This is a genomic window from Nodularia harveyana UHCC-0300 (assembly GCF_034931085.1).
In the GTDB taxonomy this organism is placed as follows: Bacteria; Cyanobacteriota; Cyanobacteriia; order Cyanobacteriales; family Nostocaceae; genus Nodularia; species Nodularia harveyana.
The window spans coordinates 57,672-115,342 of record NZ_JAYGHG010000003.1; the positions used below are offsets into that span (position 1 = coordinate 57,672).

49 protein-coding genes (2 of these 49 cut by a window edge) are annotated in these 57,671 nt (G+C 40.4%); 28 read left to right on the plus strand and 21 right to left on the minus strand.

Annotated elements, in window-relative coordinates; translation table 11 throughout:
* On the minus strand, nucleotides 1-191 hold the 5' end (the start) of the coding sequence (locus VB620_RS03025; RefSeq protein WP_323194653.1) for a cob(I)yrinic acid a,c-diamide adenosyltransferase. It extends 946 nt beyond the left edge of the window; 191 of the gene's 1,137 nt are visible here — the first part of the coding sequence; its start codon is at nucleotides 189-191; its stop codon lies beyond the left edge, outside the window.
* A gap of 227 nt (nucleotides 192-418) precedes the next feature.
* Here VB620_RS03025 and fraC point away from each other — a divergent pair, with 227 nt between their 5' ends.
* From fraC to VB620_RS03040, 3 genes are all read left to right on the plus strand, one after another.
* Nucleotides 419-964 carry a filament integrity protein FraC gene (gene fraC / locus VB620_RS03030; RefSeq protein ID WP_323194654.1) on the plus strand — a complete coding sequence of 182 codons (546 nt, stop codon included), beginning with the start codon at nucleotides 419-421 and terminating at the stop codon, nucleotides 962-964.
* A gap of 31 nt (nucleotides 965-995) precedes the next feature.
* Entirely contained in the window at nucleotides 996-2,069 is a 1,074-nt protein-coding gene (fraD, locus tag VB620_RS03035; protein WP_323194655.1) for a septal junction protein FraD, read from the plus strand.
* Nucleotides 2,070-2,188: 119 nt separating this feature from the next.
* Nucleotides 2,189-2,968, plus strand: coding sequence for an ABC transporter permease (locus VB620_RS03040; RefSeq protein ID WP_323194656.1), 780 nt, complete (start codon nucleotides 2,189-2,191; stop codon nucleotides 2,966-2,968).
* Nucleotides 2,969-3,024: 56 nt separating this feature from the next.
* Here the strand turns inward: VB620_RS03040 and VB620_RS03045 are convergent, their stop codons facing one another.
* A complete protein-coding gene (locus VB620_RS03045; RefSeq protein ID WP_323194657.1) occupies nucleotides 3,025-3,684 on the minus strand; it encodes a pentapeptide repeat-containing protein in 660 nt (219 codons plus the stop codon).
* 332 nt (nucleotides 3,685-4,016) lie between these two features.
* Between VB620_RS03045 and VB620_RS03050 the strand changes: the two genes are divergently transcribed.
* The gene (locus tag VB620_RS03050; RefSeq protein WP_323194658.1) at nucleotides 4,017-4,430 is read left to right on the plus strand and encodes a response regulator; all 414 of its coding nucleotides are present in this window, start codon (nucleotides 4,017-4,019) and stop codon (nucleotides 4,428-4,430) included.
* Nucleotides 4,431-4,501: 71 nt separating this feature from the next.
* On the opposite strand, the gene VB620_RS03055 is transcribed toward VB620_RS03050, so the two are convergent.
* Nucleotides 4,502-5,383, minus strand: a complete 882-nt coding sequence (locus VB620_RS03055; RefSeq protein ID WP_323194659.1) for a carbohydrate ABC transporter permease — start codon at nucleotides 5,381-5,383, stop codon at nucleotides 4,502-4,504.
* Between the two features lie 24 nt (nucleotides 5,384-5,407).
* Here VB620_RS03055 and purN point away from each other — a divergent pair, with 24 nt between their 5' ends.
* Complete coding sequence (gene purN, locus VB620_RS03060; protein ID WP_323194660.1) at nucleotides 5,408-6,070, plus strand: phosphoribosylglycinamide formyltransferase; 663 nt, start codon at nucleotides 5,408-5,410, stop codon at nucleotides 6,068-6,070.
* Between the two features lie 163 nt (nucleotides 6,071-6,233).
* Here the strand turns inward: purN and VB620_RS03065 are convergent, their stop codons facing one another.
* The 4 genes from VB620_RS03065 to VB620_RS03080 form a co-directional block, all read right to left on the minus strand.
* On the minus strand, nucleotides 6,234-6,824 hold the full coding sequence (locus tag VB620_RS03065) for a CPBP family intramembrane glutamic endopeptidase (RefSeq protein WP_323194661.1): 591 nt from the start codon (nucleotides 6,822-6,824) through the stop codon (nucleotides 6,234-6,236).
* Nucleotides 6,825-6,947: 123 nt separating this feature from the next.
* Complete coding sequence (locus VB620_RS03070; RefSeq protein ID WP_323194662.1) at nucleotides 6,948-8,015, minus strand: DUF3326 domain-containing protein; 1,068 nt, start codon at nucleotides 8,013-8,015, stop codon at nucleotides 6,948-6,950.
* Nucleotides 8,012-8,200: a hypothetical protein gene (locus VB620_RS03075; RefSeq protein WP_323194663.1), complete on the minus strand. Its 189-nt coding sequence runs from the start codon at nucleotides 8,198-8,200 to the stop codon at nucleotides 8,012-8,014. The genes VB620_RS03070 and VB620_RS03075 overlap by 4 nt, the downstream gene beginning before the upstream one ends.
* A gap of 100 nt (nucleotides 8,201-8,300) precedes the next feature.
* Nucleotides 8,301-8,621, minus strand: coding sequence for a 2Fe-2S iron-sulfur cluster-binding protein (locus VB620_RS03080; RefSeq protein WP_323194664.1), 321 nt, complete (start codon nucleotides 8,619-8,621; stop codon nucleotides 8,301-8,303).
* 445 nt (nucleotides 8,622-9,066) lie between these two features.
* On the opposite strand from VB620_RS03080, the gene VB620_RS03085 reads away from it, so the two are divergent.
* The 8 genes from VB620_RS03085 to VB620_RS03120 all read left to right on the plus strand — a co-directional run bounded on the left by VB620_RS03085 (nucleotide 9,067) and on the right by VB620_RS03120 (nucleotide 17,732).
* Nucleotides 9,067-9,192, plus strand: coding sequence for a hypothetical protein (locus VB620_RS03085; protein ID WP_323194665.1), 126 nt, complete (start codon nucleotides 9,067-9,069; stop codon nucleotides 9,190-9,192).
* 131 nt (nucleotides 9,193-9,323) lie between these two features.
* A complete protein-coding gene (acnB, locus tag VB620_RS03090) occupies nucleotides 9,324-11,951 on the plus strand; it encodes a bifunctional aconitate hydratase 2/2-methylisocitrate dehydratase (RefSeq protein WP_323194666.1) in 2,628 nt (875 codons plus the stop codon).
* Nucleotides 11,952-12,010: 59 nt separating this feature from the next.
* Nucleotides 12,011-12,259 (plus strand): type II toxin-antitoxin system RelE family toxin, encoded by a 249-nt coding sequence (locus VB620_RS03095; protein WP_323194667.1) that lies wholly within the window; start codon nucleotides 12,011-12,013, stop codon nucleotides 12,257-12,259.
* Between the two features lie 14 nt (nucleotides 12,260-12,273).
* A complete protein-coding gene (locus VB620_RS03100; protein ID WP_323194668.1) occupies nucleotides 12,274-12,471 on the plus strand; it encodes a type II toxin-antitoxin system Phd/YefM family antitoxin in 198 nt (65 codons plus the stop codon).
* Nucleotides 12,472-12,669: 198 nt separating this feature from the next.
* Nucleotides 12,670-14,604, plus strand: a complete 1,935-nt coding sequence (locus VB620_RS03105) for an AAA family ATPase (RefSeq protein ID WP_323194669.1) — start codon at nucleotides 12,670-12,672, stop codon at nucleotides 14,602-14,604.
* A 17-nt stretch (nucleotides 14,605-14,621) separates the two neighbouring features.
* On the plus strand, nucleotides 14,622-15,710 hold the full coding sequence (locus VB620_RS03110) for a hypothetical protein (protein ID WP_323194670.1): 1,089 nt from the start codon (nucleotides 14,622-14,624) through the stop codon (nucleotides 15,708-15,710).
* A gap of 354 nt (nucleotides 15,711-16,064) precedes the next feature.
* On the plus strand, nucleotides 16,065-16,523 hold the full coding sequence (locus tag VB620_RS03115; protein WP_323194671.1) for a pentapeptide repeat-containing protein: 459 nt from the start codon (nucleotides 16,065-16,067) through the stop codon (nucleotides 16,521-16,523).
* Between the two features lie 771 nt (nucleotides 16,524-17,294).
* Nucleotides 17,295-17,732, plus strand: coding sequence for a CAAD domain-containing protein (locus VB620_RS03120; protein ID WP_323194672.1), 438 nt, complete (start codon nucleotides 17,295-17,297; stop codon nucleotides 17,730-17,732).
* Nucleotides 17,733-17,839: 107 nt separating this feature from the next.
* Here VB620_RS03120 and VB620_RS03125 read toward each other — a convergent pair whose 3' ends face one another.
* The 3 genes from VB620_RS03125 to VB620_RS03135 form a co-directional block, all read right to left on the minus strand.
* Nucleotides 17,840-19,141, minus strand: a complete 1,302-nt coding sequence (locus tag VB620_RS03125) for a homoserine dehydrogenase (RefSeq protein ID WP_323194673.1) — start codon at nucleotides 19,139-19,141, stop codon at nucleotides 17,840-17,842.
* A gap of 123 nt (nucleotides 19,142-19,264) precedes the next feature.
* Complete coding sequence (petH, locus tag VB620_RS03130) at nucleotides 19,265-20,608, minus strand: ferredoxin--NADP reductase (RefSeq protein ID WP_323194786.1); 1,344 nt, start codon at nucleotides 20,606-20,608, stop codon at nucleotides 19,265-19,267.
* Nucleotides 20,609-21,867: 1,259 nt separating this feature from the next.
* Nucleotides 21,868-21,996 (minus strand): hypothetical protein, encoded by a 129-nt coding sequence (locus tag VB620_RS03135; RefSeq protein ID WP_323194674.1) that lies wholly within the window; start codon nucleotides 21,994-21,996, stop codon nucleotides 21,868-21,870.
* Between the two features lie 20 nt (nucleotides 21,997-22,016).
* Between VB620_RS03135 and VB620_RS03140 the strand changes: the two genes are divergently transcribed.
* From VB620_RS03140 to pstB, 9 genes are all read left to right on the plus strand, one after another.
* Nucleotides 22,017-23,021 (plus strand): phosphoribulokinase, encoded by a 1,005-nt coding sequence (locus VB620_RS03140; RefSeq protein ID WP_323194675.1) that lies wholly within the window; start codon nucleotides 22,017-22,019, stop codon nucleotides 23,019-23,021.
* Nucleotides 23,022-23,328: 307 nt separating this feature from the next.
* Nucleotides 23,329-24,591, plus strand: coding sequence for a methionine adenosyltransferase (gene metK, locus VB620_RS03145; RefSeq protein ID WP_323194676.1), 1,263 nt, complete (start codon nucleotides 23,329-23,331; stop codon nucleotides 24,589-24,591).
* A gap of 672 nt (nucleotides 24,592-25,263) precedes the next feature.
* Complete coding sequence (locus tag VB620_RS03150) at nucleotides 25,264-26,436, plus strand: RNA-guided endonuclease InsQ/TnpB family protein (protein ID WP_323194677.1); 1,173 nt, start codon at nucleotides 25,264-25,266, stop codon at nucleotides 26,434-26,436.
* A 227-nt stretch (nucleotides 26,437-26,663) separates the two neighbouring features.
* Entirely contained in the window at nucleotides 26,664-28,388 is a 1,725-nt protein-coding gene (locus VB620_RS03155) for a sensor histidine kinase (RefSeq protein ID WP_323194678.1), read from the plus strand.
* A 72-nt stretch (nucleotides 28,389-28,460) separates the two neighbouring features.
* Nucleotides 28,461-30,785, plus strand: a complete 2,325-nt coding sequence (gene pcrA / locus VB620_RS03160; protein WP_323194679.1) for a DNA helicase PcrA — start codon at nucleotides 28,461-28,463, stop codon at nucleotides 30,783-30,785.
* Between the two features lie 400 nt (nucleotides 30,786-31,185).
* Complete coding sequence (locus tag VB620_RS03165) at nucleotides 31,186-32,190, plus strand: PstS family phosphate ABC transporter substrate-binding protein (protein WP_323194680.1); 1,005 nt, start codon at nucleotides 31,186-31,188, stop codon at nucleotides 32,188-32,190.
* A gap of 112 nt (nucleotides 32,191-32,302) precedes the next feature.
* Nucleotides 32,303-33,217, plus strand: a complete 915-nt coding sequence (gene pstC / locus VB620_RS03170; RefSeq protein WP_323194787.1) for a phosphate ABC transporter permease subunit PstC — start codon at nucleotides 32,303-32,305, stop codon at nucleotides 33,215-33,217.
* 1 nt (nucleotide 33,218) lies between these two features.
* Complete coding sequence (gene pstA / locus VB620_RS03175; RefSeq protein WP_323194681.1) at nucleotides 33,219-34,142, plus strand: phosphate ABC transporter permease PstA; 924 nt, start codon at nucleotides 33,219-33,221, stop codon at nucleotides 34,140-34,142.
* A complete protein-coding gene (gene pstB / locus VB620_RS03180; protein WP_323194682.1) occupies nucleotides 34,136-34,930 on the plus strand; it encodes a phosphate ABC transporter ATP-binding protein PstB in 795 nt (264 codons plus the stop codon). Before pstA ends, pstB begins: the two co-directional genes overlap by 7 nt.
* A 130-nt stretch (nucleotides 34,931-35,060) precedes the next feature.
* Here pstB and VB620_RS03185 read toward each other — a convergent pair whose 3' ends face one another.
* The 3 genes from VB620_RS03185 to VB620_RS03195 form a co-directional block, all read right to left on the minus strand.
* Nucleotides 35,061-35,711, minus strand: coding sequence for a retron system putative HNH endonuclease (locus tag VB620_RS03185; RefSeq protein ID WP_323194683.1), 651 nt, complete (start codon nucleotides 35,709-35,711; stop codon nucleotides 35,061-35,063).
* Nucleotides 35,708-36,967 (minus strand): AAA family ATPase, encoded by a 1,260-nt coding sequence (locus tag VB620_RS03190; protein ID WP_323194684.1) that lies wholly within the window; start codon nucleotides 36,965-36,967, stop codon nucleotides 35,708-35,710. Before VB620_RS03190 ends, VB620_RS03185 begins: the two co-directional genes overlap by 4 nt.
* Before the next feature lie 216 nt (nucleotides 36,968-37,183).
* Complete coding sequence (locus tag VB620_RS03195; RefSeq protein ID WP_323194685.1) at nucleotides 37,184-38,098, minus strand: metallophosphoesterase family protein; 915 nt, start codon at nucleotides 38,096-38,098, stop codon at nucleotides 37,184-37,186.
* Nucleotides 38,099-38,236: 138 nt separating this feature from the next.
* On the opposite strand from VB620_RS03195, the gene VB620_RS03200 reads away from it, so the two are divergent.
* From VB620_RS03200 to VB620_RS03220, 5 genes are all read left to right on the plus strand, one after another.
* Entirely contained in the window at nucleotides 38,237-39,061 is an 825-nt protein-coding gene (locus VB620_RS03200; protein WP_323194686.1) for a hypothetical protein, read from the plus strand.
* A gap of 100 nt (nucleotides 39,062-39,161) precedes the next feature.
* Complete coding sequence (locus tag VB620_RS03205; RefSeq protein WP_323194687.1) at nucleotides 39,162-40,913, plus strand: DUF389 domain-containing protein; 1,752 nt, start codon at nucleotides 39,162-39,164, stop codon at nucleotides 40,911-40,913.
* Between the two features lie 92 nt (nucleotides 40,914-41,005).
* Entirely contained in the window at nucleotides 41,006-41,890 is an 885-nt protein-coding gene (locus VB620_RS03210; protein ID WP_323194688.1) for a YihY/virulence factor BrkB family protein, read from the plus strand.
* Nucleotides 41,891-41,946: 56 nt separating this feature from the next.
* A complete protein-coding gene (locus VB620_RS03215; RefSeq protein WP_323194689.1) occupies nucleotides 41,947-42,324 on the plus strand; it encodes a DUF4112 domain-containing protein in 378 nt (125 codons plus the stop codon).
* Between the two features lie 109 nt (nucleotides 42,325-42,433).
* Nucleotides 42,434-43,357, plus strand: a complete 924-nt coding sequence (locus VB620_RS03220) for an alpha/beta fold hydrolase (RefSeq protein WP_323194690.1) — start codon at nucleotides 42,434-42,436, stop codon at nucleotides 43,355-43,357.
* A 471-nt stretch (nucleotides 43,358-43,828) separates the two neighbouring features.
* Here VB620_RS03220 and VB620_RS03225 read toward each other — a convergent pair whose 3' ends face one another.
* From VB620_RS03225 to VB620_RS03235, 3 genes are all read right to left on the minus strand, one after another.
* Nucleotides 43,829-44,335, minus strand: a complete 507-nt coding sequence (locus VB620_RS03225) for a hypothetical protein (RefSeq protein WP_323194691.1) — start codon at nucleotides 44,333-44,335, stop codon at nucleotides 43,829-43,831.
* Nucleotides 44,336-44,634: 299 nt separating this feature from the next.
* The gene (locus tag VB620_RS03230; protein WP_323194692.1) at nucleotides 44,635-45,696 is read right to left on the minus strand and encodes a D-alanine--D-alanine ligase family protein; all 1,062 of its coding nucleotides are present in this window, start codon (nucleotides 45,694-45,696) and stop codon (nucleotides 44,635-44,637) included.
* Nucleotides 45,697-45,859: 163 nt separating this feature from the next.
* On the minus strand, nucleotides 45,860-47,488 hold the full coding sequence (locus tag VB620_RS03235; RefSeq protein WP_323194693.1) for a metallophosphoesterase family protein: 1,629 nt from the start codon (nucleotides 47,486-47,488) through the stop codon (nucleotides 45,860-45,862).
* Between the two features lie 253 nt (nucleotides 47,489-47,741).
* On the opposite strand from VB620_RS03235, the gene VB620_RS03240 reads away from it, so the two are divergent.
* Nucleotides 47,742-48,179 (plus strand): DUF2358 domain-containing protein, encoded by a 438-nt coding sequence (locus VB620_RS03240; protein WP_323194694.1) that lies wholly within the window; start codon nucleotides 47,742-47,744, stop codon nucleotides 48,177-48,179.
* A gap of 77 nt (nucleotides 48,180-48,256) precedes the next feature.
* Here the strand turns inward: VB620_RS03240 and VB620_RS03245 are convergent, their stop codons facing one another.
* The 5 genes from VB620_RS03245 to VB620_RS03265 all read right to left on the minus strand — a co-directional run.
* Nucleotides 48,257-50,743: a peptidoglycan DD-metalloendopeptidase family protein gene (locus tag VB620_RS03245; RefSeq protein ID WP_323194695.1), complete on the minus strand. Its 2,487-nt coding sequence runs from the start codon at nucleotides 50,741-50,743 to the stop codon at nucleotides 48,257-48,259.
* A 789-nt stretch (nucleotides 50,744-51,532) separates the two neighbouring features.
* Nucleotides 51,533-51,991 (minus strand): tRNA (cytidine(34)-2'-O)-methyltransferase, encoded by a 459-nt coding sequence (locus tag VB620_RS03250; RefSeq protein ID WP_323194696.1) that lies wholly within the window; start codon nucleotides 51,989-51,991, stop codon nucleotides 51,533-51,535.
* A 223-nt stretch (nucleotides 51,992-52,214) separates the two neighbouring features.
* On the minus strand, nucleotides 52,215-53,354 hold the full coding sequence (gene gshA / locus VB620_RS03255; RefSeq protein WP_323194697.1) for a glutamate--cysteine ligase: 1,140 nt from the start codon (nucleotides 53,352-53,354) through the stop codon (nucleotides 52,215-52,217).
* Between the two features lie 141 nt (nucleotides 53,355-53,495).
* Nucleotides 53,496-55,271 carry a phospholipase D-like domain-containing protein gene (locus VB620_RS03260; protein WP_323194698.1) on the minus strand — a complete coding sequence of 592 codons (1,776 nt, stop codon included), beginning with the start codon at nucleotides 55,269-55,271 and terminating at the stop codon, nucleotides 53,496-53,498.
* Nucleotides 55,249-57,671 carry the 3' portion of an AAA domain-containing protein gene (locus VB620_RS03265; protein WP_323194699.1) on the minus strand. Its footprint extends 1,804 nt past the window's final position, so only the last 2,423 of its 4,227 coding nucleotides appear in the window; the start codon falls outside the window, past its right edge; its stop codon occupies nucleotides 55,249-55,251. The genes VB620_RS03260 and VB620_RS03265 overlap by 23 nt, the downstream gene beginning before the upstream one ends.

The following is a 57,671-nucleotide window of genomic DNA, read 5'->3' on the forward strand; positions in this document are numbered from 1 at the left end:
TTTAAAAACCGTAATAGTAAAACCCGTCCCGAATCACCCGGTGTATTTATTCCTAATCCTATGGAGCGTAATACTACCCCTAAAGCCGCTTGAGACTTCCCTTTCCCCACACCGTCGTAAACGTGAATTTGACCTGTGAGCCGTTCAGGACGCACTTGCGCCGTGCGAATACCGATGCCGTTCCTTGTCATCTCTTGAAAAGCTGTAACGTGGCAATCTCCAATTTTACCTTGAAAACTAAAACCCTCTCAGAAGTATAAATACTGATATACCCCAGACAGAGGAAAGCCAACAGGCTATAGTATCAAAAAGATATATTCTCACATCCAACCCTGGCGATCGCAAATCACTTTTATACAAACCATCAAGGGTTTCGACTGCCTATTTCCTTAACCTTAACCGCCAAATATCACAATTTATGCTTGGACTTGAAGACTTTGGTATTCCTAAAATCCTGCCTATCGGTGCTGCTCTGTTTCAATTTTTGTTTTTACTGTCTGCCATTCCCATAGAAGCATATGTTTTTAATAGGAGACTAAAATTCGACAAAAAAACTAGTACATTTTATGCCATAGCCATCAACATATTTTCCAGCACCATTGGTTGGATAATATTTTTTTTGCTGGAGCCAATGTTACCGATAAATTTAAAGTCAGAATTAATTAGTTATGTATTTTTTCATAATTTTCGATACCAAGCTACACAATCTTTATTGGTAATCACTGCTTTTATTATGTTTTTTATTACGTTTTTTCTCAAGTTCTTTCTGTTACAATTCTTGGTATTTTCGTTAAAAGAAAATTTGATAGAAATAACTGAAAACACTCCAGAGAATAATCGCTTAAAATGGCGGCGTAATAGCATTGCTAGGTTGCAAAATACTAATTTAGTTACTACTATATTGATTGCCAATTCTCTGAGTTACAGTGCTATTAGCTTAATTATATTGTTGAGCCGAAAATAAAGTTAATTAATGAAAATTAGAGGTGTGAAGGATGCAAACTTTATTCAAAGATGTCTTAGTATTTTTAAATTTCTTTGTGGGGATTTATGAAGGAATTAAAAAGTTATTTATTCCCCCTAAAGCTTATTCTTGGCAAACATTTATTTATTTGAGTGCTTTTTCTTGGTTCCTTTCATTCTTTTCAGTAGGTTATGTTAAAACTATAATTGCATTTTTAGGGTGGTTATTTTTAATTGCTGGTACAGCTTGGTATACCACCGAAGATCCTTTAAGAGTTCCGGGAACTTTTATGCCGGTGGGAGCATTAATAACTGGATTTTTGATTAGTGTTTTTGCATTTAGTAATTCCGAAAATATGCTGACACCAAGAACAATTATCCTCTGGCCGACCATCTCGGCAATTATCACTGCAATTCCAGATTTTGTTGAAGGTACTGATACTAGCACAACAGCGAAAATTCCTAAACCAGAAGTTAGGGAAAAAATCATAATTTTGGTGGGTAGCTGTATGCTAATCAGTTGCTGGATTCAGTTTTACTTTGTGATGGATAATTGGTTAACACAATATCCTACCTTACTTACAGATAATTTTGAACGTAGTACTTTTGTGGTAAGAATCGCAGCACCAGAACTCAGAATAGACACAGAAGCAGAGCCTCAACCAAAAGTCCAAAAAATCCCTAAAAATGGGGTTAATATCCTCGATGCAGTGGAAATTAGAGTAGAAAAACAGTTAAATCAAAGACCTTGGTCGGAAGTGGAAAAATGGTTACTAGACGCAACAACTGAAGTCGGAAAATTGGGGGACCAAGTCCTGAATCAGACACTAGGAGAATATGAAGAAAGTAAGTTATGGCGTGTAGAGGCGCGTGTAGTTAATATCAAATCTGGATATAGATTAGATTTAGTCAGTATCTGGGATGGACCTAGTTCTAATCGCCAAGGGTATTATCTGCAAAAATCTTGCACAGTTGAACCTATAGCCATATCTCAGACCACTTCTAGAGTCACTCCCGGCGACGTAGATAATCAAAATACAGTTGCAGAAATTGAATGCGATCGCCTGAGTAAATTTATTGCGGGTGAGTCACCGGCCAAGCAGTGATCGGAAATATGAGAAACTGGTTCATAATTTCAGTATGGGACTAAGGCCACAACTGTATCCTTTGTCCTGATTTGATAATTTTGCTTAAGTCCTGTTGTTCAATTCTTAACTAAAAAACCATGAATGTCGGCAGAGTTTTTGTTATTGCGAAGAATGTATTTCAGGAAATGGTGCGCGATCGCATTCTATATATTATCGGCTTTTATGCTGTCTTATTGGCGATCGCCCTGCGGGTATTACCGGAGTTTGCCGCCGCTACTGAAGATAAAATGTTTTTAGACTTTGGTCTGGGAGCAATGAGTACCGTTACTTTAATTGTGGCGATTTTTATCGGTACAGGGCTAGTTAATAAAGAAATTGATAAACGGACTATCTTAGTATTAATCGCCAAACCTGTTAGCCGCAGCGAAATTATTTCTGGTAAATTTTTGGGTTTATCGGCGGTGCTGGCTGTACTCGTGGCGGTGATGACAGTAATTTATGTGGGATTTTTGCAACTTGGTAATATTCCATATTCCCTCCTCAGCATTGTCATTGGCGCGGGTTTTTTAATTCTCCAGTCATCTTTAATCACTGCTGTGGCGATTACCTTCGGTGTATTTACCAGTTCTCTGTTAGCGGTGACTTTAACATTTGCAGTCTATTTAATGGGGAACATTACTCCAGATTTAGTAAAGTTGGGTCGTCTGAGTGATAGCCCTGCAATTGAACGGGTGACTCAAGCTTTGTACCTGATATTACCGGATTTATCCCGATTAGATTTAAAAAATGATGCTGTTTATGGCTTATCTGCTTTACCTGATACCACTGTACTAATTAGCAGTGTGGGCTATGGCTTAATTTACAGTGTCATGCTGTTAGCGATCGCTAATATCATCTTCTTACGGCGTGAGTTTTAACCAACCGTTGATTCCGCAGTGTAGAGACCTTCCCCGGAAAGTCCCTACATTCTTTTTTATTCAATAATCATGATGTGAGGGGCGCGAATTGTACCATTAGGCATCATAGTATTTTGCAATTTAGCGTAACCGATTTTTGTTTGCCAAAGATTAGCCTCACTTAAGTTCGCCTTGCTTAAGTTAGCTGATGTCAGGTCTGCATTAGTCAAATTTGCCTTAGTTAAATTAGCTTCTAGCAGTATCGCCCCACAGAGTTTGGCGGCGGTGAGATTAGCTCTAAATAAGTTAGTTGCAATTAAAGATGCTTCTATTAATATAGCTGCCCTCAAGTCGGCTTCTGTGAAATCTGCACCACATAGAGAAGCTCCCCAAAAGTTAGTATAACTACATTGCGATCGCCGCAAATAGGAACCACACAAATTCGCATAGCTCAAATCAGCCTCAGATAAATTAGCTAAGGACAAATCAGCCTCAGATAAATTAGTTTTACAGAGATTTGCTTGGATTAAATTTGCCCCATTCAGCTTAGTATTCGTGAGTTGAGAACCAGATAAATTCGCCCCACTTAAATTTGCTCTCATCAAATCCATACCGCTTAAATCAACGGCTATCAAATCCATACCGCTTAAATCACAACCACTGAAATCTCGACGCTGACAAAATTTATCTTTGATTTGGCTTAATATTAATTCCTGTGTGTCAGCATAATTTCTCATGGTATTCCCCTCAAATTTCAATATTCACAGAGATTCGTTTTTGAGTTTCGAGTCAAGAAAGTTAGTGGGTGATTGTTACTGTATATCGAGATTACACCTGAAACACTTATAAACTAGATCAAAAAATTACCGATGTGCCGAAAATACCCTGTTTAACCACTTCAGGTAACAAGAAACGATGACATATAGAACTTCTATTTGATTTCAGGAGGTTTAGTCTGCGTTGTGTGCTGAAAAATTCCCTACAAATCAAAAAGGTTTTTCCCCACTTCGGTTACATTGGATAGTGTACTAAGCGATCGCACAAATATACTATCTAACTCAAGGGATAAATGGACTCTAACTTGGTCAATCTTGAGGGAATTAAAATCCTAGTCGTAGATGATGACCTGGATTCACGAGATTATGTTTGCTTTGTTCTAGAAGCAGAAGGCGCAGAAATTATGTCAGTATCATCGGCGAGGGAAGCACTTAAAATCCTTTCAGAATCAAGGGTAGATGTCCTCTTAAGCGATATTGGAATGCCGGAAATAGATGGTTATATGCTCATCCGTCAAGTCAGAACCTGGACTTCAGAACAAGGGGGAAACATCCCCGCGATCGCACTCACCGCATACGTTGGAGAACATAACCAACAACAAGCATTATCAGCCGGCTTTCAGATGCACATCACCAAGCCAGCCGCACCCACAGAATTAGTCGCAGCTGTAGTAAAACTGGCTGGAAAAACAATTATTAGTCATTAGTCATTGGTCATTGGTCATTGGGAAGTTACCGTCTTCTCCCCCCTGCTCCCTGCACCCTGCCCCCCTGCCTCTTACTCTTCCCCAGAGGTTTTTAACTGGAAATATACCAAGACTAAGGTGACAGCTAATAATACTGTGGCTGCTGCTGCTGCGTAACCAAAATCAAATTGGGCGAAAGCTTCTTGATAGATGTAATACACCAGTAAATTAGTAGAATTTAAAGGACCACCACCTGTAATTACATAAACCTGCTCAAAACTGCGTAATGTAAAAATTGCTGTGGTGACGGTCGCAAATATCGTCGTCGGTTGTAATCCCGGCAGGGTAACGTGCCAAAACTGCTGCCAAGCATTTGCCCCATCTAGTTCTGCGGCTTCATAGCGACTGGGGGGAATGGCTTGCAATCCTGCCAAAAATACCACCATATTAAAGCCCAATTGCTTCCAAATACTCAAGACAATTAATACCGGCATTGCCCACACTGTACTTCCCAACCAAGGAATAGGTGTAATGCCCAATAATCCTAAAAATGAGTTTGCTGGGCCATCGGTTTGGAATAACCAGCGAAAACCTAAACCAGCCGCGACCAAGGAAATAATTGAAGGTAGAAAATAGGCACTCCGCAATAGTCCCCGCAAGGCTAAAGATTTATCTAATAACACCGCCAGCACCAAGGGAATCACTAAGCTAGGAATGACTGTGGCTACGGTGAAATAAATCGTGTTACCCAAAACTTGCCAAAAATCTGGGGTGAGTAGCAAGCGCGTATAATTCCTTAACCCTACCCAAGTCGTACCTGTGGAGGTGAAGCTACCAGCCGTAAAACTCAGGTAAAACAAATATGCGATCGGCCAAATGATGAAGATACTTAGTAAAATCAGCGCTGGTGAGAGAAAAGTCCAAGCCGCAAATGTATCATTATCTAACCAGGACTTACTATATGTTTTTGGCATTTATAATTTTTCCTCTTTGCTGTTATGACTCTTTGCCCTGATTCTACCGTTAGCCTGGTTGCACCCAGTCTGAGTAATTGCCCATTTTCCCAAAGCACTCCTTTAAAATTGGGGGTTATGGCTTCTGGTAGTGGGAGTAATTTTGAAGCTGTTGCCGAGGCGATCGCCAAGGAGCAATTAAATGCTCAAATTCAAGTTTTAATTTATAATAATCCCTCAGCGAAAGCTCCCATCCGCGCGGCTAATCGGGGTGTAGAAGCTGTATTATTAAATCACCGCGACTATGGCAATCGAGAAGCATTTGACGGTGCAATTGTCAAGACCTTACAGCAATATGATGTTGATTGGGTAATTATGGCTGGTTGGATGCGTTTGGTAACACCAGTTTTAATTGATGCTTTTATAGACAAGATTATTAATATTCATCCCAGTTTGTTACCTAGTTTTAAAGGGATTAATGCTGTCGAACAAGCTTTAGCATCTGGAGTCAAAATTACTGGCTGTACAGTGCATTTAGTTTGTTTGGAAGTAGACAGCGGCCCCATATTAATCCAAGCAGCTGTGCCAATTTTACCAGAGGATACAGCAGAAACACTCCACGCCAGGATTCAAATTCAGGAACACCGTATCTTACCACAGGCGATCGCCATAGCTGCGGCACGGGAAATCAGTCAAAATAATTCGTAATTCGTAATTCGTAGTTAGAGGATGTTTTAAAAGTCTTATGGTCGGTAGCAAAACATTTTAGATCCCCCTCAATCCACGCCAGTTGCTCATGGAGGAAACCCCAAGACCGCACTGGCTCCCCTTAAAAAACGTCAACGGGGCAGAAATCCCCGTAAACAAAAGTTTAAGCAGTTTTGACTTGGCGGAACTTCCAGAAACAGCCAGAAACCCAATTTGTGATCATGTGGGCAATAATTGGTACTAATAAGTTACCAGTTAATAAGGCACTAAACCCCAGCATTAACCCAATAATTGTTGCCCATATCACATAAGGCCATTGTTCCGGTCCACTGAGATGCAAAATACCAAAAGCGAGACTAGATACAATTACCGCTACAGTATCTAAGCCTAAAGCTGGCAGCATGACACCACGAAATAATAGTTCTTCACTTAACGCTGGGAGTAAACCCAACCAAATCAAATCAGGTAAAGCTAAAGGCTTGATGACTATCTCTAAATAATAGTCTGCACTTTTACGGTAGGCGGGGTAAAAGCGATAGGCTAAACCACTTAAGGTTGTGATGATGAATGCTAGCCCTAAGCCTAAGAGTACATCTGTTCCTGAGAAGTACCATCTTAATAAATAAAAATTGCCATAGTTTAACCATACCTTGGCGATTATCCACAAGAGGATTGCAGTCACTCCCATAGCTACTAATACTTGGGTACGTGTCAAGTAGGGAATTTCTGGTTCTTGATTTTGTTGTTCAACCACGAGTTTTTAGGGGAATTAGGACTAGGAAGAGGCAGAGGGGCAGGGTGCAGAGGGGCAGGGGGCAGAGGGGCAGGGTGCAGGGGGCAGAGGGGCAGGGTGCAGGGGGGAATAGGAATGGGAAAACTACATAATAACTGGCTGTAGAGAGGATATTTGAGGACTGAGGGCGGCGGGATTTATCCCAGCTTTGTGGGCTACTAATACACCGACTGCTTCTAAGTATGAGTTTACTTGTAAAGCTGTGATGCCTAAAGCTGGGGCGGGAACTTGGATGAGAGTTTTATTTTCTGCCACAGTAATAATTTGGCATTGCTTTTGGTTTAAACTGATTAACGCGCTACTACCACAAGCGTTTGCAGGTGCGATCGCAGCATCTACTTGATCTGCCCAAATGTCATCTGCTAAAGATTTCATGGACTCTTTATCTATAATAAATTGTGGGGCGCGACTTAAACCCACTAGCACACATGGTAAAAAAGTATAACCTAATTCTTCGGCGGCGGAACGCGGGGATAAATTCGGTTCTGGGGGGGCGCTGGCTAAGGCGGGAGCATGGGCGCAGGGAATTTTGAAGGTGCGGACGATTAAATGGCTAATCACCGCTTCTGCACCGGCTAGAGGGTCTACTCCTTGACCTTGACGATATTTTTGTACTGCCTCTTCATCTATATCATCGGGGAAACGGGCGACAACTGCGATCGCCTCCGCCCCGGCTTTGTTAATTAATATTTCGGCGGCTCTGAGTAAGCTGTCAGGATTGCCAATGGTTCCCCAACTAGCCCCTGATGCAGAAGTGCGTAATTCTACGTTTAGCGGTGCATCAGTAACTACATACTCTGTAAGAGTTAAACCCAGGGTGGCCCTAGCTGCGTCGGCTGCTTGGAGGTGTCGCAGTTGTAATTCCGGTTCAATACCCTGGTCTAAAAGCAAACCTATTTTATTATTCCTAACTGGGCGTAAACCCCAGCATCCAGAGGCAAATTTATCGAGTCCGTAACCTTCCACATACAGCGTATTAGGGAGATTCCAGTACAAACTTGCACCATTGAGGACATTGGGGTGAGTAATCAGGCGATCGCACACCTGTGATATAACTCTAGCTACAGGCAAAGCATCACCAGCATAACCACCAATGGCTGCCCCCACCCCAGTAGGTATAATTAAAATTGCTGTATAAGGACGTTGACTCACTCGGCTGAAGCAGAATCCAATGTTACAACAGCTTCAACAGTTGCTTTTTGCTGGGCTTCATCCACAGAAGTAATCGCCCAACGCAGAGGTTCACCCTGCTTTTGCAACTCAGCTTCAATTTCCTGTTCCAACTCAGTGGAAGTCTCTTGTAAATCAACCTCTGCGGTAATGAAATGAGTTGTCATCGCGGTATGTCCTTTAGATTTCCAGCTTCTAGAATAACTGATATCAGTTACCAGTTATCAAATAACTCCACATTACTGATAACTGATAACTGTTCACTGATTATTTGTCTTTACCAAATTGTAATTGATAAACTATGTCTTCCTTTTCCGTCTCAATTTTTAAATCAGAACGAGGATAAGCGATACAAAGCAAAACATAACCTTGTTTTTGTAGTTCAGAACTAACGCCCATACCATCACTTTGGTCTACAGTTCCCTCAGTAATTTGACCAGCGCAAGTTGTACAAACTCCTGCATTACAAGAATTGGGAAAACCTAAACCAGCAGCTTCAGCCACGGATAAAATTGTTTCATCTTCCGGAACTTGTAAAGTATGAATTTCGCCTTGGTGCTTAATTTCAACAGTGTAAGTCTTGGACATATACAAAACTAGGGGATGCAACGGACAAAATAACTATTTTATCTGATAACTAGACTCATCGGGCAACAAAATTAGACTCATAGCTTTTTGGTAGAGTTTGGCGAATTGATGATCACAGCCAATATCCTAGCAGACTGATTTTACATCACACAGCTAGCGCTACCAAAAAAAACAGCGAAAAAATTGCTTCCCCATATAGGATTTCCCTATTTATTCAGGTACAGATTGATTTATTTGTGTAACCTGCATTCAGGGGCTAAAGCTTCTACATCTGTGCTTGATTCATTATCTGGCTGCGCCACTCCAGCTATGGGTTGCCTGACTCAGGGGAAAACGGCTATAATTTCCCCAAAACCTCAGAGATTTTTTGATCAACCGAAGATAAATTGGTGATTAATTTTCATAATACAGAGCAATGTTGTGAAAATATAATATTATTTATACTGTGGTCATTAGTATTGTTGCTGAAGAGTTTTGGGAAATCTTTTATGTTGGTTTAGGAAGTAAATTAGTTGCTGGTTTTGAACTGGTAAAAAATAAACATCGTCATCATCTCCACATAAAACTCTGAGATTCTCAACTCGCTAACAAGTATTTAGCAGTTATATTTTTATCCAGAAACATCAGGTAAACTTTTATCGCTAAAATTTACCGAAAAATATTTCATAATTAAGAAGAGAACATCCCAATGGAGAACACAAAATGCTAGAACAATACCGTCATGATGTTGCGGAACGCGCCCAACTCGGTATTCCCCCTTTACCATTGGATGCGAAGCAAACCTCTGAACTGTGCGAATTATTGCAAAATCCGCCAGCAGGTGAAGAAGATACATTATTACATTTATTGTGCGATCGCGTGCCACCCGGTGTAGATGAAGCCGCTTATATCAAAGCCGGATTTCTCACCGCCATAGCCAAAGCCGAAATTACCAGTCCCTTAGTTTCCCCCATCGCCGCAGTCGAGTTACTAGGAACAATGGTAGGCGGTTACAATGTGCAATCTCTGATTGATTTGCTGCAAGTTTCCAGTGGAGAATCAGAAAACGGAGAAACACCTTTAGTCATGAAGGGTGAAGGTAGAGAACCCATCGCCGCCCACGCCGCCGCCGCCCTGAGTAAAATCCTTTTGGTGTATGATGCCTTTCATGATGTTTTGGAATTATCCCAAAGCAATCCTTTCGCCAAGCGAGTAGTTGACTCCTGGGCAAATGCAGAATGGTTTACCAGTCGTCCCCCAGTCGCCGAAGCTATTACTGTCACAGTATTTAAAGTCCCTGGGGAAACCAACACCGATGACTTATCCCCAGCCACCCACGCCACCACTCGCCCGGATATTCCCTTACACGCTTTAGCCATGCTAGAGTCGCTGCAACCAGGAAGTTTAGAAACCATTGCCCAGTTAAAGCAAAAAGGACATCCAGTAGCTTACGTTGGCGATGTTGTCGGTACTGGTTCCTCCCGCAAATCTGCCATTAATTCCGTATTGTGGCATTTAGGAAATGATATCCCCTATGTCCCAAACAAACGCGCGGGGGGTTATATTTTAGGTAGTGCGATCGCACCAATTTTCTTTAACACAGCCGAAGATGCCGGTGCTTTGCCCATTCAATGCGATGTCAGCCACCTAGAAACCGGCATGGTAATAACCATCCATCCCTACAAAGGCGAAATCACCAACGAAGCCGGCGAAATCATTTCCACCTTCACCCTCAAACCCGAAACCATCTTTGATGAAGTCCGCGCCGGTGGACGCATTCCCCTACTCATTGGACGTACCCTCACCGACAAAACCCGCGAAACTTTGGGTTTATCACCCAGCACCTTATTTATTCGTCCTCAACAACCCAACGATACAGGCAAAGGCTACACCCTCGCCCAGAAAATGGTCGGTAAAGCTTGCGGTTTACCCGGTGTCCGTCCAGGGACATCTTGCGAACCCCTCATGACCACCGTTGGTTCCCAAGATACCACAGGCCCCATGACCCGCGACGAATTAAAAGAACTCGCCTGTCTCGGTTTCAGTGCAGACTTAGTAATGCAGAGTTTCTGTCACACAGCCGCATATCCCAAACCAGTAGACATTAAAACACACCAAGAACTGCCAGATTTCTTTGCCCAACGCGCAGGTGTCGCCTTACGTCCCGGCGATGGTATCATTCACTCTTGGTTAAACCGGATGCTATTACCCGATACCGTGGGAACAGGCGGCGATTCCCATACCCGCTTCCCCTTGGGAATATCCTTCCCCGCAGGTTCTGGGTTAGTCGCCTTTGCAGGTGCATTGGGTGTCATGCCCCTAGATATGCCAGAATCAGTATTAGTGCGCTTCAAAGGTGAATTGCAACCCGGTATCACCCTCAGAGATATTGTCAACGCCATTCCTTACATCGCCATTCAAAAAGGTTTGCTGACAGTAGAGAAGCAGAACAAGAAAAATATCTACTCAGGGCGCATTCTGGAATTGGAAGGCTTACCAGATTTGAAAGTCGAACAAGCCTTTGAACTCACCGACGCTTCCGCCGAACGTTCTTGTGCAGGTTGTACAATTAAGCTGAGTGTAGAGACAGTTTCTGAATATCTGCGTTCTAACATCACCCTGTTAAAAAACATGGTAGCTAGGGGTTACACAGATGCACGTACCATCATGCGCCGTGTAGCAAAAATGGAAGAATGGTTAGCCAACCCCACCCTCATGGAAGCTGATGCAGATGCAGAGTATGCAGAAATCATTGAAATTGATTTGAACGAAATCACAGAACCCATTGTCGCTGCACCCAATGACCCTGATAATGTCAAATTATTATCAGAAGTTGCCAATGACCCAGTACAAGAAGTATTTGTAGGTTCTTGTATGACCAATATCGGTCATTATCGAGCAACAAGTAAAGTATTAGAAGGTGCTGGTGCAGTGCAAGCCCGGTTGTGGATTTGTCCCCCCACCCGCATGGATGAACATCAATTAAAAGCCGAAGGTGTATATAACATCTTTGAAGCAGCCAATGCGCGGACAGAAATGCCTGGATGTAGTTTATGTATGGGTAATCAGGCGCGAGTAGAAGACGGTACAACTGTATTTTCTACCTCAACCCGGAACTTCAACAACCGTATGGGTAAAGATGCGCGAGTTTACCTTGGTTCGGCAGAATTAGCCGCCGTTTGTGCGTTGCTGGGACGCATTCCCACAGTGCAGGAATACTTAGATATTGTAGCAGAAAAGATTCATCCTTTTGCTGATGATTTGTATCGTTATTTGAACTTCGATCAAATCACCGGTTTTGAGGATGAAGGGAGGGTGATTAGTCAGGAGGAACAGGCAGCTTTGGTATAATGTAATTGGGGTGAGTCTGGATAGACTCACCTGACATACACTTAAACAAGTTAAAATATGTGCAGTACCAAATAGAATTTAAACCCAAAGCAATTAAAGATTTACAGAAAATTCCTGTAAGTGACAGAGAACGCATTATAAATAAAGTTGAAGCAATGCAAGATGATTTACAGGGAGACGTAAAACGCTTAACAAATTTCACACCCGAATATCGTTTAAGAGTAGGTGATTATCGAGTTTTGTTTGAATTAGCAGAACAGACTATCATTATATATAGGGTGAAGCACCGCAGCAAAGCTTATGAATAAAAGGAAGTAAAAAAATGATTGACTTACATCCTGAATTTTTAATAAAAAATGGTGAAAAACAATTTGCAGTTTTACCTTATGAGGAGTTTTTGAAGGTTAAAGAGTTGTTGGAAGATTTGGAAGATTTACGAGATTTAAGAGATGCTAAGGAAGAAGAAAAAGATAGTGTTACAGTAACTTTAGCCGATGTTAAAAAAATGTTCTTAACTTGATACTAGAATGCTTTAATAGAATATTATTTTAGCTTTTCATGATCCTGAAACTAGTAAGTTAACGGAGTTTGCTATGGCTTAATACTTTCTAGACAGTAGCATACTTTATTGGTAGAATTTAGGTAGAGATGTATTTTTACCTAATCCACTGAAATAAATATATTTAGCTAATTTATAATTTGAGGAAAAATTATCAAGATGATTAGATCATGGACACTGGAGTATTTTAAGTCTGTTTTTGAAAAAACAAAATTAGAATTTGCACCATTAACCATATTCTCTGGGGCTAATAGTTCTGGAAAAACAACTATTATACAAAGTTTGCTGTTAACTACTCAGACATTACAAAATTCAGTAAATTCCCGCCCTATCATACTCAACGGTCACATAATAAAGATGGGTTCTTTTAATGATATTGTATCTAATGGAAATAAATCTAAGAGCATTTTGATTGACTTTAACTTAACACCTATTGAATTGAAGAAAGAAACAGCAATTCGCCTTTTGAGAACTTATCCTTTCAGAACAATACAGTCTTTAAAATCAGTTAATTGCAGTTTTAAGTTTTCCTCCATTATTTCGGAGAATGATCAAGAAATCACACAATTGCAACTGCAACCCAGGCTAGAAGAATGTCGAATCAATGTTGAATCAAATATTGATGACAAAGAGAATGAAGAAAAAGAAATTCACATTATTAGAACGAATTTGCAATTAGAAGAAAGATTAAGTAAATATGATATATCTGATGATGATAATAATGCTCAAGAATTGGATATTTTATCTTTAATGTATGAAGTAAAGAAACCTCTTACTTTAAAAGCAAATCGAAGATATTATCGTACACCTCCACAAAATGGAAAGCCAATAGGAGTCTCATTAGCGCATTTTCTTCCTGATCAATTTGCTATAGTATTTGATGCCATAGAAGAACAAGAAAATCAACTACTGGACTTGCTTGCATCAGGTAATATTGAGCAATATACATTGCATAGACTAACAAGAGAGTTCTCATCAAATGAAATTCAAATTGGTACAGAGTTACAAAAAATAATTATTAATTTAATACGAGAATCACAAATAGAAATGAATTTTAATGCTAAGAGTAGACCTGAACATAAGTTTATTACTAAACTAGATACTTTACACAAAGAGTTTTCACGGAACAATCTAGTAGAAGTTTACAACTCTTTATCTAAGGAAGATAAAAAAATAATTACACGAAAATTTCAGGATCAATTGAATGATATTAAAAAATCAATTAAATCCACTAATCAAAATCATGAAAATAAACTAGCTTATTTTCCTTTATCAGAAATGTCTAATATAGCTGTAGATTATATTAGACAGTTTTTTTCCCATTTTGTTAAATATTTGGGACCATTAAGAGATGAACCTAAAGCCATTTATTCTCTTGCAGGAACAACAGATTCAAAAGATATAGGCTATAGGGGTGAACACACTGCTGCTGTTTTGGAAGTTCATAGTACAACGAAGATAAAATATATACCTAGTGAAGAATTTGAAACTGGTAATTTTAGTCCAAAAGTCATTGATGCTACTTTATCTGAAGCTGTATTAAACTGGCTAAAATACATGGGTATAGCTAGTCATTTTCAAACCTCTGATAAGGGTGTATTAGGTTATGAACTTAAAGTAGCCATATCAGACACTCAATCTCTACATGATCTTACTCATGTTGGAGTTGGGGTTAGTCAAGTTTTACCAATTTTAGTTCAATCACTTTTAGCTGAAAGTGGTTCAACACTCATTTTTGAACAACCAGAACTTCATCTGCACCCAAAAGTACAAACTCGTTTAGCTGACTTTTTCATATCAATGACCATGTTAAATAAGCAATGTATTGTTGAAACTCATAGTGAGTATTTAATTAACCGACTTAGATATCTTTCTGCTAATTCTGAAGATAATCAAATCCATAAAGATGTAATTATTTATTTTGTGGAAAAACAAGGTGAAAAATCTAAATATCGCCCTGTTAGAATTAATGACTTTGGGGTAATAGAAAACTGGCCTAAAGGTTTCTTTGATGAAAGTGAACAAAATTCTAGAGCTATTATTAAGGCTGCTATGGAAAAACGAAAAAGAAATTTACAAAAAAATAACATATAGAATCAAGATAATAACAAATGAAAGTTTTTTGCATCGATCCATTTTTACTGGCTTATCCTCGTCTTAGTGAGAACACTAATAACTGTTCAGACCAATTTGAGAACTATATTAATACTCTAGTTCAATGGGGAGAATTTATAGATGATAATAAAGAGAGAGAAAATTTTTATATATCTTTTATAACTGCTGATGTTTTAGCACAAGTTAATGGATACCCTGAATGGGAAGAGTTAGAAAGAATAATTAATCATCTTAATCTTAGTCAGATTATACAACCTCATGATATTCATACTCTAATTAATAATATTATTAACTTACCCTGTATAGAAGATAAGATTAATATTCAAGAAATTCTGTTTGATAACGAACAAGTTCAATGTCATCCTTGCAATTACCTTTTGGAAAGAGAACCTATTTTTCAAGAAAATTATTATAGAATAGCAATTTTAGAATGTCTATTGGAAACTTTGACTGATGAGCAAGTAATTCATAAATTATTACTTACTCGTCATCATACTAATAATAGTCAAAATATAATTTTAAAAGCTGAAGTTTTAGATTACGATTTAATTGATAAATCACAAGGTATAAATTTATATAAACCTTATTTGGTTGAATCTGAATTAATTTATTGTATAAATCCAGAATATATCTCAACTTTATATGATTCAGTTTTAGAAGAAATAATTGATATATGGCAAAATTCCACTTCAGAGACAATTTATGTTAATGCTATTAAAAGATATATTAAGGATGCAAACTCCAAACTTGAACAACCAAAAGCTGAAAATGATATTGTATCTTGGTCTTTTGGGACTAAATTTGTAGAAACTATAAAAAATCTAGGTTTTGCAAATGAAGATAGAAAAATAAAAATGTTATTACGTTCTTGCGCTGAAACTATCTTAGAGGAAAATCTAAGTGATACTCATTGGTTGAGAACAGGTAAAGGTGCAAAGACTGCTCAAAGAGAAAGAAACGATAAAGCAAAAGCGTGGAGAAGAGATATTGATTATGAATATCATTTACATTATTGGAAAAGAACAAATAATAAAATAGAGTTTGCATCTATTGTTATACATAATGATATGAAAATTCCTGAATGAACAGTATTTTGTGTTAGAGAGTAAGGGGTGCGAGTTCATTTTTTTGTTTATGAGTTGGAAGTGCGAACGCTATACTAAAACTTTAGCATCACTAAACGCAGGTTTAATAAACTCTTCCTTTAAAAAATTTGCCCAGATACTTCAAAATATTTAACATGAGTTAAATGCTGTGATTTTCCTGCTATTCTTCCCAAATACACCCCAATTATAGTTAATCCTACTTCTAGGATCACCCAACCATTGTCAGATCACAATCAGTCTGTGTCTTCACCCAAGAACTTGTAGCCATTTAGTGCGATAATGAACGGGTGAGGAAAAGAACGGACTTGGTTTAATGACTAAGGAGAAAACAATATGAAACTCCAGCTATTCGCAGCTATAGCTTTAGCAACTCCCCTAATTTTTACTGGCTCAGTTAAAGCTGGAAATTACCAGGATTTACAAAGGTTAAATTTGACCAGAGAATGTGTGCAGTGCGATTTATCAGGAGTTAACCTCCAAGGCGCTCATTTAATTGGTGCTGACCTCCGAGGCGCAAATCTCTCTGGAGCTAACCTGGAAGGAGTCAATCTTGAAGGCGCAGATTTAACTAATGCTAATTTGAAAGGCGCAAATTTAACTAATGCTTTTCTTACCAACGTTAATTTTAAAGCAGCTAATCTCAACGGAGCTAATCTCACCAGCGCTCAAATTTACGACTCCAATGTATATGGAGCATCAATGGATAATATGATTATCACTGATGCCGAAATCTATCACACTGGTATCGGTATTGGTGGAGATGCAGCAGATATGTTCCCCGATTGGGACTAGTACCTGTGTAGAGAAATCAGGAAACACATAAATTGGGCTGGGCTAGGAAGTGTTCGTAAATCAGCCCTCTACTTCCCTCAACCCAAGACTTAACTTTTCATTTTTCCTTGGTAAAGTTTTCCGGTTTGTTGAATATTCTTCACTTCAGACATAGGGTTACTGATCAGGCAAAAATGTGGTTATTTTGTTTTAGTTGAAAAAATTATAGTCTTTAATTATAAACCTATATCAAATCGTCATTATAATCAGTATATTTGAATACATAAAAACTTTGATGAGAGATTAAAATTAATTATCCATCACTGAATTGACGAACACGGCTTAAGATAGCTTTAATATCAGTTAAAATCAGCGTTTAAACTTGTATAAATGTGAGGTAGTCTGATTTTGACATGATTTGTGCTTGAATGAGTACGATTGTCAGAACTCCGCTCTCAAGATCAGTGGCTTAGTGCCTCGCCTTTAGATAGCTGACCTGACACGGTATGGGATAATCACAATCTGAGTATTCCAGTTGATTCACAAAATCCAGAACTCAGAAAGCTCATTTGAAGATATCTTCCGGCTTTCTGTCTTCTCTGCTCATACTGACTGTCTACCTTGTAGTTGATGCAGTCTAGCTGATCAGGCAATTATGGTTATAGGACACTAAACCCTTTTGTGAACCAAACCCAGTTGTATTGATGCCCTCGTGCATTGCCTAATCAACAGCCTTTTGGTTGTCATTGTCCGGATTAGATAAACTCAACTGTTAAATTTATAGGAGTGAAAATGCAAGAACCGGAATTCACAGAAACCAAATCTAAAGAGACAGCAGTGCCAGATATCAACCACCAAACAGGAACTATTACCAAACTCCAACGTCCTGTGCAGTCTCAAGAGCAATGGCAAAAGTACGGTGAACAAATTTCTGCTTTTTTAGCAACACTACCGGATTACCTGGGAGGCTTTTTTAATCAATATCAGCAGCCCCTGGTTAGTGTTGGTTTAATTGTCGGTGCAATTGTTTCTGTTAAGGTACTCTTGGCAGTATTAGACTCTTTAAATGATATTCCTTTAGTAGCTCCTACCTTTGAATTGATTGGTATTGGCTATTCTGCTTGGTTTGTTTACCGCTATTTGCTCAAGGCCTCGACCCGGAAAGAGCTAACTAGTGAAATCACAACTCTCAAGTCTCAAGTTGTCGGTAAAAATGCTCCGGAAGCTTAAGTAATTCTTGCGGAAATACCCCCAGAGCCACTACGCTGGACTGGGGGTTAATCATAGAATTAGAGGCATTAAGTCAGCCCTTACCATGAGAAAATCTGGGAGATTTTTTATTTATCTGCCGGTGGCAATACTCGCAGTAAACTGGGAATGCTATCGATCGCTTCTAAGTTCTCAATTTCTGCTAGGGCTTGCCGAAAATTCCCTTCTCGGACATCATGAGTGACCACAACAATTTCTACTAGTTCTCCCTGAAAGCCTGTTTGGACGATTGACTCTAAGCTAACGCCATAGTTGCCAAAGCAAGTACCCAGTTTACCAATGACTCCGGGTTGATCTTGGGTGAGAAATCGGGCATAAAACCGGGTTACAAGTTCTGTAATGGGGGCAATTTGACAGTAGTCGAGGTGTCCACAAGTTAACAGGGGATTGGGGTTGGCTGTACTAGTTTTGAGGACAGCGACTAAGTTTAAAATATCTGAGGTGACGGCACTAGCTGTAGCACCAGCACCAGCACCGGGTCCAAAAAGCATTACCTGCCCGATGGGTTCTCCTTCGACGAGAATGGCATTATAAACACCGTTAATACTAGCTAATGGATGGGCTTTGGGTACTAAGGTGGGATGAACTCTGACGGAGAGGGGATCTGAGGCTGTGTATTGTTTAGCGATCGCTAATAATTTAATCACAAATCCCAATTTTTCGGCGTAGGTAATATCTGTCTTGCTGACTTGTCTAATACCTTCACAATGGACATCGTTGAGGTTAATACGTCCACCAAAGCCCAATGATGCCAGGATAGCAATTTTATCGGCTGCGTCTAAACCGTCTACATCAGCTGTGGGGTCAGCTTCGGCATAACCTAATCTTTGGGCATCAGCTAAGACATCGCTGAAGTTGCTCCCTTCCGTTTGCATCCTGGTGAGGATGTAATTAGTTGTACCGTTAACGATGCCAGTAATAGTATTAATACGGTTAACGCTTAGGGACTGCTTCAGGGGTTGAATCACTGGGATACCGCCGCCCACAGCAGCTTCTAACATCACATATACCCCGGCTTGGTTGGCAGTGGTAAAAATTTCTGCCCCAAAACGTGCGATCGCGGCTTTATTGGCGGTGACGACGTGCTTACCATTATTTAAAGCTTGGAGAATTAGCGATCGCGCTGGTTCCAGACCACCGATCAACTCCACAACTATATCCACAGCCGGATCATTAACAATGGATTCCAAATCTGTAGTTAAAACATCTTCTGGTAATTCCACATCACGGATTTTTTCGAGCGATCGCACTCCCACCCGATATATTTCTACTTCCTGCAATAACGGGTTACGTCCCACCACATCTTGCAGTAACTGCACCGTACCTGTACCGACAGTGCCTAAACCTAATATTCCTAGTTTCACTCCCACAAATTTTGCACCCTATTTTCTCAGATGTCCATATAAAACAATTGTAGGGTGGGTTGTTCACCCACCCCACTTATTATGTTTTTATGATTGTTAGTCGTCTTCATCAAATGACTACAGACTAACTTAGTAAGTTTCTACGTGCCAGCGATGAGCTTTCTTAAGCGTCTTCTGATAATCACTCCACACTATTCCTTCCTTAGCAGCAGCAGCAGTCAGCGCTTCATCAATACCACCTTCCATACCACGCAAACCGCAGATGTAAGTATGGGTTTTTTCTTCTTTAATCAACTGCCACAATTCATCAGCGTGTTCTGCCACCCGGTCTTGGATATACATTCTACCACCTTCGGGATTTTTCTGTTCCCGGCTGATAGCATAGGTGAGGCGGAAATTATCAGGATACTTCTCCTGCATTTCTTCCAGTTCTTCTTTATATAAGATGTTCGGACTGGTGGGAACACCAAATATCAGCCAAGAGAATCCTTTAAACTGGTACTCTGGGTTAGCAGCTTTTTCTGCATCCTTAAACATCCGCCACAAGTAAGCCCGCATAGGAGCAATACCTGTTCCAGTTGCCATCATAATCACTTTGGCTTCCGGATCTTCGGGTAGCAACATTTCCTTACCCACTGGCCCAGTGATTTTCACCTCTGCGCCGGGTTCAAGTTGAGTCAGGTGAGTAGAACAAACACCGTAAACTGTTTCGCCTGTTTCTGGGTGCTTGTACTCCAACTGGCGCACACACAGCGATACTGTTTTATCATCCACATCATCGCCATGACGAGTGGAAGCAATAGAATATAGTCTAAGTTTTTCTGGCTTGCCGTTCTTATCTACACCTGGGGGAATAATACCAATACTTTGACCTTCAACGTATTTCAAATCACCGCCAGACAGGTCGAACTTAAGGTGCTGAACAATACCAATACCGTCTTTTTGGACTAATGGTTCATTAGATATACACTTACCAACGAATGGAGCATTAGGACGGTAAATATTGACAGGAACGTCAGCGCCTTTTTTGGCTTTCGCTTGAGTCATGGTGTTGCCTTTTTTGTCCTTCTTTTTAGGCTGTTCTTCAGCTGCTGGTTTAGCAAAGCCTTTGACTTCACTATTAGCATTCACAGGTGTGGCTTTACCATTTTTCTCGCTGTTAGCAGCTGTTTCAGATGTAACTAAAGACTCCTTGCTGTTTTCAGCACTCTCACCAGAGGCTTTACCATTAAGTTGTTCTAGAGTACTTACAGATTGGATACTAACGATTTTGCCGCCCAGGCGAGTGATCCGTCGCATTTCTTGATTCATGCGGTTGTAAGGTACTCTGATGAACACACTGCCACTTTTACGAATTGGGTAGTTCATTTGATTGGTTTCTTCGTTCTGGCGCAGACCCACCACCTCGTAAACGAAGACGCGGCTACCTAATTCTGTGTTGGCAGCACCCTCAACAGCACCTTGATTGTACATTCGTTCTAACACTCCGATTTTTACTTAACCGTTTCTCAAAAAAATTCTTTCCTTTTGCCAGTTTTTAGTTTATAGGATTTTTGGTAACCAAAACTGACTCTCTAGGAAAGCGGCATTATGAGTTAATGCCGTGCTGGGTTCACTCACCAAAGACACGCAAGGATAGCAAAAAACACACCTGTTCACCTTCTAAGGTAAAGGATAAGTCTTTGGCAGAATGTTAATAATGAGTCAATTTAATCTTTTTTTCGTGAAACGCTACTCCGATCAGGGAGATGAATTTCAACCACCCACAGGGTAAGATACAGTGACTTTTTGTAATCCCTAGCCATAAAGGGAAGGGGATTTTTGAAGAGTCCACAAAAGAACTTTCAATGGTGTTGGCAAAACACCTTAAACGCTCAAAATGACTACCTTGACTCAAGGCATAGTAATGGCGCTGACTTTTAACTTTTTGGCTTTCCGAACCCATCACCTAGCTCAGTGGCTACGCTCAACATCCTATCTTTATTTGCTTCTTAACTGTTCAGGTTAGCCTGATCCGTCTGTTGCCGGGATTGCTCCGCACTAGGATGTTTCAACACGCTGATGGTGATTCTTACTTACAGGACTTATTATATCACTGGCAGTTAATTCAAATTAGCTGATTTAGAAAAATTGACTGCTCAAACAAATTATACCTGATAACTAGAAATATCCGCAGGACACCTAAGTATGAAGATGTTGATACAATACTTTTAGGTGATTATTCCAGGTAATTGCAAATTAATAACTAGATTCTTTTCCAGAGTAAATCTTGTTATGGAATACCCCCTTCTGTTAAAATCAAAGCACTACTAGGATTAAATACTTACCAGCCAGCAAGGAATTAAATATTAATTAGATGAGAGACAACTATTACTTGGTTGTCTGCCCGTCTAAATATGCCACAGCCCTGCTGAGTAGCAAGAACACAGGATCTACCAATGGGGTAAACTCCTGGTTTCAAAGTCTTCTGTGTCAGAAACCCCACGGCTTTAGTCGGGGGCTTGAAAAAGTCCTAATCTGACCAAGGATTTAGTCTTAACTGACTAGTTTTAAGGGATAGTCTTCCATATCTAACAGGGAATGCGTAGTTAGTTCTCTGTTCTGCAACCAAACGATTAAACAGGCTTACAGGGGTTAAACCAGTATCGTGGGAAAGTAACAACCTTAAACATTAGCAAGGCTAATACTGGAGTAGCAAGGCGATTCCCCACATCTAGGCAAATGGGTAAGTACTACTTCTGGAGCCTTTCCCACCCCGAAAGGGTGATGGTAAATAAATTTACCCGCGCCTGACCTCCATGTTTAAAACCGGAAGCTTCCCCAATGCGGAAGTTTTGGTGAAAAAATATTGATTGACACATTTAGTATTTAGAGGAAATTTATGACAACTAAGCCGGAACGCGTGGTATTGATTGGAGTCGCCGGAGACTCTGGATGCGGTAAATCTACCTTTTTGCGTCGTTTAATAGATTTATTTGGTGAAGAGTTCATGACGGTTATCTGCTTAGATGACTATCATTCCCTAGATCGCAAACAGCGTAAAGAAACTGGGATAACTGCACTTGACCCCAGGGCTAACAATTTTGACCTCATGTATGAGCAAATCAAAGCCCTGAAAGAAGGTCAAGTAATTGATAAGCCGATTTATAACCACGAAACCGGCTTGATTGATCCTCCAGAGCGGATTGAGCCAAATCATATTATCGTGGTGGAAGGTTTACATCCTTTATATGATGAAAGGGTACGAGAACTCCTAGACTTCAGTGTATATTTCGATATTAGTGATGAAGTCAAAATTGCCTGGAAAATCCAACGGGATATGGCAGAAAGGGGACACCGTTATGAAGATGTTTTAGCTCAAATCAATTCTCGTAAACCCGATTTTGAAAAGTTCATCGAGCCACAAAGAGAATTTGCTGATGTGGTGCTTCAGGTACTGCCGACAAACCTGATTAAAAATGATACAGAACGTAAGGTGCTACGGGTACGTATGCTCCAACGTGAAGACAAAGAAGGTTTTGAGCCAAGCTACTTGTTTGATGAAGGATCAACCATTAATTGGACTCCTTGCGGACGCAAACTAACTTGTTCATACCCTGGTATGCAAATGTACTATGGTTCCGATGTCTACTATGGTCGCTACGTCTCAGTATTAGAAATAGACGGTCAATTCGATAACCTTGATGAAGTTATTTATATCGAAACCCATCTAAGTAAGACATCCACTAAATATCAAGGTGAGATGACTCACTTGCTACTCCAACACCGTGAGTATCCAGGTTCTAACAATGGAACTGGGTTATTCCAAGTGCTGACAGGTTTAAAAATGCGTGCGGCTTACGAGCGGTTGACAGCAAAAGAAGCAAAACTAGCTGTTGAAGTTTAAGTAGGCGGTGCTGCGATCGCAGCTTTCGGGGGTACTTCTGGGTTTCCCCCTTTTTTATATCAAAAAAAATATTTCAAATCATCACCCATACTCCATCGTGGGTCTGACTGTAAGTTTTGTCAGTCCTTGAATAAGTCTCTCCTACGGCGATCGCAAACTAGGGAGTCTCAAGCATAAAATACTTAATCTAAATTTGTAACTTTTAAAAAATTGCAGAAATCTTGTTATGATTTCATACATCAGTTGCTGAACTAAATAAATTACAGAAATTTAGTCAGTAATAATTTTTGAACAGGAGGAATTCTCTTTGTCTAGACGCTATTTATTTACCTCCGAATCAGTAACAGAAGGTCATCCAGATAAGATTTGCGATCAGATTTCTGATACAATTCTCGATACCTTACTGGCAGAAGATCCCAGCAGTCGTGTAGCGGCTGAGGTGGTAGTTAATACTGGCTTAGTGCTGATTACTGGTGAAATTACTAGTAAAGCTAATGTGAATTACGTTAATCTTGCCCGGAAGAAAATAGCCGAAATTGGCTATACTGATGCTGTTAACGGCTTTTCCGCCGACAGCGCCAGTGTTCTAGTGGCCTTAGATGAACAATCAGCCGATATCGCCCAAGGTGTAAATACTGCCCAAGAAACACGCCAAGAAAATAGTGAAGAACTATTCGACTCTGTGGGTGCGGGTGATCAAGGTATCATGTTTGGCTTTGCCTGCAACGAAACACCAGAATTGATGCCCTTACCCATCAGTCTGGCTCATCGCTTGGCGCGGCGACTGACAACAGCTCGTAAATCAGGCAAGTTGCCATACCTGCGACCAGACGGTAAAACACAAGTAAGTGTAGTCTATGAAGACGGTCGTCCTGTAGGTATTGATACGATTCTGATTTCCACTCAGCATACAGAGAGTATCGGGGAAATCACTGATGAAGCAGCAATACAAGCCAAGATTAAACAAGACCTCTGGTCAGTAGTAGTCGAACCTATTTTTGGTGACATTGACGTTAAGCCAAGTCAGGAAACACGTTTCTTGGTTAACCCCACTGGCAAATTTGTCATTGGTGGACCTCAAGGAGATTCTGGACTCACCGGACGGAAAATTATTGTTGATACATACGGTGGCTATTCCCGACATGGCGGCGGCGCTTTTTCGGGTAAGGACCCCACAAAGGTAGACCGTTCTGCGGCTTATGCGGCTCGCTACATGGCTAAAAACATTGTTGCAGCTGGGTTAGCCGAAAAGTGCGAGGTGCAGCTGAGTTATGCCATTGGTGTAGCGCGACCAGTCAGCATTTTCCTGGAAACCTTTGGGACTGGGAAAGTGGATGATGAAACCTTGCTGAATTTAGTTCAAGACCAGTTTGAACTACGTCCAGCTGGAATTATCCATGTGTTCAATTTACGGAACTTACCAAGTGAACGAGGCGGACGTTTTTATCAGGACATCGCGGCTTACGGTCACTTTGGGCGCGATGATTTAGATTTACCTTGGGAACGCACTGATAAAGTGGAATTGTTGCAGAAACTAGTCACACAGTCGTTGTCAGCTGCGATCGCTTAAAATGACAGCAGTAGGTAAAAATTAAGTATCAGGGGGGCAATTGCCCCTTTTATTCCTTCCCTATCTTGACATACCTCCTCGTCCTAAAGAAGCGAGGATTCCTTGACACTTCGGTGGAACACGCCACAAGTGGTCTTATCATCCCTCCATGTCCGTTTAAAGTCTCCCAATGCCCTATGGCGACTATGCCCAAATTTTAACATAAAGCCGTCCTAGAACGACGGGGCTTGTATCCCATTATTTTCGGTCAACGAGTATGGGGAAAAACAATTGGTAAAACAGGAATCCCATAACTTAGAATCAGAAAAAGTTCAAATTCCTGTCCGTAAGAAATCAACAAAAAACAATAATCTTCCACAACCCGCCTCAAATTTCCATCTACATCTGTGATTAATTAATTTTTCGGTGTATCTGACTCAGGTGAGAACTGCTATAGTGGTGACTAGGTTTGACCAAAAATATGGGATTCAAGCCCCGTCCTTCTAGGACGGCTTTTTATTCGATTTCAATTTTCTGATCAGTTCTCTCAATATGTCGGACTTAGTTCTCCCGGTTTCTTGGCAGTAAGTCTCAATTATTCCAAACTCTTCGTCAGTTAGTCGAAAAAATATACTCTTTTTCATGGCTTTTGTATATCTATATGATATACAATAATAGCAGGAGGATTGAAGAATGAAAGCAAGACACCAATATCGTTTCTACCCAACAGACCAACAGCAACAGAGTTTAGCTCAGTTGTTTGGTTGCGTTCGTGTGGTTTGGAATGATGCTCTGGCTCTCTGTAAGCAGTCTGATAAATTGCCAAGTAATAACGATTTGCAAAAATTAGTAATTACTCAAGCCAAAAAGACCGATGAACGTACCTGGTTATCCGAGGTATCAAATATCCCACTACAACAATCAGTTGCAGATTTGGGTGTTGCCTACAAAAACTTTTTTGATTCCATTAAGGGCAAAAGAAAAGGCAAAAAACTAGGTAGTCCGAAGTTTAAAAAGAAAACCAATCAACAATCAGCACGGTTTAGAATTGGTGGTTTTTCAATTAAAGGGGATGATGTCTATTTAGCCAAAATTGGCAACGTTAGCCCTATTTGGTCTAGAGATTTACCAGCGTCACCTAGTTCTTGTACTGTCGTAAAGGATTGCGCTAATCGCTATTTTCTCAGCTTTGTAGTAGAAGTTGAACCAGTTAATATTGACGCTAAAAACCAAAGCATAGGTATTGATTTAGGGATAAAAACTTTTGCTTTTATGAGCAATGGGGAGAAAGCAGAAAGTCCTAATTATTCCGTTTCGGACAAAAAAATCCGCAAACTCCAAAAGAAGTTAGCGCGGCAACAAAAAGACTCGCGGCGTAGAACTAGAACTAGAATTAAAATTGCAAAGTTGCACAATGAAATTGCAGATACCCGTAAAGACTTCTTGCACAAACTATCTACCAAAATAGTTAGCGAAAATGAAACCATTGTTTTGGAAGATTTAAACGTGTCAGGAATGGTTAAAAATCGCAAACTTTCCAGAGCGATTAGTCAGCAAGGGTGGAGAGAGTTTAGAACGTTATGTGAGGCTAAATCTCAAAAATACAGTCGTGATTTTGTGGTTATAAGTCGATGGGAACCAACTAGTCAAGTTTGTTCTGAGTGTGGTTATAAATGGGGTAAGCTTGATTTAAAAGTTCGGAAGGTTCAGTGTCTAAATTGTGGCACTGAACACGACCGGGACGAGAATGGAGCAAAAAATATAAATAAAGCTTGCACTGAGCCAAGCCGAAGTGTCGGGATAGGGCATTGCCACGACTTTAAACGGACACGGATCGACGGTAAGACTACTTCGGTAGCGAGTTGAAATGATGTGTCAAGAATCCCCGCGCGTTTACGCCGGGGAGTATGTCAATATTCAGGGATTTTTTTGCTTCTACAACCGTCAATCCCTCATCTAGTCATGAAAATTATCGAGTCAGCAGTTCCTTGAGCTTTTTATGCCAAAAGATAATGTTAAATGCTAATGATCAATCAATGTGATCGTCAAAATCAGAATGATGCGGTCATATTTTTTGCGTGAGGGTTTGAGGAATGCAAACTCAAAAACCAATCTCTGTGGACAGCAGTTCAGAAAGCAAAAAAGTGTCAGCCGAAAAGTCTTCGACAGATGAACTCCCAACTATAGAATTTCCTTCACGGGGGAAACTTAAAGCCAGTTCCTGGCGCATACATCAAAAAATTGGTTATGGTTATTTTGTGGCTATTGGAATTGGCTTTTTCGGATCACTGACTGGGTTAGTAATTGCCAATTACTATAGAGGAAGAGAAATCAGGCAATTTAATCAAGCGCAAGAGCAAAGACAGCTGCTGACAAATTATCAGGATGCAGCCCTAGAAGCGCAATTATATAGTGCTAATTTAGTTGCAGTGGTGGAAAATTTTCCCCGGTTGTCCAGTAAAAAAGATAAATTTCTCAAGAGTGTTAATACAGCTAAAAGTTTAGAGCAGGACATTACTCAATATATAGATACAAAGCCTGGTAGATTAGCTGCAAAAGGCGGTAATTTAGAGGCTTTAATCCAAGATTATGGTATTAGCTTACAATTACACGTTGACGAAATAGAAACTGTTTTAGAGAAAATTGAATCTGAGCAAATACAGCCAGAAAAAACTGCACTTATCCGAGAACAGTTACTGAAAATTATGCGGGGTGAAACCGCCATACAGCTAGAGCAACTTTCACTAAGATTAAGTCACATCCTGAAAATTGCCGAAAACCAAGAACAAGAACGGCAAAAAGATGTAGATCAGGCTAAAAAGGTGGAGAGATTTATTGTGATCATGAGTATGCTGGTATCAGTGGCGATCGCTGCTATTGTGGCTTGGCGTACTAGTCGCGCGATCGCAGAACCAGTAATTACTGTAACTCAAGTCGCTGAACAAGTGGCGAGAAAATCTAATTTTGATTTACGCGCCCCGGTGACTACTGAAGATGAAATTGGCTTATTAGCCAAGTCGCTAAACAGATTAATTGAACGTGTATCTGAGCGGACAAGAGAATTAGAACAAGCTAAAGAGTTAGCCGAAGCTGCTAGTCAAGCCAAAAGTTTATTTTTAGCCAACGTCAGTCACGAATTACGCACGCCATTAAATGCTGTAATTGGTTTAAGTCAACTATTACAAGATGACGCTACAGATTTAGACTTATCGGGAGATTTCATCACAGACTTAGAAACAATTAACTCTGCTGGTAGACACCTCCTGGAACTGATTAATGAGATTCTAGATTTGTCAAAAATTGAAGCGGGTAAAATGACTCTCTACCCAGAGAGATTTGAGATCGCCAAACTGATTAATAATGTAGTGCAGACAGTGAAATCGACGATAGATAAAAATAACAACATCCTAGAAGTATATTGTGATCAACAACTTGGCACAATGTACGCTGATAAAACTAGAATGCAGCAAGTATTATTAAATTTACTTAGTAATGCTGGCAAATTTACCACTAATGGCAAGGTAACTTTAACAGTGAAGAGGGAAAAAACAGACTTAGCACCAGACACCTCTTTGGATGTGATTACTTTCACCGTCGCTGATACGGGAATTGGAATGTCTGAAAGTCAAAAACAACAATTATTTCAACCTTTTACTCAAGGGGATACATCCACAACTAAAAAGTATGGTGGTACTGGTTTAGGTCTAGCAATTAGCCGCCAATTTTGTCAAATGATGGGTGGTGAAGTGTTTGTGCAAAGTGAATTGGGAGTGGGATCTACCTTCACTGTTCATCTGCCAGTAACTATGGAAGATTAAGGGCGGGGAGGGTAAAATCGGGACGGTATATTCTGCTAATATGCAAGTGGTCGATGATCTACCTACGCTCCCATGACAACTACTACTGACTTTCTCAGCCATCTTAACCCCAGTCAACGTCAAGCCGTGGAACATTACTGCGGACCGTTGTTAGTTGTAGCTGGTGCAGGTTCCGGTAAAACACGAGCGCTGACTTATCGCATTGCTAACCTGATTCTCAAACACCGTGTAGATCCTGAACATATCCTGGCTGTTACCTTCACGAATAAAGCCGCACGGGAAATGAAGGAACGGATTCAAAGGCTGTTTGCTGAAGATTTGGCGCTGAAAAAACATGGTCAAAAATTTGATTTGTTGACGGAATATCAACAAATGCATTTGCGATCGCAAGTTTATAAAAATGTAATTAAAGGCCTATGGTGTGGCACTTTTCACAGTTTATTTTCTAAAATTCTCCGCTTTGATATCGAGAAATACCAAGACGAAAAAGGCAGAAGTTGGACTCGGAATTTCTCCATTTTTGATGAATCCGATGTGATCAGTCTGATTAAAGAAATTGTTAATAAACAGCTAAACCTAGATGATAAAAAATTTGATGCTCGGTCAGTGCGTTACGCTATTAGTAATGCTAAAAACCAAGGATTTTCCCCCCAGGAGTTCGAGCGAGAACAGCCAAATTATCGGGGAAGGGTAATAGCAGACGTTTATAATTGCTATCAAGATAAGTTAGCCGAAAATAACGCTCTCGATTTTGATGATTTAATTCTCGTCCCTACCAGATTATTTCAGCAAAACGAGCAGGTGTTAGATTATTGGCATCGTAAATTTAACCATATCCTTGTAGATGAATATCAAGATACGAACCGCACTCAATATGATTTAATTCGGCTGTTAGTGACTAATGGTGAGGACAGGAAGAGTGCATGGGAATGGCAAAATCGCTCGGTGTTTGTCGTGGGTGATGCAGATCAGTCTATTTATAGCTTCAGAATGGCTGACTTCACTATATTGTTAGAATTTCAAGAAGACTTTGGCGATGGTTTACCTGATGATGATACTCGCTCGATGGTGAAGTTAGAGGAAAATTATCGCTCTTGTGAGAATATTCTGCAAGCTGCTAATGAGTTAATTGAAAATAATACTCAACGCATTGATAAGGTTCTCAAACCGACGCGGGGAACCGGTGAGCAGATTTATTGTCACAAAGCAGATAATGAAATGGAAGAAGCCGAGTTTGTCATTGGACAAATTCGCACTTTAGCACAGCAAAATCCGGAGTTAGATTGGGGTAGTTTTGCTATTCTTTATCGTACTAACGCCCAATCACGACCTTTTGAGGAATTGTTAGTTAGGCATCAAATTCCTTATACAGTGGTGGGGGGAATGAAGTTTTACGATCGCAAAGAAATTAAAGATGTTATAGCTTATTTAAGGGCGATCGCTAACCCTGCTGATACAGTTAGTTTACTACGAGTCATCAATACACCCCGGCGCGGTATTGGTAAAACCACCATTGAAAACTTAGTTAACGCTTCCTATGAATTGGGGACACCCCTGTGGGAAATACTCAGCGATGAAACATCAGTTAATACCTTAGCTGGACGTTCGGCTAAAGCGGTAAATAACTTTGCGAAGATGATTAACCACTGCAAAGAACAAGCCGCAACGGTTCCAGTCTCAGAACTTGTACAGGAACTGTTAAATCAGTCTGGTTATATTAAAGACTTGCATAATCAGGGTACAGACGAGGCTGAAGATAGAATCCAAAACGTCCAGGAACTTTACAACGCTGTACTGCAATTTCAGGAAGAAAGCGAAGATGTTTCCCTCACAGCCTTTCTGCAAAGTAGCGCCCTCAGTTCTGATTTGGATAATTTAAAGGAAGGACAAAAAGCAGTATCTTTAATGACTCTGCACGCTTCTAAAGGTTTGGAATTTCCCGTTGTATTTTTGGTAGGGTTAGAACAGGGATTATTTCCTGGTAATCGTTCCCTGAGTAATCCAGAATCCTTAGAAGAAGAACGCCGCCTGTGTTATGTCGGTATTACTCGCGCCCAAGAACGGTTATATATATCACACGCGCGGGAACGCCGCTTATATGGTTATCGTGAACCAGCGATGCGATCGCAATTTCTCGACGAATTACCCGAAGAACTATTAAATACGCGTAATAAAGGCCGTCATACACAGACAAAAACTGCTGCTAAAGCTGGTGGTAAGCCCTATACACCCCAAAATTGGCAAGTAGGCGATCGCGTCTTACATAAATCTTTCGGTATAGGTGAAATTACGCACGTTTTCGGTGAAAGTAATAAGGTTTCTGTAGCGATTAAATTTGTCAGTTTGGGGCAAAAAATTGTTGACCCCAGAATAGCGCAGTTGCAAAGGGTAGATTAATATATTGGCGTTGCTGAATTAAGAATTGATTTCACGCAGAGGCGCAGAGTCGCAGAGAGTCTAGGTTTGATGTTCAGTATCACTGCTTCTAAAATTATAAACTCTTGTTGAGTTCAGTTGATGCAATTTAGTATTGTGCGATCGCTGACATCTTAAACTCAATGGAAAATAATTCCTGAGTAAATAAATAATTGCGGCACAAAACGATTGATATTTAGCATGAAAATCTATTGACGCTTAATATAAAGTCTAGATATTTTTCAAAATCTTTAACTTTTAATTAACCAAAAATTAACCGCCTTATTGACTTGTTATGTAACTCTCTTAATTATGAACATACTATTTGTTCGCTAATTTCTAACTTCAGAAAGTAATTATGCTTTTAGGGTAATTAAACAAAATGAACTTTAAACTCAAAGCTTTGCCATTATTAGGTGTAGTTTCGTTAGTAGCTGCATCCTTTGGTGTATCAATATCCGCAGTTCAATCCCAAAGCGTTAAGACAATTAAGATTGATGGCTCCAGCACTGTTTTCCCCATCACCGAAGCAGTCGCAGAAGAATTTCAGAAGGCTCAACGTGGTAGAACAAGGGTAACAGTTGGTGTTTCTGGTACTGGCGGCGGTTTTAAAAAGTTCTGCCGAGGAGAGACAGACATCTCCAATGCTTCCCGCCCCATCAAACAAAAAGAAATTGATGAATGCAAAGCTGCTGGTGTTCGCTTTATTGAACTGCCCGTAGCTTATGATGCTTTAACAGTAGTAGTTAATCCCCAAAACACTTGGGCAAAAAACCTGACAGTTGCTGAACTTAAGAAAATTTGGGAACCAGCAGCGCAAGGTAAAATTAAGAACTGGAATCAAGTTCGTGCAGGTTTCCCTAATGCACCTCTGAGATTATTTGGTCCTGGTGCTAGCTCTGGAACCTTTGACTACTTCACCGAAGCTGTTGTTGGCAAATCCAATTCTAGTCGTGGTGACTATACTGCTAGCGAAGACGATAATGTACTTGTACAGGGTGTTTCCAGTGATAAAAATGCCCTTGGCTACTTCGGTTATGCTTACTACGCAGAAAATAACAAAAAACTGAAGGCGGTGCCAGTTAATGGTGTATCGCCCTCAGAAGCGACAGTTAAAAATGGGACTTATAATCCCCTATCCCGCCCTATATTTATCTATGTCAGTTCCAAGGCTGTTGATAAGCCAGAAGTGAAGCAGTTTGTTCAATTTTACTTGCAGAATGCACCTGAGTTGGTTAAAGAAGTAAAATATGTCTCCTTACCAGCATCAGCATACAGCACTGCTCAAGGTCACTTTAACAACAAGAGGTTTGGCAGTATATTTGGTGGCAAAGAAGCAGTTGGACTGAAGATTGAAGAGCTGATGAGCCGTGATGCTAAAGAATAAAGCTATTTCTGAGTTTTGAATTGATTCAAAATTCCCAACTTATTGAGGAGAGGTGTTACACCTCTCTTTCTCTATTAAAACTTACTATACAAGGAGCGATCGCACCCCCAGCATGAGTAGTGCAAAACCAACTCAGTTTTCTCGAAATCTAGCCCGTAATTTGCGAGAACGGGCAATTGAGTCTGCCTTGTTTCTAGCGGCACTTTCTTCTGTTGCAACTACAGCAGCAATTATTGGTGTCTTGCTTTACGAGTCCATACTATTTTTCCAAAAAGTATCTTTCTGGGATTTCCTAACTGATACTCAGTGGACACCGTTGTTTGATGACAAGCATTATGGGATTTTGCCACTAGTTTCAGGAACTTTAGTAACCACAGTAGTGGCTTTATTAGTAGCAGTGCCACTTGGTACAATTATTGCTATCTATTTAAGTGAATTTGCTGCGCCAATAGTCCGGGAAATAGTCAAGCCCGGTTTAGAGTTGCTAGCAGGTATTCCCACAGTAGTTTACGGTTATTTTGCGCTGTTATTCGTCACACCACTATTACAGGTAATTCTGCCGAATTTGCCCGGTTTTAGTATGTTGAGTGCAGGGCTAGTCATTGGAATCATGATTATTCCTTACGTCAGTTCCCTCAGCGAAGATGCCATGCGTGCCGTACCCTCGTATCTGCGAGAAGGTTCCTATGCAACAGGGGCTACTCGTCTACAGACAGCATTGCGAGTTGTATTACCAGCCTCTATTTCTGGCATCTCAGCAGCTTACATTTTGGGTATTTCTCGTGCAGCAGGTGAAACAATGATAGTGGCGATCGCGGCTGGGGGACAACCTAATCTCACCCTTAACCCCATGCAACCCGCAGCAACAATGACCGCCTACATAGTTTCAGTCAGTCTTGGCGACCTGCCTCATGGTAGCCTCGAATACGAGACTATATTTGCAGTTGGACTAACTTTAGTGCTAATGACTTTGGTTTTCAATATCATTGGTCATTTTCTCACCAAGCGCTACAGAGAAATTTATTGATATGACAACTCTCAATATTAAAGAAGTCCGTAAGACTATTACCCGCAATAAGTTATCAGAAAAAATTTTTAATATCATCGGCTTATTGTCAATGCTATTTGGCATTATCACCCTTCTGGCCTTGTTATTTGACCTGTTGAGTGATGGTTTTCCGCGTATTTCCTGGCAATTTTTGACTTCCTTCCCCAGTCGTAAAGCTGAAAATGCCGGTATCCTCTCAGCTTGGGTAGGAACCCTCCTAGTGATGTTTGTAACAGCATTAGTAGCGATTCCCGTCGGCATAGCATCGGGCATTTATTTAGAAGAGTATGCCCGAAAAAATTGGTTGTCTGACCTAATTGAAATTAATGTCACCAACTTAGCTGGTGTACCCTCAATTATTTACGGACTTTTGGCTTTGGGTGTATTTGTCTATGGCTTAAACCTTAGTCAAAGCATTCTCACCGCCGGTTTGACCTTGGCCCTATTAGTTTTACCAGTAGTAATTGTTGCCACCCGTGAGGCTCTCCGTGCTATCCCTAATACTATCCGTGAAGCAGCTTACGCAACAGGAGCTTCTAAATGGCAAATGATTTGGGATCATGTTCTACCTTACTCCACTGGTACAATTCTGACTGGTATTATTGTTGCCTTGGCACGAGCTATTGGTGAAACTGCACCTCTAATTACTATTGGTGCGCTCACATTTATTGCATTCTTACCAGACCCTCCAATAAAAGGTGAATTTCCCTTTATCTCCTTTGCTTGGTTGTTAGCTCCATTTACAGTTTTGCCCATCCAAATGTTTGATTGGGTTTCTCGTCCTCAAGAAGACTTTCAGGTTAACGCAGCAGCAGCTGGTGTTGTTTTAATTTTCATGACTCTGGCTATGAACGCCGTAGCAATTTATCTCCGCTATCGTTTACGCGAAAAAATCAAATGGTAAAAAAATTATCCTCAACCTTACAAAAACCTGTTAAAGCTTCGGTGAATTACCTCAATTTCTACTACGGTGGAACTGTCCATGCTCTCAAAGACATTAATATGTCGTTAGGCGAGAAACAGGTAACGGCGCTGATTGGGCCTTCTGGATGTGGCAAAACTACCCTGCTACGTTGTTTTAACCGGATGCACGACCTATACCCCGGAAATCGCTATCAAGGGGAAATAGCTTTAGAACCAGATGGAATTAACCTACTCAGTCATAAAGTTGACCCCATTGAAGTTAGGATGCGAATTAGCATGGTATTTCAAAAACCTAATCCTTTTCCTAAGTCAATCTATGAAAATGTAGCTTATGGTCTGAGGGTCAGAGGTGAATCTAAGCGTGGAGTTATTGATGAAAAAGTAGAGAACGCTTTGCGCGATTCAGCTTTGTGGGATGAAGTAAAAGATCGTTTAAATGACTTAGCTTTTAATCTTTCTGGTGGTCAACAACAGAGATTGTGCATTGCTCGTGCTTTAGCAACTGACCCTGAGATTGTTCTGTTTGATGAGCCGACATCAGCTCTAGACCCCATCGCCACCGCCAGTATTGAAGAGCTAATCACTAAACTTAGAGAAACGGTAACAATTTTGATTGTGACTCATAATATGCAGCAGGCGGCTCGTGTTTCTGACTATACAGCATTTATGTATTTAGGCGAATTAGTTGAATTGGATACGACAGAAGTGATTTTCAATCATCCATCACATAAAAAGACCCTAGACTATGTGAATGGTCGGTTTGGATAATCAAATTTTTCTGAAACCCTCTTAACTTTGTCTCCTCTGTGGTTTATTTTCTCAGGATTTGCGTAAGTTCTGGAATTAATGGATTTCATGATTCTATGCAGCCTTACATAAAATTGGTATTAAGCTGCTATTAAAAATAATTCTTGAGTAAGTAGATAATGGCAGCACAAAATGGCGTATATTGTCCATTAGAATCCATTTGTTCATAACCTTGAGCAAGCTGCTGTATTTCTTCATCGGTCAAATCTTCAATACCGAATAATGCAGCATCAATTGCTTCTTTTCGCATATTTTGCAGCTTTCTAATGTTAAGTGCAAGTTTCTCAATTGTTGTTTCAGCAGCAGCTTTTTTACCTAGATCATCTGTTGGCAAAATTTCGCCAGAAGCAGGGTATTTAAAAAAATCAGCACAGTTGATTTCTAGAGGCGAAACCATTAAATGCTCATCGTACCAATATTTTTTCTTATGTCCACAATGTACTGGTACACGAGGTTGTTCTTTAAGTTCTCCTTGACATGAAGCAATTAAATTTGTGTACTCCAGCGCCAAATCAGGATAATTACTGCGAGGCTGAAGATGTTCTATATGGCTATTTTTTCTAGTGATACCCATTCCACAATAGCAACAGATATAACCTTGTTCTTCTAGCAAAGCATCATGTACAATTGGTTTTTCTGGTGCTTGAAAATTATCATCCCATCTGGGCTTCCAATCATCATTTTCTAAAGCTTTCCAACTAGAAAACTGTTCTGGCTCCTGATATTTTTTAATGTACTTCATCGATTGAGAATTTCCTTGCGTCGGATTAGTACATCTGCTCTGACAAACTCTGGCTCATCTGAACCAATATCATTTGCTAATTGTTGACGCACTTTTCTAGCATCTTCCAAGTTACCAGCATCAATCATTCTAAACATTTCTAAAAGACTTTCTTTAATTTGAAGCGGACGTTCAGGAACATCCATCAGGTCTTCTAGGATACGATTGCTATCTCTCCCAAAGGAACTTTCTGGTCGTTTGGCGATAACACCTTTATCTGTTTTTTCTAAAATATAAATTCCTTCAGGTTTCACATCACTAATTACTTGGGGGGAATGAGTAGTAACAATAAATTGACAATTAGGAAATGTTCTTGTCAAATCTGGAATAATTCCTCTTTGCCATTTCGGGTGTAAGTGCAGTTCAATTTCATCAATCAACACAACACCAGTACCTTGCAGTGGATCGTGTAAACCAGGATTAGCAATTGCCAAACGTCTCGCTAAATCTCCCACCATTGCTAGCAAGCACTTCTCACCATCAGATAGCTGATTAACTATAAGTTCTTTACCTTGTTTTTGTACAGTCATCCTTAACGGAGAACGGCGTATTCGTAAGTGAGAAAAACTCGGAATCAGTGAAGATATGGCTTGTCTCACAGCTTCTAATTGCTTATCCCGATAAGCAGCATTATTATCTTCTAAACGCAATTCATTTTCTAAATCTTCTTGCTTTCTAAACCATTCAAAAAAGAGTTTAAACTCGCTTCCTATTCCTTGAAGTGCATTCTCATAAATATCTATTTGTTCAAATGAATGCTGGGTACGAATTCTTAAGGGAATATCTAAAACTGACCGATTCGTTGAATAATAAACTGCAATAGGAATATTAAATAAATCAGATGTATGTAAATTCTTTTTAATACTTTCAGCTACCTTACTAATGGCTAACAGGTTACTGCTGGTATTTTTATTATGTCCTTTTTTTACTTTGGTTAAAGACCATATTATTTCTTCGGAGTCCAATGAAATATTAATCTCGTTATGTGTTTCCTTCTCTCCATTAGTAATATCTTCTTCTGTAAACAACCTTCCAGAAGGTGTAGAATGTTGAATAGAACTAGTAAAACGTGACAAAAGAATAGCGAGACAGTCAATAATACTCGATTTACCTACGCCGTTAATACCAATAAAAACTGTTGGTTCATTTTCATTAAAATCCAACGTCAAATCGCCGATTCCACGGAAGGATTGCATTTTTAGGCGCTTGACTTTCATAGTTTTAACTCAACAGAATACAGTTTATTTGGTGGGTACTGCCCATCTGACAAATTGAAAATACAGCACATTTGATCTGAGCAACACTTGTATTGAGTGACTTGTACTGAGCCAAGTCGAAGTAAGCCGAAGTATGCTCACCCCCACAATATTTATCATATTAAAATGTGTACTTGATTTCCTGGCAAAGTGCTGTAATCTTATTACACTCAGGTATTAAGCAGATTTTAACTGAATCACACCGTGATCAAAAATCTGTTTATCAGTACCCATCGCATTCACCTCAATTCTATCTGGATAGACATCATACGCAGCAAAAGCTAACCTTTCAGCAGAGTATTCTGTCCACTGAGAACGCCCTACAGGACGAACACCTGCACCACTACCAGTAGTTAAATAGGTTGTACCATCAATATTCTGAGTCCGCTCATAATGGTGGTCGTGACCATTGATGTAAAGCTGTACATTGTACTGTTTAAATAAAGGGGTGAAGCGTTTAATCAGTGTTTGGCTAACTCCATAGTGACCTGATGAGTAAAATGGATTATGACCAAATACGACTTTCCAAGGTGCGTCACTGCGGCTTAATTCTTCCTCTAACCAAAGTACTTGTTTTTCCCAATCAGCATTACGATTAGTATCTAAGGCAAAAAACTGCACAGCATCACGGCGAAATGTGTAATAACGCCCCTGCATATTAAAGCCAGGATATTTGATTTGTGGTTCACCGTTCTCGGTGCGAATATCGTGATTACCTAAACAAGCATGAAATTTTACACCCTGGGTTAATAATTTTTGATAAGGACGTTCAAAAACTGCACCGATTTTTTCAATTTCGCCATCATTATAAATGTTGTCTCCAGCTAAAACCACTAAATCATAAGGATTTTGCTGGTGATAATAATTCATCGCCCCAGCTACAGCATATTGACCTTTCGTCCCTGTTCCCGTGTCTGCAATAGAGGTAAAACGTAATAGCAAATCCTGTTTGGGTGGGGTGGCGGCTATAACTACCGAATCAGCAATATTAGCAATTTGATGATTTTGACGAGTTAGCTTCCAGCCTATAAGTCCTGTTCCCATAGTGCCAAGGCTACCTAAAAATAAGAATTGACGACGTTTTAAGATCATAAATTTATCAAACTCAATATTTAGCTAGTTTAGCCGAAGAAGCCATAAGCAACGAAGTGATACATTAAGGCAAAACAGACAGCAGCATTAATAATGCCAGTTATTTGTCTTTGAGTCGCTGCTTTTGGGAAAAGTTCCATGTCACAAGACAATCAAAATCCACAACCTTCTTCTTCCCCAGTACCCTTTTGGAAACTTAAAATTATCCAAGTCCTTAGAGGAACAATTGGAGTTTTAGAAACTACGGTAGTCAAATTAGAGACTTTACCTCCACCAGGTACTGAAGAAACACCCAGTTTTTGGCAAGGTGTAAAAATACAATGGAATCGGTTTTTAAGACAAGTCCGGTTGTTTCTGCCCTCAAATGTGTCTAACAACTTGTCGGATACACTTTTGACGGGTATTCTGGCAGTAATTACGGTGACGGTAGTTTGGTCAACTGTAACTGTTTTATCGAAGAAGCCGACTGAGGTGGCTACAGTTCCTCCCGTTGAGGAGGTTCCAGCACCTACACCGACAATCAGTATTCCCCCAGAGTTAATAGTACCGGAACCTATCCCGGAAGCTACACCAGAAGCTACACCAGAACCTACACCGGAACCCACACCGGAACCCACGCCGGAATCTCAGCCTAGATTACAATTGACACCAGAAGAAACCTTGATTGCAGCTATTGAAAATCAAGTAGGCGAAATTAGCGATCGCTTTGCCTCTGGTCTGATACAGTCAATACAAGCTAACTTCCGCACTAGTAATTTAACTGTCACAATTAATCAGGATTGGTACACTCTCCCCACATCCCAACAACAGGAACTAGCTACGGAAATCTTACAACGTTCTCAAGAACTGAATTTTACTCATTTAGAAATTCTTGACTTCCAAAATCAACTGATAGCCCGTAACCCAGTTGTTGGCAATGAAATAATTATTTTTCAACCCCAGAAAAACTTACCAACAAATTAGAAAAATCTGGAATTGTGCGGAACTGAACGCTATTTCTGGGCAAATTGATCAGATTCTGCAAATTGTTATTCCATCAGTTGAGTTCTATGAGGAGGTTCAGATGTTTAGAGACTGGTTTGCCAATAATTTGGGAGTAGGTCAAGCTCGTAAAGAGCAAGTATACCTGGAAATATGCAGTTCACTGAGTCTGGATGATGCTAGCTACTGGATTCAAGTCCTATTTGCGGCTGGTATTGCTACTCTGGGATTAGTTCTCAATAGTCCAGCTGTAATTATTGGTGCGATGTTGATTTCTCCATTAATGGGGGGAATTTTAGCTAATGGACTGGCGTTGGCTGCGGGTGACGTAATTTTAGCAATGCGCGCCCTGCTGAATTTGCTGTTGAGTTGTTTTTTGGCTATTTCCTTTGCTGTATTATTGGTGACATTGCTGCCATTTAAAGAAATTACCAGTGAGATCTTAGCCAGAACTCGACCGAATATTCTGGATTTAGTCATCGCTCTGTTTTCTGGTGCAGTAGGGTCTGTAGCCATTTGCAAAGAACCCAGAGGCGTGGCTACTTCCATTCCTGGTGTTGCTATTGCAGTTGCCTTGATGCCGCCATTGTGTGTTGTGGGATATGGTATCGGGGTTGCTATCAGCCTTAATGCTGCCCAAGGACTACAGGTAGCTAGTGGTGGGGGTTTACTTTTTTTCACTAACTTGGTAGCGATTACCTTCACGGCCATGCTTGTCTTTCTGGGACTGCATATTGATAATGATTTGGTGAGAGAAAGAGTTAGGCAATGGCGGCACACACATCCAGAGAGTATCTGGGTTCAGAAATTATTAGAGAAACTACCTGCTTATGGCAAACTCAAAAAAATTGGCTCGCTTCCAGGTAGATTATTATTAATTTTTATTACCATTGGCGCGATTATTTTTCCTCTGAATCGCTCTTTGAGTCAACTAGGACAGGAAATTGCTCTACAACAACAAGATAATCGTTACCGCAATTCGGCTAGGGATGTTTGGCAAACAAACTTTGCAACTTTTCCCAATGGTGAACCACGTTCTTTTATCAGCAATATCTCGCTATCAGAACAAAATGAGAAGCTGACAATTCAACTTCAGTTGTTTACAAGTCAGCAATATTCTACAGAGGAACAGGATAGTTATATCGAAGAGTTAGCTCCTCGTTTGGGAAGACCACCAGAGTTATTAGCACTGAAGTTAGTGGAAATTCCTACGGCTTCCAGTGAACTTTTACGCCCAGTACCACAGGAAAAACCTGCGGAACCAGTTTTAACTATTGCTGAACTACAATCAGCTTTTGTGCAAGAAGTTCAATCGGCGCTGCGTGATTTGAAACTTCCCCCACCAGCAGAAATGATTAATTATCAATTAATTACTAGTCCAGTTATACCTTTAAGTATCCGAGTAGTGTATCTGAGTGAACGGGATATTGATGGCGATGGTCAAAGTTTAGTGGCTGATAGTATTAGAAGTCGCCTCAATGATGAGTCAGCCGAAGTGAGTATGCAAAGGATAGCCAGTAATGTTGGAGTTATATCTTTTGAGGAGGATAAATCAGAAATTAGCTCGGATGACACTAAGTTATTAGACCGTGTTGGGAAAACTTTACAGCAACAACCAAATTTATATCTGGAAATAATTATCAATCAGGAAGAAGAAGAGTTAGCGGAAATTGTCCCTGGGCGATCGCAAGCAATTATAAAATATCTCGAATCAAAATGGCAAATTAGTGGCGATCGCATCAACTGGGAACCAGGAACTGAGTCTCAACGTAGCTCAATACTCCAACTTACGGTAGAATCACGGAAAAAACCACCAGTGGCAAATCTACCCTAATTCTGCTAATTCTCCTCAGAGAGAAAGGCTACAAGGTTTGTCTGAACTCACTTTTTATTTCTGGAACCAATGCATCACCACAAATTTTAGTTATGCCTAAAACTCGTTTTATCAGTTTCTTCCGCCACCTCAGTTGGCGCATACTCACAAAAACTTTCAGCAGGACAATGGAAAGGCGACTTTTAGGACTAGGTTCACAAATTGCCTTTAATGCCATTTTATCCTTGTTTCCGGCAATTCTTGCGGTGCTGACAGCCATTGGCTTATTTGAAGACTCCTTACAAGAAACCTTTAAACAACTGGCGGCTCAACTTAGTCAAGTCGCACCTAAAGAAGTACTAGATTTAGTTCGTGATTTTACCACCAGAGAAATCACCCAATCCAGAAATGGTGGTTTGTTTTCTATCAGCTTCGTTCTGGCAATTTGGACTGCTTCTGGGGCTATAAGTACGGCGATGAATGCCTTCGATCAAATTCATCAAATCCCTTCTGAGAAACAGCGCCCTTTTTGGAAAGCTAAACTGGTTTCCCTGGGATTAACCATTGCGACTATCTTACTATTTGTCTTCGCTTCTTTCCTAGTCTTTATTAGCGACAGATTATTAGGCATGATAGTTAATGGAAATAGTTCTTTCATTTTCTTGCTGCATTTATGGCAACTGTTGATTTGGCCTTTGGCACTAGGGATAATTGCTACCGCTTTTAGCTTTGTCTACCGTTATGGTCCTAGTGTCTGGAATTCAGGTACACCCATGATACCTGGTGCTATATCAGCAGCTGTTTTCTGGGCAATTCTCTCCGCTTTATTTCGGACTTATGTGGCGAACTTCGGCAACTATAACAAGGTTTATGGGGCTGTGGGTGCTGTGATAGTTTTAATGCTATGGCTGTGGATGAGTGCGACAGTGATGCTGATTGGCGATCAATTAAATGTGACTGTGGGTGAAGAAATACACCCAAAAATGGACAAGGAATGAGAAAATTAATACAGTGATAGAGTCTTTAATTTTACGTCGAATCAGCGATCGCCTTCATGCCTAATTCTTATATTGATGCAGACACTCAAGCACTCACATTGAAACGCCTGCGTCAGCTAAGTCGCATCCTCGATAAAGCAATTACTATTCCCGGAACACCAATTAACATTGGTTTAGACCCCCTTATGGGACTTCTACCTATTGGTGGAGATGTTTTGGGAATTATCCTTTCTAGTTACATCGTGACCGAAGCCGCCAGACTCGGTGTGCCTAAATCTACTTTGAGTAGAATGATCTTAAATGTGATCATCGATGGATTAATAGGCACTGTTCCCGTAATCGGAGACTTATTTGATTTCGCTTGGACAGCCAATGATTATAATATCAAATTATTAGAAGCACATTTACAGTTGCCTCTGAATAGAAAACTATAAATCCGGAATTTATCTGGGTAGTGTTCGCAAAATTATTATAACTTGTCATTGTTTTCATCCCATTCTCGTGATACAAATTAAAGTCCTTTAAACAAGTTTTAAACCAGGAATGAAAGATTGGTGGCAGGCTACCTTTCCTCAAGGAAGGCAAAGTCTCGTGATTACTGATGCAGATGGTTATCCTGTACAAATTGCTTATGGTGAAGTAGGTACTGGGAAACCTTTATTTTTATTACATGGTATGGGTAGTTGGAGCTACAATTGGCGGCACTGTATAGCTCCATTATCTAAATATTTTCGCGTCATTTGTTTTGATGCAAAAGGATACGGGTTTTCAGAAAAGCCAGGTTTTCGGAGAGAAAAAAACGGGCATCAAGTTATTGAACTAGAACGCATTCTTCAGGCATTATGTCAGGAACCTGCCGTAATTGTAGCCGAATCTTTAGGTGGTTTAGTTGCCCTCGCCCTAGCTCAACACAACCCCCAATTAGTAGCCCGGTTAATAGTGATAAATGTCCCTGTTTTTACTAACAGCTTACCCCATTGGTCAATGTCCATACTTGCTCAAACGCCACTAGAAGTATTACAAACAATTGACCATTTGCGTTTAGCATATCTATTTGCACCGCTAGTCCGAGAAATTATGGCCATAGAAAGGCGTGGGGTGTTGTTCGACCCCTCAATTCTCACGGAGGAAGATGTCTATTGGATAACCTATCCATTTATTGAGTTTCCGGGAACTATTGTCAAAGTCGCCGAGGATTTACAAATAGCAGCCGCAGAAATTAAGAACTCGCAATTAAATCAACCTAATATACTCACTAAAATTCAAAATAATCTTGGTGCTATTCAGTGTCCCACACTAATTATGTGGGGAGATAAAGATAGTTGGTTTCCCGCTAGTCATGGCGAAAAGTTACATCAACGCATCCCTCTATCTCAGTTAAAAATTATTGATAACTGCTTTCACGATGCCGCCATAGGTTCATCTGATGTTGTGAATACAACGATTCTAGAATTTTTGCTAAATTAGCTGATTTTGTCTCTGACTCAGCTATACAAAGGGTACTCTTATCGTAGGGAACAGGGAATAGGCTCGAAACTCCCTAATTATCCGGGTTTCATTATCTGTTTCTTTCCTAACCTCCATAAAAAAAGAGTGAGAGAAGGCATATCAAGCGCCTTTAATCTCTCACTCTGGTATTTGCCACTGTAGTGTTCAGGAATATGTTACAAGCGCTGCCCTTTATGTTAGGGGGCTAATGTGTATATCAATGACAACGCTCATACACATTTAATATTCCTGGCGCGACAAATACCAAGCTTAAATATTAAAACCGTTATCAATTATCAAGTTAAGTTGATTCTTGATTATCTCTATTAACAAAACCCTTTCTGTTTTTTGTCTTCTACAATTTAACTCGGTTAATCTGAATATGGTTGCCATTTTGGCAGGTTTCTAGATTTTACCTATGGCTGGTTTCTGGAGTTAAAAGTTGTGATTTTAGAAGTTTTGGTGTGAAATTTTTGGTAGAGAATTTTGTTGACGAATATCCATCAACTCTACTAAAGTTTCTTTCCTTTTCTCCAGTCGATGCCGATTTTCTAATGATCTAACTCTCACTGATGACTGTGATTTAGCTCGTCTAGGGATGATATGGTTGGGTGGTTGCAGTGGTACAAAAACTGGCGGATTTTTTAAAGCTCTTGGTTCCCTTCTGCGGCGACGAGGGTTGACTGTGGAAGGTCTTGCGGAGTGTATTTTAATTGGTTGGCGGGCTTTTTGCGGCTGGGAATTATGGTTGATTAATCGAAAAATCATCGAGCAACCACCAGCACAACTGAGGGCGATCGCAAATACCAACCATAATGGTGTGGGATTCCTATCCTCAGAGGTTATCTTCATTGGTGTTTCGACAACAGCCGCGATTGTTTCTGGTTCTATATTGTCTTCTGCACTACCAGCGTAACTCAAGCTATATAAGGCTACAGCTGTAGTCCCTAAGAGCATTGTTAACAACCCAGTGAAGAGTAAAACTGGATGACGTGTCAGAAAATGGATAAAAACATTTGAACTACTGATTGGTCTCGATTTACTCTTTTTCCTCTTTCTGATTAGCTTTGGTGGATGCTGTGCGCCCTGAATATGTTCCATGATAAATTTCACATTGATCCCCTATAGCCAATAATTGTACTGGAGGATTGACGCACCAGGTATCCGTAGTAATATTTCGGAATTCAGTAGCTTTTTTTGGAGATATCGGCTACCAAATCCGATATTTTTACTGAAATTAGTTAATTTAGTAATGACTAAGATTTGTGACTAGAATACCTTTCTAAAGCTAGTTGAATTAAACGATCTACTAATTCCGGAAAGGGGACTCCACTATTAGCCCAGAGTTGAGGATACATACTAGTAGCAGTAAAGCCTGGTAAGGTGTTGATTTCATTAATGAATATTTCCCCAGTAGCTTCTACATAGAAAAAATCTACCCTTGCTAACCCCGCAGCGTCTACAGCTGCAAAGGCTTGTAATGCCATATCTTGGATTTGACGACTCACTGCATCGGGGATGGGGGCGGGAATCAGTAAATCTGCTTGCCCTGCTGTATATTTAGTTTCATAATCATAAAAATCACTGTTGAAGGTAATCTCTCCGACGATAGAGGCTTGAGTTTGATCATTACCTAATACGGCACATTCTACTTCTCTGGCCACCACCCCGGCTTCTACTATTATCCGTCTGTCGTAGGTAGCAGCATTATCTAGGGCGGCTTCTAACTCTGGGCGCGATCGCACTTTAGCAATTCCCACTGATGAACCTAAGTTGGCAGGTTTGACAAAACAGGGATAGTCCAACGCTGATTCTATTTGATCACAGAGTTTGGGAAACACGCAAGGATTTGACCAAACTTCGGCTCTAGTTACCGCTTTGTATTTGACTTGGGGTAATCCGGCTTGCTGAAAGGCCATTTTCATGGCAATCTTATCCATACCTAAAGCCGAGCCTAATACCCCAGAACCGACAAAGGGTACTTGCATTAATGTCAGTAATCCCTGAATTGTACCGTCTTCTCCATTGGGTCCGTGTAGAATCGGAAACCACAGGTCTACTTCTGTGACTTGCTCAGGCGATCGCCACGGGTTCGAGTTTTGGGGTTCTAACTGGGGAATACCAGTTTCTAGAATCTTCTGGGCTAATTCTCCAGCTAACCAACAGCCATTTTTTTGGATGTAAAACGGCAATATTTCGTATTTTTGAGCATTTTGTTCGGCATTCAAGGCTTTGGCGATCGCTCTTGCTGAACTAATTGAAACTTCATGTTCCCCGGAACGCCCCCCAAACAGCAGTCCCACCCGCAGCTTTGTCATTTTTAGTACCTTTTTCTGTTGTCTGGCTGAGAGTTTATCACAACCTGCTCTGGTTGCTATATTTTTTTGGGTCGGTGGGAATGAATATTATGAGGAACGAACCACAAAGGACGCAAAGTACACAAAGGAAGAAGGAAAAAGGTTTTAGTCGTTGTAGGTTGGATTATTTCAATTTAAATTCATCAAATTTTACTACTTCGGAATCGGGTTTCTGGGTATCAAAATAATAGCTACTTACTATTCCGTTACCTGTGTCAAAGATACTAAAAACTGTGATGTCGTTACTGGCTATGTAAGGAAGGGGCTGACTATTTTCGTCTAACAAAGGTGCAATTGTCGGGATGACTGGTTCTAATCCGTAAGGATCACCCACGGCAGTATAATCTTCTTGATATCCAATTGGTACTTCTCGTTTTCTGTCACCCCAAGCCGCACCATAGGAGTTACCCACATTCGATGTTTCTAGAAAGTGCATTCCACTAGGACTGACAAAGCGGTTCCATAAATGGGAATGTCCATATAATACTAGTTGCACATCAGCCGCTTCTAGTAATGGAATCAAATCACGGTGAATATAATCTGCGTCTTTGGGGTATTCGTAACGGACGGCTGTAATTTTACCGTTTTGATCACGTTCTATGATCTGCACTGGATTGGTATAGGCGGGAACGATGTTATCACCCAAGGTATGAGGGGGATGATGGAACATCACAACTTTGTATTTGGCTTGTTGAAATTCTGCACTTTGCAGTTCTGCTGCTAACCAATTATATTGCTGGCTACCTTGAGCAATTGGCTCAAAAATTAACTGTCCATAACCCCAATTTTCGGGATTTTCTAAATCCTGGGCTGCTTCTGTATATCTACCTTTATATTCGGTATTTAATTTAGGAGTCCGCCACGTATTAGTGATGTAGAGTACCACTAAACGCACATCGCCAAAGCTGACTGCATAATACTTTTTTCCACCTGGTTTACTTTGGGGTAGGGTAAAAATTTCCTCGTAGGTATATGTATTAAAGGAATTATCTATTAAAGATTTACCACTAGATAATTTTTGAGCAACGTCACGGGGAATGGGATCATTAAATTCATTGTTTAAACTGCTGGTTCTCTCAAATCTGCCCATAACTTCATGATTACCAATGGCTGTAAACATGGGGGCGTGTTGAATAATTTCACCGCCTGTATACGTGGTGGTAATGCCGTTCTGGGTGATTTCATAGTTAGCACGACCTTGTAAACCGGGAAAGAATGCACCACCCCGACTATCATCAAACCATTCTGAGGCGCGATCGCTCACATTAACTAAATCCCCAGCAAACCATACCCCATCCACTTGTCCCACTGTTTCCACCACCTTTTGCAGATTCGCGGCTGTCATCGGTTTTAGTTGATGGTCTGAAGTCAGTAAAATTTTGACAGCTTCTCCTGGTTCTGGGGTCGGTGCGAGGGTAAAAATATTGCTGCTAACAGTTGCGCCATCTTCGCGCACACTCATCACACGATAGGGAACACGCACACCAGCAGTTAGCCCAGTCACCTCGGCTTCCTGTCGCCAAATGTCACGTTTTACAGGTTGATTTATAGTTCCATTTGCTACTTTTGATTGCTGGTCTTCTCTGGTGCGGCTGAGTTTAGTGGTTCTCGCAAAGCTTGATTTTTCCAGATTTTCCCCGTAGTTAACTACGTGTTTATTTCCAGGAAATTCAGTAAACCAAACTACTTGCACTGAGTTAGCTGTTGGTAGTTGCAAAAATGGGTCAGTCAGCAGATGCGGCGCTGATGTCATAGTTGTTAAGCCCAATGAAGGCACGCTTACCAGCGTCAAGCATACCACAAACAAAATGATCAAGGTTAACAGTTTGGTTTTCACCATCATTACCCGGATAATTACAGGCATTCGCTATTATACATTGGCAGGATTAAAGGGGCGTTAAGTGAATGTTTCTGATCTATAGGTGGGTTATTGTGTAAGTAATCTCACTTCAATTTTCAGCAGCTATATAAGTATTAAATACAACTTAGGATTAAGGAAAAGAACTGTGGAATCTCAATTACAAATTGAACAAGTAATTAAGACACTTCAAGAGGATTTACCAACACTCTTTACTAAAGATATTTCCTATGAAATTTACACCCAGGATATCTACTTTCAAGATCCTGTCAATAAATTTAAATGGAAATTCAACTATCGGATTATATTTTGGACGTTGCGATTTCACGCCCGGCTCTTTTTTACACAAATTCACTTTGACCTGCATGAAGTATCGCAGCCAGCCCAGGATACAATTTTAGCCAAGTGGACAGTTCGCGGAGTTTTACGTGTTCCCTGGAAAGCAGGTTTATTTTTCAATGGCTATTCGACATATAAATTTAACCAAAATAGTTTGATATATGAGCATATCGACACTTGGGATAGACCACCAGGGGAGATATTAAAGCAGTTTTGGCAAAAGCCAGAAACAGGGGCTAAAAATTAAGAGTAGAAACAGCAAAAGAGGGAGCCAAGCTCCCTCCATAAGTAAGATAATTTTTTAGCTTTTGTGTAGGTCAGGAATTACAGACGTTCCTTGGGTAAGAAGGCAATAGGATCGATTGCGCCTTTTCCTGGTGGGTGGATTTCAAAGTGAGTATGTGGCCCGGTGCTGAAACCAGTGCTACCCATATCAGCAATTTGTTGCCCTTGGGTCACTTGCTGACCTGTTCTCACTAAAGTCCGACTATTGTGAGCATAACGAGTCATACTGCCATCTGGATGGCGAATTTCCACAAGGATGCCGAAACCACCCCGGTTCCAGCCAGATTTTGCCACCACACCGTCAGCTGCTGCGAAAACTGGCGTACCGGTGGCGTTGGCAATGTCAATACCCCTGTGCATTCTTCCCCAGCGTCTACCGTAGCCGGAGGTAAGTACACCTTTTGCCGGCCACATATAGGCTGTAGAACCGGTTGAAGGGGGAGGTGTAGTTGCGTCGATGGGTTTAGGTAAGTATTGTTCTACTGCTGCCAAAGGTGGTAACTGTAGCTGGAATTGCGGTGCAACTCTGCTTCCCCGTAACTCTCCTAGAGTATCTGAGTTATTGTTACTGGGAAATATTGGTGTTCTGCTACCAGATGTCTTGATGCTGGAGGAGAACTCAGGATTAATTGGCTCGTTGGGTCTACGAGTACGGATTTGGGAATTAGCAGATTGACTGCCAGGTGAATTGAGGCTGGGAACATTAATGGAAATGGCGGCCTCGCTTGATCTCGAAGGAATCACTGTGGGAGCTTTTTCAGATTCGGTTGCGGCTGGAGTGATGGTATTTCCAGACTGTTGCTGGCGATATTGCTCGCGTAATCTCTGGATTTCCGCTTCCGGACTAGTTGTTTGAGCAATGGGAAGTGCTACAGGAACTTCCTCTACTTCATTGGCGCTTACCCTGTTACCATTCCCTGACTGTTGGCTGCGGTATTTCTCTTGTAATTTCCTGATTTCCTCTTGTAAGCTATTGGTTTGAGGAATGGGAGTCAGTACAGCCGTTTTTTCTGGTTCTGTTAGGGCTTCCTGGGTGATATTCCCAGATTGCTGGTTGCGGTGTTTCTCTTGTAATCTCTCGACCTCGGCACGTAACAGGCTGAGATGTTCATTCTCTGTTGTGCTTGGGGTTTGCTCTGGCGATTGTTTCGCCTCCTGCATTTCGGTAAATAGTGTTGGTGCTGGGATATCACCACCTATTCCCTGAGCATTAGGACTAATAGATTCTGTCTCTGTGCTAACAGTGTTTACCTCGATCAGGTTATTGACTGTTCCTGGTAACTGTGATGCGGCAGGAGGAAGATCGGGGTAGTTACTACTAATGTTTACCGGGTAATTGGGTGACTGGGGCGCATTGGAATAAGCGCTGTTGGAGTCAACTACCACTGGTATCTGAATAGAGCGGGAGCGGTTAACCGGAGTAACAGGAATAATCAGTTTTTGGCTAATTTTGAGTTGATTAGGATTGTGGAGATTATTAGCCCGGATTAGTTCTGAAACTGAGATATGGTATTTACCAGCGATCGCTGCTAGTGTATCTCCCGGTTTAACTTCGTAAGCTGTATTACTCAATAAGGCTACAACTTGTTGTGTAGCTGGTACGGTTTTTGTTAAAGGTTGTGGGTTCGATTCCCCGGTTTCTGGTCTTTGTTTTAATCTTGATACTAAATCTTCTGTATTCTGATTATTGACAGTTGATGTTGCTTCTACTGCCTTAAGACTGGCGCTAATTTCTGGCGCTGTTTCTGTCTTGTTCGGCTGTGTTAAAGCTATGTCGGTTTTTGATAAAACCTGGGTCTCCTCAGACCGCAACTCCGCCAGACTATTTCTTAAACGGTTCGATTTTTCTTGTAAGCGATTGAGTGCAAATTCTTGCTGGGCTTTGAGTTGAGCATTAGTTTCACTACTGGGATCTGTGTTTTCTAATACCTGTGGATCGCCTTCAGTTTTGTAATTAACGCTATCAGCACTAGACAGTTCTGTTACTGTCTCATGGCGTTGTATTCCTGTTGACAATCCTTGTGATACTGGAGATTGTAACTTCAAGGAAGTAGTGTCGGATGCCGTTTGCTGCAATTCTGATGTCATAACAGGAACTTGCACAGACATTTCACTCGCCGCAACTTGCCATTTAGCTTCAAGCCCGGGTAACTGTGAAATTGCTGTTGGTTCCACGATGACAGGATTTTCTGACAAGCTTCCTGGTAAGACTGTTTGAGTCTTCAGCGTGGTATGAGCAATTTTCACTGTAGTGTCAAAAGCAGCAGGGATTGTTGAGGCTGCCTTTTGGCTCTCTAGAGGATCTGCTGCTTGGGCTTGATCGCTTTGTCGAGTCACCAAAAGACTGGTTGCGCCCATTGAGATAGCCAAACCAATCACAGCGGCTTTTGTCCGCACCCGACGTTTAACCTTGGGATTAACTACAATATTAATATTTAGGTGTTCTAGGTGTTCCACTAGGGTATCATCACCGCTGGGGTTATTTTTCAGCACAGCCTTTTCTCTTTTTTTTAATGCTCGTTTCAAAGACGACCTCCTATGATCACTAGCGCTTAACTGATCTCGATTTTTCAGTCGAATACTACTAGTCAATGATTTAGATCACATCGAATGATAAATCAAGATCACTTTTACCAGAGATACTTAGGCAAGATTAACTTGCTTCTCTGATTTAGACAAGTTCACATTTGTTAGCAAAAGTTAAAAATTGCTGTGCTTACTTGTCCAGTTCACTCCTACACACCATCGAACTTTTACTTTTAACAGTGGTCTTAACCTTTTGTGATTTGTGATTAGCTAGTGAGGACTGAAGAATCATTATATATTCACTCAGCCCATTATGGCTGTCACTAATGTTTTGGCTAGGACTTTTGGAAAAGCTATGCCCTCTGCTGTAGATATATTCAAGGTTTTTCGACTATATCCGCCTTCCCAAGAGCAGACTTTACGTTGATTGATGACTAAAAATCAACCGTACAAACTTTAGACTACTTTTGTCTTCCAGGAAATTACTTATTCAAGCAAAATAGCTGAAATAGATGATTCAAAAAGGTTTGACACCTTTTAATTTCCTAGTCGCATCTACTCAAATTTATCAAAAACTGTAGTTTAAATTCCGTATGTGCCAAAATTTTATATACAAATTTCTTATATCATGCTGATTTTTTCAGAATTGATCATTCAATATTCCCGAAAATAGCATTTAATTGTCTGATTTTTTACTATGCTAGGGTGTATTGATGATAGTAAATATCAGACTTATGAGATGATTTGGCAATTTACTCAGTATTTTCAGTAACTTATTCATCTGTATTTTCACAGTAAATATCCCAACTGACGATGGGCTTCAAACAAACTGACGGCGGCACTTACTGAAAGATTTAAGCTGCGAACATCTTGTGACATGGGAATATAAAGCGTAGCATCACAATCTGAGAGAATTGTCGGGGGTAAGCCTGTGGTTTCGCTACCAAAGAGTAACCAATCATCGGCTTGAAATTTAAAGCTGGCGTAATTAAAATCGCCTCTAACCGTAAAGCCTAAGCATCTACCACCACGTTCTTGATGTATGGATTGAAAGGCTTCTAGGGATTCGTGATAGTGAAGTTTAACATAAGGCCAGTAGTCTAAGCCGGCTCGTTTGAGGTAGCGATCGCTAATTTCAAACCCCAAAGGTGCTACTAAATGTAATTCTGTACCTGTGGCAGCACAAGTCCGGGCAATGTTGCCTGTATTTGGGGGGATTTGGGGATAAACTAAAACAACCTGGGGCATTGTCTGTGAAATATTCTGCTGTATAAGGCTATACTAAGTCACTTTTAACTCTATCATTAGATAGAGTCGATTCATAGGTTTTATTAATAAATTGCAAATAAGACCAGAAGATTAAATTTTTGCAACCCTGCTATGGGAAATATTTTGCCGGGATTTTTTAGGAGAGAACTATACTTTTGGGTTTTCTCTCCCAAAATCTATCTTGGGGATGAAGACAGAGAATTTAACCTACCACGGAGGAACACAATTTGTTTTCTAGTTCTATTTCCCGTTCTTCCGTGGCGACAATAGCTTGAGTGAGGACACGTTGAGAGTCAACACCGACGGAGTGGAGTTGTAGCCACTGTTGGGCTTCGTTCCCGGCGCGGAGAATTTTTTGCAAAGGAGAGAGGAAACAGCTAAAACCATGTTGTTTAGCGATCGCCCAAACTTCTTGATATAGTTCAGCAATCCAGTCTCTCGCCAGGATAGTTCTACCATCTTGCCAATGTTGTAATTCCGCGTCCAGACTAGAAGTAGCTGCGGCGGTTTCATTCCGGGTGGTGAGAGATAGCAGTTCTTCAGGAGAGAAAATACTTTGGGTTAACGGATCGAGGTCAGGGTTTTCCATTAACTGCAACAAACGGGCTTCTAGGAAGGCTGCAATGGCTAGTAAAGCAATGGGATCGGTTACTAGGTCACAAATGCGTAATTCCAGGCGATTTAGGTCATGGGGACGGCGATCGCCATTTGGTCTCACCGATGTCCATAAATGTCGGACATTTTGCATAGTTCCCGCAGCTATTTGCGACTCTACCCATTGAATATGATGGGCATGACTAGTAAATAAAGGCACATGAGCAGGGGTTTGGGGAAACACAGCCCAACGGCTGGAATGATAGCCGGTCGCCTTCCCATCTAAGAAGGGAGATGATGCACTCAAAGCTAAGAATAAAGGTGCTTCTAACCGAATTAGCCGACAAGCCCGCATTAATATTTCTGGGTCACTGATACCAACATTAATATGAACGCTGGCGGTAACTACTTTTGTATGGTAAGTATTTTCGATGTAGTCATGATAGGGGTTAGTGGGGTCAGAACGAAAAAAGCGATCGCTTCCACCCAAGGATAAAGTGCTACCTGGAATCAGAGTGTAATTACCCAAACTCTGGAGGTAACTGCGTAAGTTTCGCCGGGGACGCAGCAAAGCACACAATAAATTTTCATAATTACTCAATGGCTGGGTGGTGTATTCCACATTCCGGCTATCCGGTTCTCGCACAAACCCATCCAAAGCAGTGACAATTTTGTCAGAGAGACCGACTATTTCACCTTGAGGTGTACCTGTATACATCTCAATCTCAAAGCCTTTTAATAGGACCACTTTGTTTTCCTCGCCTCTCCTAATGTAATAATTGTATCGAATTAGACGATTTTCTGCATCTTGATTTAAATTAACTTAAAATTTACAATTATTTAATAATTAATTTTGATTACGAACCGCAGAGACGCAGAGGACACAGAGTTATGAGGGTTTGATTCTTTTTTGTAATTCTGTTTTTTTCTTCTTGGGGGGGGAGTTTTGGGGGATAATAAATTTATCGGGTGAATCATTCTCTTTGGCAATTTTCAGGCGCAGAAAATTTTCCCACACTTCACCCCTAAGTAATTTTAAAGCAGTTTCGGGTTTATCTGATGCGATCGCCTGAATAATTTTGCGCCACCCTTCCCGTAAGTCAGGAATAAAAACTTCTTCACCGGAAAACTGACTCAGCAAAGAAAGTGCAGTTGGTAAATTTTGTGAGTTTAAATCTCTAACTATTATATTCAACCACACCGGGAGAAGTTCCCACCAATTAGTTGTTTGTATCTCCTGGAGTGCGATATTTTCCATACCCAGCGCCCCCCAAAGATAGCAGGTTTCTACAGATAATTGAAAATCACGATTTTCTACAGCCAGATTCCATTGTTTTTGGGCATAATTTTGGCAACTATCAGCTAAAAGTTGGTATGATTCTGCAATCTGCTGGGGAATAGTTATTTTATAGACAGACTCACCGCAGGGTAAATATTCACCGCTACATTCAACCCAATCAAAAAAGCCATAAAGATAAATATTTCTATCAACTATAACTTCTTTAAAATGGGAATCACCCAAGCAGAAAAACTGTACAGCAGGTAAATTATCAGGAGTTTTAATAGCAAGCAACTTTTTTTCTACTTCTGGTTCTGGGGAAATTCCATATCCCATTAAAATCCAGACTCCGCTATTAGCTAACTTTTGTAATAATGTCAAAAATTCTTTGTTGATAATATCTGGAGTCAAACAAGGACAGGATATGATAACTTGACATTTTGCAGAACTTAAAACCTCTTTAAAAACGGGTATAACTTCAGAATCGCGTAACTTAATAGCCCCTTGAGTAAGTTTTTTTAATCTAGATTCTATTTCACTATTTTGATAATTAAGAGTAGCTTCACGCTGTAAATTAATGGCTTCACGGGATAATTTACATAAAGCTTGCCAAGGTATTTTACCTTTACCTTGCAGAACTTCCATGCGTTTCGATGCTGACTCTAAAATTTGCTTACCTTTTCTGATTTGGATACTCAATTTATCTTCCACAGCATCACAAATCACAAATAAAGAAATAGTTTTCCAAATTATTTGCGCTGGGGCTAACACTTTACAGCTACTAACAATTTTTCCTAATTCTGGAACATGAAAATCTAAACCCGATAACTGAATACATTTCTGTAACTTCTCAATTGATAAAGCAGATATATCATTTATTTTGCGGGCAATCTTGATAAAATCGGCTAAATCAGGTAGATTTAAAGAGACATCATTAAATGGTTCTGGATAAAATATTAGCTTGCCATCTAAAGCATCGGAAACAGCATATATTTGGATAGGATAGGGAAGCTGTGGTACAGAACCTTGGGCGTAAAAAGTTCGTCCTTCTTCGGTAACTGTAATTGGCGATGTTGCGGATAAAGTTTGTAATGCTTGCAAATTTGCAGTGGTACTGCGGACAAATATAGCATCAAGTCCTAATATAGATGCTAATTCATCTTCTGTGGGTGGAGGTGTAAATTCAATTCCAGCCCGGATAATAAATTCTTCCAGTATATTAAATTCGCGCGGTTCCTGAATAGATAACTCTACAGGAGTTTGATGTACACTATAGCGAAATTCCCTAGCAGCTAACACTAATAAATTAGGATTTTGCACTGTAATTTCATCTGCTAAATTTATCAGGTTGTCGTCAATAGGTTTAGCCGCAGCAGCGAGAAACATCAACGAAACCTCCTTGACGATTTACAGTATGAGAAATCTCTAAATACATACTTCCAACTTTTCCCCCTTGTTGGGTAAATAAATCATGACAACCGATAATTACTAGTAATTCTTGGGCGCGGGAAAAAGCGACGTTTACCCGTTCGGGTTTCTTTGCAAAACCGACATCACCTTGATGATTATTTCTCACCATACTGACTATGACTACAGGGCGTTCCATTCCCTGAAATCTATCAACAGTACCTGTGCGAATTTCCAAGGAAGGAAACAGTTCAGGTTGTAAACGTTCATCAATTTTTTTCAATTGTGCGCCATAGAATGTAATTACTGCTATTTCTTTTTTTGGTTCCCCATTCGCAATTTTAGCAGCCCAAGTATTCTCGAATTGCTGACAGATGCTTTCAATTACATCAATTTCACGAGTATTAAAATAGGAAGTATTTTCCTGTTCTTCTTGAAATTCTGGTTCCCTGGGGATTTTTACCCACACAAGATGCTGGTTTTCTTCGATGATGTCCCCTGTTAAGTTGTGGGCGCGTTGGGTATCAGGTTCTAAAAGTCCACACTCTAGTTTACCTTGATAAAACTGATTAATTGCTCCCATAATTGAGGGGTGCATTCTATATTGTGTATTTAGCATTTGTTTGATGCTTTTATCAGCAGCTTCAAACTGAATTTTAAATAATGATTCTTCTAAAAATTGCAGTTCGGATTTGGTACTTCCCAGTGATTGGGCAACTTCTTCCACTGTGCTAGTATCAAGCATGGGTGGTAATTGTCGATGGTCGCCTACCAAGACTAATTTTTTGCCTTTTAAGGCTGGGATAAGTAACTCTGGGGGAGTACATTTACTGACTTCATCTATGATGACGACATCAAAGGCTTTAAATTCTTGGGTAAAGTTGTAATTTGCAGCTTGTACACAGGTGATACCGACGACGTTGGCGTTATCTAAATAAATGCGTCTTAAATCGTTGCGATCGCGCTCGGAGGGATTTTTAACTTTTGCAATCCAATCTTTGGTAAAATCTGCATAGCGACTGAGATAATTTTCTTCTTCAGTCAGTTGGTTTTTCCAAGCATCAAACTGAGTTTTGCACCTGTGTAAAAATTCCAGATTAAATAAATCTGTACAACTATCTGCTGGCTGAAATTTATCAGGGATGGTTTGGTAGAAAATTTCCCACCAATTCCTGAATGTCATCACCTCTTCACTGGGTTGTATTTGTGGTTGCTGATTTAATTCTTGTAATTGGGCTTGGTTTTTTTCCAGTTGCTGTGCAGCCTGTGTATGTTCTTGTTCTATAATTGTGATTTGCTGTTCTAAAGAGTTTTTGATATTTTCTAAGACTGCAAAAGGTGCAATTGCAGAAATTAAACTTTCTAAATTACTGAGATGAGATAACCCAGCATTTACCTGAGTAGCAAATTCCTGGGGATGTTGCCAAATTTTTGATTGAGTTGTCAGGTATTCTGTAACTAAAGCGCGTAATTTGTCTGGGATATTTGGCTGCTGGTTGAGTAATTCTAAAATCTGGATAACTTGTTCCAGTTGCAAATTAGCTGCTGCGATTTGAGATGATGTAGCAGACATTTGTGCTTGAGTATTTCTCTGTTTCTCAAGTTCAATTAATTTATTTTGGAGAATCTCTAATTGTTTTTCAGTTTCCGCTTTAACTCTGGCGATACATTGACGCGCATTGTTGAGAATATTTGTAAGTAAATCTTCGCTTACCTGTTTGAGAGTAGAGTCGAGATTAGTTAATTCCCAAACTTTACCATATACAGTTTGCATTCTCAGCAAAAACAACTGGGTATGTTCTACGAGTAATTGGCGTTGATGTGGGTTGAGGAGTTGATAATTTTTGAACTCTTCATAGATTTTACGCCATTGAGTGCGATCGCTCGCAGATAGCACTATGGGACTTTGACTAAAATTCTGCTCTAAAAAGTAACTAAAATTATGCTGTTTACCGATTCTATCAACAAAGCCGCCTTCTGTTTCATAGGTTAAAGCCCTTTGCAAAGCCTTCCAATCTGGTAAAATAATCTGATATTTTTTCGGTGCTATAGCTAATTTTAACTGATTAGCAAACATCAACAAACCCAATGGTAATTGTAACAAATCTGTTGTTAATTCCTGTCCCGATTGCTGACATTCTTTAACTATTTGATATAGTACCACAGGGGCTGTAGATTTCCATTCCTTAATAGATGCAATCACATAATTAATTTCTTTTTGGCGATTTTGCCAACCTTGAATTGTCTGTTGTAAAAGTTGTCGGTTGGCGATGAATTGCTGTTCATCTATTTCTGGCTGATTTAAATTAGCAGAATTTTGGGGGATAGCCGATACTGCTTCTGCAACTTCCGACATTAATAAAATAGCATCTTGTGCGT

Bases quoted from the DNA above. Each gene is read 5' to 3' on its own strand.
- VB620_RS03210 (WP_323194688.1), top strand. From the start codon at position 41,006: ATGCCTAAAACTCGTTTTATCAGTTTCTTCCGCCACCTCAGTTGGCGC.
- VB620_RS03135 (WP_323194674.1), bottom strand. From the start codon at position 21,996: ATGTGTCAATCAATATTTTTTCACCAAAACTTCCGCATTGGGGAAGCT.
- VB620_RS03040 (WP_323194656.1), top strand. From the start codon at position 2,189: ATGAATGTCGGCAGAGTTTTTGTTATTGCGAAGAATGTATTTCAGGAA.
- VB620_RS03215 (WP_323194689.1), top strand. From the start codon at position 41,947: ATGCCTAATTCTTATATTGATGCAGACACTCAAGCACTCACATTGAAA.
- VB620_RS03155 (WP_323194678.1), top strand. From the start codon at position 26,664: ATGCAAACTCAAAAACCAATCTCTGTGGACAGCAGTTCAGAAAGCAAA.
- VB620_RS03120 (WP_323194672.1), top strand. From the start codon at position 17,295: ATGCAAGAACCGGAATTCACAGAAACCAAATCTAAAGAGACAGCAGTG.
- VB620_RS03200 (WP_323194686.1), top strand. From the start codon at position 38,237: ATGTCACAAGACAATCAAAATCCACAACCTTCTTCTTCCCCAGTACCC.
- VB620_RS03235 (WP_323194693.1), bottom strand. From the start codon at position 47,488: ATGACATCAGCGCCGCATCTGCTGACTGACCCATTTTTGCAACTACCA.
- pstC (WP_323194787.1), top strand. From the start codon at position 32,303: ATGAGTAGTGCAAAACCAACTCAGTTTTCTCGAAATCTAGCCCGTAAT.
- VB620_RS03225 (WP_323194691.1), bottom strand. From the start codon at position 44,335: ATGCTCTTAGGGACTACAGCTGTAGCCTTATATAGCTTGAGTTACGCT.
- fraD (WP_323194655.1), top strand. From the start codon at position 996: ATGCAAACTTTATTCAAAGATGTCTTAGTATTTTTAAATTTCTTTGTG.
- VB620_RS03100 (WP_323194668.1), top strand. From the start codon at position 12,274: ATGATTGACTTACATCCTGAATTTTTAATAAAAAATGGTGAAAAACAA.
- acnB (WP_323194666.1), top strand. From the start codon at position 9,324: ATGCTAGAACAATACCGTCATGATGTTGCGGAACGCGCCCAACTCGGT.
- pstA (WP_323194681.1), top strand. From the start codon at position 33,219: ATGACAACTCTCAATATTAAAGAAGTCCGTAAGACTATTACCCGCAAT.
- pstB (WP_323194682.1), top strand. From the start codon at position 34,136: ATGGTAAAAAAATTATCCTCAACCTTACAAAAACCTGTTAAAGCTTCG.
- petH (WP_323194786.1), bottom strand. From the start codon at position 20,608: ATGTACAATCAAGGTGCTGTTGAGGGTGCTGCCAACACAGAATTAGGT.
- VB620_RS03230 (WP_323194692.1), bottom strand. From the start codon at position 45,696: ATGACAAAGCTGCGGGTGGGACTGCTGTTTGGGGGGCGTTCCGGGGAA.
- VB620_RS03045 (WP_323194657.1), bottom strand. From the start codon at position 3,684: ATGAGAAATTATGCTGACACACAGGAATTAATATTAAGCCAAATCAAA.
- pcrA (WP_323194679.1), top strand. From the start codon at position 28,461: ATGACAACTACTACTGACTTTCTCAGCCATCTTAACCCCAGTCAACGT.
- VB620_RS03105 (WP_323194669.1), top strand. From the start codon at position 12,670: ATGATTAGATCATGGACACTGGAGTATTTTAAGTCTGTTTTTGAAAAA.
- VB620_RS03185 (WP_323194683.1), bottom strand. From the start codon at position 35,711: ATGAAGTACATTAAAAAATATCAGGAGCCAGAACAGTTTTCTAGTTGG.
- purN (WP_323194660.1), top strand. From the start codon at position 5,408: ATGACTCTTTGCCCTGATTCTACCGTTAGCCTGGTTGCACCCAGTCTG.
- VB620_RS03165 (WP_323194680.1), top strand. From the start codon at position 31,186: ATGAACTTTAAACTCAAAGCTTTGCCATTATTAGGTGTAGTTTCGTTA.
- VB620_RS03190 (WP_323194684.1), bottom strand. From the start codon at position 36,967: ATGAAAGTCAAGCGCCTAAAAATGCAATCCTTCCGTGGAATCGGCGAT.
- fraC (WP_323194654.1), top strand. From the start codon at position 419: ATGCTTGGACTTGAAGACTTTGGTATTCCTAAAATCCTGCCTATCGGT.
- VB620_RS03115 (WP_323194671.1), top strand. From the start codon at position 16,065: ATGAAACTCCAGCTATTCGCAGCTATAGCTTTAGCAACTCCCCTAATT.
- VB620_RS03150 (WP_323194677.1), top strand. From the start codon at position 25,264: ATGAAAGCAAGACACCAATATCGTTTCTACCCAACAGACCAACAGCAA.
- VB620_RS03260 (WP_323194698.1), bottom strand. From the start codon at position 55,271: ATGTTTCTCGCTGCTGCGGCTAAACCTATTGACGACAACCTGATAAAT.
- VB620_RS03075 (WP_323194663.1), bottom strand. From the start codon at position 8,200: ATGACAACTCATTTCATTACCGCAGAGGTTGATTTACAAGAGACTTCC.
- VB620_RS03110 (WP_323194670.1), top strand. From the start codon at position 14,622: ATGAAAGTTTTTTGCATCGATCCATTTTTACTGGCTTATCCTCGTCTT.
- VB620_RS03140 (WP_323194675.1), top strand. From the start codon at position 22,017: ATGACAACTAAGCCGGAACGCGTGGTATTGATTGGAGTCGCCGGAGAC.
- VB620_RS03080 (WP_323194664.1), bottom strand. From the start codon at position 8,621: ATGTCCAAGACTTACACTGTTGAAATTAAGCACCAAGGCGAAATTCAT.
- VB620_RS03055 (WP_323194659.1), bottom strand. From the start codon at position 5,383: ATGCCAAAAACATATAGTAAGTCCTGGTTAGATAATGATACATTTGCG.
- VB620_RS03205 (WP_323194687.1), top strand. From the start codon at position 39,162: ATGTTTAGAGACTGGTTTGCCAATAATTTGGGAGTAGGTCAAGCTCGT.
- VB620_RS03220 (WP_323194690.1), top strand. From the start codon at position 42,434: ATGAAAGATTGGTGGCAGGCTACCTTTCCTCAAGGAAGGCAAAGTCTC.
- VB620_RS03050 (WP_323194658.1), top strand. From the start codon at position 4,017: ATGGACTCTAACTTGGTCAATCTTGAGGGAATTAAAATCCTAGTCGTA.
- VB620_RS03250 (WP_323194696.1), bottom strand. From the start codon at position 51,991: ATGCCCCAGGTTGTTTTAGTTTATCCCCAAATCCCCCCAAATACAGGC.
- VB620_RS03195 (WP_323194685.1), bottom strand. From the start codon at position 38,098: ATGATCTTAAAACGTCGTCAATTCTTATTTTTAGGTAGCCTTGGCACT.